60 protein-coding genes (1 of these 60 running past the window's edge) are annotated in these 56576 nt (G+C 51.8%); 41 read left to right on the top strand and 19 right to left on the bottom strand.

Features of this window, described 5'->3' with window-relative positions; translation table 11 throughout:
* Window positions 1-1477, top strand: partial view of a DUF4153 domain-containing protein gene (locus tag H9644_RS14635; protein WP_105289357.1) — the 3' portion only. It extends 248 nt beyond the left edge of the window; the window shows 1477 of its 1725 coding nt (coding positions 249-1725); its start codon lies off the left edge, out of view; the stop codon is at window positions 1475-1477.
* Window positions 1478-1620: 143 nt separating this feature from the next.
* On the opposite strand, the gene hslO is transcribed toward H9644_RS14635, so the two are convergent.
* The 4 genes from hslO to igaA all read right to left on the bottom strand — a co-directional run bounded on the left by hslO (window position 1621) and on the right by igaA (window position 5804).
* Window positions 1621-2499: an Hsp33 family molecular chaperone HslO gene (hslO, locus tag H9644_RS14630; RefSeq protein WP_105289380.1), complete on the bottom strand. Its 879-nt coding sequence runs from the start codon at window positions 2497-2499 to the stop codon at window positions 1621-1623.
* 24 nt (window positions 2500-2523) lie between these two features.
* Complete coding sequence (hslR, locus tag H9644_RS14625; RefSeq protein WP_000660493.1) at window positions 2524-2925, bottom strand: ribosome-associated heat shock protein Hsp15; 402 nt, start codon at window positions 2923-2925, stop codon at window positions 2524-2526.
* Window positions 2926-2935: 10 nt separating this feature from the next.
* Window positions 2936-3604 (bottom strand): GMP/IMP nucleotidase, encoded by a 669-nt coding sequence (gene yrfG, locus H9644_RS14620; protein WP_023155832.1) that lies wholly within the window; start codon window positions 3602-3604, stop codon window positions 2936-2938.
* A 64-nt stretch (window positions 3605-3668) separates the two neighbouring features.
* Complete coding sequence (gene igaA, locus H9644_RS14615; RefSeq protein WP_064527606.1) at window positions 3669-5804, bottom strand: intracellular growth attenuator protein IgaA; 2136 nt, start codon at window positions 5802-5804, stop codon at window positions 3669-3671.
* Between the two features lie 321 nt (window positions 5805-6125).
* On the opposite strand from igaA, the gene nudE reads away from it, so the two are divergent.
* Entirely contained in the window at window positions 6126-6686 is a 561-nt protein-coding gene (gene nudE / locus H9644_RS14610) for an ADP compounds hydrolase NudE (protein WP_105289358.1), read from the top strand.
* A gap of 9 nt (window positions 6687-6695) precedes the next feature.
* Here nudE and H9644_RS14605 read toward each other — a convergent pair whose 3' ends face one another.
* Both H9644_RS14605 and mrcA read right to left on the bottom strand, forming a co-directional pair.
* Window positions 6696-7400, bottom strand: a complete 705-nt coding sequence (locus H9644_RS14605; RefSeq protein WP_225221409.1) for a hypothetical protein — start codon at window positions 7398-7400, stop codon at window positions 6696-6698.
* A 2-nt stretch (window positions 7401-7402) separates the two neighbouring features.
* Window positions 7403-9955: a peptidoglycan glycosyltransferase/peptidoglycan DD-transpeptidase MrcA gene (gene mrcA, locus H9644_RS14600; protein WP_105289360.1), complete on the bottom strand. Its 2553-nt coding sequence runs from the start codon at window positions 9953-9955 to the stop codon at window positions 7403-7405.
* A 119-nt stretch (window positions 9956-10074) separates the two neighbouring features.
* Between mrcA and hofM the strand changes: the two genes are divergently transcribed.
* The 20 genes from hofM to H9644_RS14500 all read left to right on the top strand — a co-directional run bounded on the left by hofM (window position 10075) and on the right by H9644_RS14500 (window position 27913).
* Window positions 10075-10854, top strand: coding sequence for a DNA utilization protein HofM (gene hofM, locus H9644_RS14595; protein WP_191775115.1), 780 nt, complete (start codon window positions 10075-10077; stop codon window positions 10852-10854).
* A complete protein-coding gene (locus H9644_RS14590) occupies window positions 10854-11393 on the top strand; it encodes a PilN domain-containing protein (protein ID WP_191775112.1) in 540 nt (179 codons plus the stop codon). The genes hofM and H9644_RS14590 overlap by 1 nt, the downstream gene beginning before the upstream one ends.
* Complete coding sequence (gene hofO / locus H9644_RS14585) at window positions 11377-11817, top strand: DNA utilization protein HofO (RefSeq protein ID WP_191775110.1); 441 nt, start codon at window positions 11377-11379, stop codon at window positions 11815-11817. The genes H9644_RS14590 and hofO overlap by 17 nt, the downstream gene beginning before the upstream one ends.
* On the top strand, window positions 11807-12211 hold the full coding sequence (locus tag H9644_RS14580) for a DUF2531 family protein (protein WP_191775108.1): 405 nt from the start codon (window positions 11807-11809) through the stop codon (window positions 12209-12211). Before hofO ends, H9644_RS14580 begins: the two co-directional genes overlap by 11 nt.
* Window positions 12123-13361 carry a DNA uptake porin HofQ gene (gene hofQ / locus H9644_RS14575; RefSeq protein WP_191775105.1) on the top strand — a complete coding sequence of 413 codons (1239 nt, stop codon included), beginning with the start codon at window positions 12123-12125 and terminating at the stop codon, window positions 13359-13361. The genes H9644_RS14580 and hofQ overlap by 89 nt, the downstream gene beginning before the upstream one ends.
* A gap of 401 nt (window positions 13362-13762) precedes the next feature.
* Entirely contained in the window at window positions 13763-14284 is a 522-nt protein-coding gene (aroK, locus tag H9644_RS14570) for a shikimate kinase AroK (RefSeq protein ID WP_001507994.1), read from the top strand.
* A 56-nt stretch (window positions 14285-14340) separates the two neighbouring features.
* Window positions 14341-15429 carry a 3-dehydroquinate synthase gene (gene aroB, locus H9644_RS14565; RefSeq protein ID WP_064527588.1) on the top strand — a complete coding sequence of 363 codons (1089 nt, stop codon included), beginning with the start codon at window positions 14341-14343 and terminating at the stop codon, window positions 15427-15429.
* A 91-nt stretch (window positions 15430-15520) separates the two neighbouring features.
* Window positions 15521-16819, top strand: a complete 1299-nt coding sequence (gene damX, locus H9644_RS14560; protein WP_191775103.1) for a cell division protein DamX — start codon at window positions 15521-15523, stop codon at window positions 16817-16819.
* Between the two features lie 106 nt (window positions 16820-16925).
* Entirely contained in the window at window positions 16926-17762 is an 837-nt protein-coding gene (gene dam / locus H9644_RS14555) for an adenine-specific DNA-methyltransferase (RefSeq protein WP_064527584.1), read from the top strand.
* A 17-nt stretch (window positions 17763-17779) separates the two neighbouring features.
* Complete coding sequence (rpe, locus tag H9644_RS14550) at window positions 17780-18457, top strand: ribulose-phosphate 3-epimerase (protein ID WP_000816280.1); 678 nt, start codon at window positions 17780-17782, stop codon at window positions 18455-18457.
* Window positions 18450-19208, top strand: coding sequence for a phosphoglycolate phosphatase (gph, locus tag H9644_RS14545; protein ID WP_191775101.1), 759 nt, complete (start codon window positions 18450-18452; stop codon window positions 19206-19208). The genes rpe and gph overlap by 8 nt, the downstream gene beginning before the upstream one ends.
* Complete coding sequence (gene trpS, locus H9644_RS14540; RefSeq protein ID WP_000165546.1) at window positions 19201-20205, top strand: tryptophan--tRNA ligase; 1005 nt, start codon at window positions 19201-19203, stop codon at window positions 20203-20205. Before gph ends, trpS begins: the two co-directional genes overlap by 8 nt.
* Before the next feature lie 298 nt (window positions 20206-20503).
* On the top strand, window positions 20504-21409 hold the full coding sequence (gene yhfZ / locus H9644_RS14535; protein WP_191775099.1) for a GntR family transcriptional regulator YhfZ: 906 nt from the start codon (window positions 20504-20506) through the stop codon (window positions 21407-21409).
* Window positions 21410-21425: 16 nt separating this feature from the next.
* Window positions 21426-21788 (top strand): PRD domain-containing protein, encoded by a 363-nt coding sequence (locus tag H9644_RS14530; RefSeq protein ID WP_191775097.1) that lies wholly within the window; start codon window positions 21426-21428, stop codon window positions 21786-21788.
* 83 nt (window positions 21789-21871) lie between these two features.
* Window positions 21872-23035, top strand: coding sequence for a YhfX family PLP-dependent enzyme (locus tag H9644_RS14525; RefSeq protein WP_191775095.1), 1164 nt, complete (start codon window positions 21872-21874; stop codon window positions 23033-23035).
* Window positions 23035-24261 (top strand): phosphopentomutase, encoded by a 1227-nt coding sequence (locus H9644_RS14520; protein WP_191775093.1) that lies wholly within the window; start codon window positions 23035-23037, stop codon window positions 24259-24261. The genes H9644_RS14525 and H9644_RS14520 overlap by 1 nt, the downstream gene beginning before the upstream one ends.
* Complete coding sequence (locus tag H9644_RS14515) at window positions 24258-25136, top strand: phosphotriesterase-related protein (RefSeq protein ID WP_064527570.1); 879 nt, start codon at window positions 24258-24260, stop codon at window positions 25134-25136. The genes H9644_RS14520 and H9644_RS14515 overlap by 4 nt, the downstream gene beginning before the upstream one ends.
* 10 nt (window positions 25137-25146) lie before the next feature.
* Window positions 25147-25500 (top strand): DUF2620 domain-containing protein, encoded by a 354-nt coding sequence (locus H9644_RS14510; protein ID WP_064527568.1) that lies wholly within the window; start codon window positions 25147-25149, stop codon window positions 25498-25500.
* A gap of 11 nt (window positions 25501-25511) precedes the next feature.
* Window positions 25512-26816, top strand: coding sequence for a YhfT family protein (locus H9644_RS14505; RefSeq protein WP_064527566.1), 1305 nt, complete (start codon window positions 25512-25514; stop codon window positions 26814-26816).
* Between the two features lie 11 nt (window positions 26817-26827).
* Window positions 26828-27913, top strand: coding sequence for an aminotransferase class I/II-fold pyridoxal phosphate-dependent enzyme (locus H9644_RS14500; RefSeq protein ID WP_191775091.1), 1086 nt, complete (start codon window positions 26828-26830; stop codon window positions 27911-27913).
* Between the two features lie 108 nt (window positions 27914-28021).
* On the opposite strand, the gene H9644_RS14495 is transcribed toward H9644_RS14500, so the two are convergent.
* From H9644_RS14495 to tsgA, 6 genes are all read right to left on the bottom strand, one after another.
* Window positions 28022-28189: a YhfL family protein gene (locus tag H9644_RS14495; RefSeq protein ID WP_064527562.1), complete on the bottom strand. Its 168-nt coding sequence runs from the start codon at window positions 28187-28189 to the stop codon at window positions 28022-28024.
* 275 nt (window positions 28190-28464) lie between these two features.
* Complete coding sequence (gene cysG, locus H9644_RS14490) at window positions 28465-29838, bottom strand: siroheme synthase CysG (protein ID WP_000349874.1); 1374 nt, start codon at window positions 29836-29838, stop codon at window positions 28465-28467.
* A gap of 18 nt (window positions 29839-29856) precedes the next feature.
* Entirely contained in the window at window positions 29857-30663 is an 807-nt protein-coding gene (nirC, locus tag H9644_RS14485) for a nitrite transporter NirC (protein ID WP_064527560.1), read from the bottom strand.
* Window positions 30664-30788: 125 nt separating this feature from the next.
* Window positions 30789-31115 (bottom strand): nitrite reductase small subunit NirD, encoded by a 327-nt coding sequence (gene nirD, locus H9644_RS14480; protein WP_000084764.1) that lies wholly within the window; start codon window positions 31113-31115, stop codon window positions 30789-30791.
* A complete protein-coding gene (nirB, locus tag H9644_RS14475) occupies window positions 31112-33655 on the bottom strand; it encodes an NADPH-nitrite reductase large subunit (protein ID WP_105289372.1) in 2544 nt (847 codons plus the stop codon). Before nirB ends, nirD begins: the two co-directional genes overlap by 4 nt.
* A gap of 261 nt (window positions 33656-33916) precedes the next feature.
* Window positions 33917-35098: an MFS transporter TsgA gene (tsgA, locus tag H9644_RS14470; RefSeq protein WP_191775089.1), complete on the bottom strand. Its 1182-nt coding sequence runs from the start codon at window positions 35096-35098 to the stop codon at window positions 33917-33919.
* A 264-nt stretch (window positions 35099-35362) separates the two neighbouring features.
* Here tsgA and ppiA point away from each other — a divergent pair, with 264 nt between their 5' ends.
* The 5 genes from ppiA to argD all read left to right on the top strand — a co-directional run bounded on the left by ppiA (window position 35363) and on the right by argD (window position 38700).
* A complete protein-coding gene (gene ppiA / locus H9644_RS14465) occupies window positions 35363-35935 on the top strand; it encodes a peptidylprolyl isomerase A (protein ID WP_064527557.1) in 573 nt (190 codons plus the stop codon).
* 104 nt (window positions 35936-36039) lie between these two features.
* Window positions 36040-36207, top strand: coding sequence for a YhfG family protein (locus H9644_RS14460; RefSeq protein ID WP_130221404.1), 168 nt, complete (start codon window positions 36040-36042; stop codon window positions 36205-36207).
* Window positions 36197-36799: a putative adenosine monophosphate-protein transferase Fic gene (locus H9644_RS14455; protein WP_191775087.1), complete on the top strand. Its 603-nt coding sequence runs from the start codon at window positions 36197-36199 to the stop codon at window positions 36797-36799. Before H9644_RS14460 ends, H9644_RS14455 begins: the two co-directional genes overlap by 11 nt.
* A gap of 31 nt (window positions 36800-36830) precedes the next feature.
* A complete protein-coding gene (gene pabA, locus H9644_RS14450) occupies window positions 36831-37394 on the top strand; it encodes an aminodeoxychorismate synthase component 2 (RefSeq protein WP_191775085.1) in 564 nt (187 codons plus the stop codon).
* A gap of 85 nt (window positions 37395-37479) precedes the next feature.
* On the top strand, window positions 37480-38700 hold the full coding sequence (gene argD / locus H9644_RS14445; RefSeq protein ID WP_191775083.1) for a bifunctional acetylornithine/succinyldiaminopimelate transaminase: 1221 nt from the start codon (window positions 37480-37482) through the stop codon (window positions 38698-38700).
* Window positions 38701-38793: 93 nt separating this feature from the next.
* Here argD and H9644_RS14440 read toward each other — a convergent pair whose 3' ends face one another.
* Together H9644_RS14440 and crp are read right to left on the bottom strand one after the other, a co-directional pair.
* Window positions 38794-40884, bottom strand: a complete 2091-nt coding sequence (locus H9644_RS14440) for a YccS/YhfK family putative transporter (RefSeq protein WP_064527547.1) — start codon at window positions 40882-40884, stop codon at window positions 38794-38796.
* Window positions 40885-40934: 50 nt separating this feature from the next.
* On the bottom strand, window positions 40935-41567 hold the full coding sequence (gene crp / locus H9644_RS14435; RefSeq protein WP_000242755.1) for a cAMP-activated global transcriptional regulator CRP: 633 nt from the start codon (window positions 41565-41567) through the stop codon (window positions 40935-40937).
* 301 nt (window positions 41568-41868) lie between these two features.
* Between crp and H9644_RS14430 the strand changes: the two genes are divergently transcribed.
* Window positions 41869-42273 (top strand): OsmC family protein, encoded by a 405-nt coding sequence (locus H9644_RS14430; RefSeq protein WP_001148908.1) that lies wholly within the window; start codon window positions 41869-41871, stop codon window positions 42271-42273.
* A gap of 54 nt (window positions 42274-42327) precedes the next feature.
* On the opposite strand, the gene H9644_RS14425 is transcribed toward H9644_RS14430, so the two are convergent.
* The 4 genes from H9644_RS14425 to H9644_RS14410 are packed head-to-tail and all read right to left on the bottom strand — an operon-like array spanning window position 42328 to window position 46398.
* Window positions 42328-43197: a phosphoribulokinase gene (locus H9644_RS14425; RefSeq protein WP_191775081.1), complete on the bottom strand. Its 870-nt coding sequence runs from the start codon at window positions 43195-43197 to the stop codon at window positions 42328-42330.
* Window positions 43198-43250: 53 nt separating this feature from the next.
* Complete coding sequence (locus H9644_RS14420) at window positions 43251-43469, bottom strand: YheU family protein (RefSeq protein ID WP_064527543.1); 219 nt, start codon at window positions 43467-43469, stop codon at window positions 43251-43253.
* Window positions 43463-44485, bottom strand: a complete 1023-nt coding sequence (locus tag H9644_RS14415; protein ID WP_191775078.1) for a hydrolase — start codon at window positions 44483-44485, stop codon at window positions 43463-43465. Before H9644_RS14415 ends, H9644_RS14420 begins: the two co-directional genes overlap by 7 nt.
* A complete protein-coding gene (locus H9644_RS14410) occupies window positions 44485-46398 on the bottom strand; it encodes an ABC transporter ATP-binding protein (protein WP_000634783.1) in 1914 nt (637 codons plus the stop codon). Before H9644_RS14410 ends, H9644_RS14415 begins: the two co-directional genes overlap by 1 nt.
* Before the next feature lie 130 nt (window positions 46399-46528).
* On the opposite strand from H9644_RS14410, the gene kefG reads away from it, so the two are divergent.
* The 4 genes from kefG (at window position 46529) to slyD (ending at window position 49780) form a co-directional block, all read left to right on the top strand.
* Complete coding sequence (gene kefG / locus H9644_RS14405) at window positions 46529-47080, top strand: glutathione-regulated potassium-efflux system ancillary protein KefG (RefSeq protein WP_191775191.1); 552 nt, start codon at window positions 46529-46531, stop codon at window positions 47078-47080.
* A complete protein-coding gene (gene kefB / locus H9644_RS14400; protein ID WP_064527537.1) occupies window positions 47080-48885 on the top strand; it encodes a glutathione-regulated potassium-efflux system protein KefB in 1806 nt (601 codons plus the stop codon). The genes kefG and kefB overlap by 1 nt, the downstream gene beginning before the upstream one ends.
* Before the next feature lie 9 nt (window positions 48886-48894).
* Window positions 48895-49095, top strand: a complete 201-nt coding sequence (locus H9644_RS14395; protein WP_001007734.1) for a YheV family putative zinc ribbon protein — start codon at window positions 48895-48897, stop codon at window positions 49093-49095.
* Window positions 49096-49189: 94 nt separating this feature from the next.
* Complete coding sequence (gene slyD, locus H9644_RS14390) at window positions 49190-49780, top strand: peptidylprolyl isomerase (protein WP_000861334.1); 591 nt, start codon at window positions 49190-49192, stop codon at window positions 49778-49780.
* A 48-nt stretch (window positions 49781-49828) separates the two neighbouring features.
* Here the strand turns inward: slyD and H9644_RS14385 are convergent, their stop codons facing one another.
* Window positions 49829-50047, bottom strand: a complete 219-nt coding sequence (locus H9644_RS14385; RefSeq protein WP_064527535.1) for a protein SlyX — start codon at window positions 50045-50047, stop codon at window positions 49829-49831.
* 219 nt (window positions 50048-50266) lie between these two features.
* On the opposite strand from H9644_RS14385, the gene fkpA reads away from it, so the two are divergent.
* From fkpA to H9644_RS14340, 9 genes are all read left to right on the top strand, one after another.
* Window positions 50267-51079 carry an FKBP-type peptidyl-prolyl cis-trans isomerase gene (fkpA, locus tag H9644_RS14380; RefSeq protein ID WP_064527533.1) on the top strand — a complete coding sequence of 271 codons (813 nt, stop codon included), beginning with the start codon at window positions 50267-50269 and terminating at the stop codon, window positions 51077-51079.
* A gap of 166 nt (window positions 51080-51245) precedes the next feature.
* On the top strand, window positions 51246-51968 hold the full coding sequence (locus H9644_RS14375) for a helix-turn-helix transcriptional regulator (RefSeq protein ID WP_000091466.1): 723 nt from the start codon (window positions 51246-51248) through the stop codon (window positions 51966-51968).
* Window positions 51968-52354 carry a sulfurtransferase complex subunit TusD gene (tusD, locus tag H9644_RS14370; RefSeq protein ID WP_191775076.1) on the top strand — a complete coding sequence of 129 codons (387 nt, stop codon included), beginning with the start codon at window positions 51968-51970 and terminating at the stop codon, window positions 52352-52354. Before H9644_RS14375 ends, tusD begins: the two co-directional genes overlap by 1 nt.
* Window positions 52354-52713, top strand: a complete 360-nt coding sequence (tusC, locus tag H9644_RS14365) for a sulfurtransferase complex subunit TusC (protein ID WP_064527530.1) — start codon at window positions 52354-52356, stop codon at window positions 52711-52713. Before tusD ends, tusC begins: the two co-directional genes overlap by 1 nt.
* 7 nt (window positions 52714-52720) lie before the next feature.
* On the top strand, window positions 52721-53008 hold the full coding sequence (gene tusB, locus H9644_RS14360; RefSeq protein WP_191775074.1) for a sulfurtransferase complex subunit TusB: 288 nt from the start codon (window positions 52721-52723) through the stop codon (window positions 53006-53008).
* A gap of 125 nt (window positions 53009-53133) precedes the next feature.
* Complete coding sequence (rpsL, locus tag H9644_RS14355) at window positions 53134-53508, top strand: 30S ribosomal protein S12 (RefSeq protein ID WP_000246815.1); 375 nt, start codon at window positions 53134-53136, stop codon at window positions 53506-53508.
* Window positions 53509-53603: 95 nt separating this feature from the next.
* Window positions 53604-54074 carry a 30S ribosomal protein S7 gene (rpsG, locus tag H9644_RS14350; protein WP_001138043.1) on the top strand — a complete coding sequence of 157 codons (471 nt, stop codon included), beginning with the start codon at window positions 53604-53606 and terminating at the stop codon, window positions 54072-54074.
* Between the two features lie 96 nt (window positions 54075-54170).
* Window positions 54171-56285, top strand: a complete 2115-nt coding sequence (gene fusA / locus H9644_RS14345) for an elongation factor G (protein WP_064527527.1) — start codon at window positions 54171-54173, stop codon at window positions 56283-56285.
* Window positions 56286-56355: 70 nt separating this feature from the next.
* The coding region (locus H9644_RS14340; RefSeq protein ID WP_000031665.1) for a GTP-binding protein at window positions 56356-56576 on the top strand (221 nt) is incomplete at its 3' end.

Genomic DNA, 56576 nt, shown 5'->3' with positions numbered 1-56576 from the left:
GCTGAAGTGGCAAATTGATGGCATGAGTTCCTGGAGAGCGGACCAGGAACTCTGGGAATTTGGTTGTTATCTGCTGTTAATGGCGATGTTGTTATTGCCCTGGATACAACTGAATTTACACGACAGAAAAGGGCGAACGAACTATAGCTTTTTTTACCAGTCGGTGTGGCACAACACTCTAATATTGATGGTGATTTTTATCACTAATGGCCTGACCTGGCTGGTGCTTTTACTGTGGAGTGAGTTATTTAAACTTGTTGGCATCACGTTTTTCAGTACCCTCTTTTTTTCAACCGACTGGTTTATTTATCTTACGTTGGGCCTGGTTACCGCGCTGTCAGTCATTCTTGCGCGGACACAATCGCGGTTAATCGCCTCTATACAAAAGCTCTTCACGTTGATCGCTACAGGTTTGCTACCGCTGGTTTCACTGCTGACGCTGCTGTTTATTATCACTTTGCCTTTTGCTGGTTTGAATGCGATTTCTCGCCACATTTCCGCCGCTGGTCTGCTGTTAACTCTGGCCTTTTTGCAGTTGCTCTTAATGGCCATTGTCCGCGATCCACAAAAAGCATCGCTTCCCTGGACTGGCCCGTTGCGTTGCCTGATAAAAACGTCTCTGCTGGTGGCACCGCTCTATGTGCTGATCGCCGCCTGGGCTATATGGATGCGGGTCGCTCAATACGGCTGGACAGCCGAACGCTTGCACGGCGCACTGGCGGTGGTGGTGTTACTGGCCTGGTCGTTGGGGTATTTTGTCAGTATCGTCTGGCGTAAAGGGCAAAATCCCCTTGTTCTTCAGGGCAAAGTGAACCTTACGGTTTCGTTATTGGTGCTGGTGATACTGGTGCTTCTTAATTCGCCGGTGCTGGACAGTATGCGCATTAGCGTGAACAGCCATATGGCGCGTTATCAGAGCGGCAAGAACACGCCAGACCAGGTAAGTATCTACATGCTCGAACATAGCGGTCGCTATGGACGTGCAGCGCTGGAGTCGTTGAAAAGCGATGTCGAGTATATGAAAGACCCGAAACGCAGGCGGAGTTTGCTGATGGCGTTTGATGGCGTGCAGCGACTTCAGCAGCAGATATCAGAAAAAGCATTAGCTGATAATGTATTTATCGCCCCAGGTTCTGGCAAACCGGATGCGACATTCTGGTCGGCAGTGATGAAAAATCGCTATAACGCAATGATATGTATTGAAAAAGATGCCTGCGTTCTGGTAGAGCAAGATCTGAATAGTGATGGTAGGGCAGAGCGGATCCTGTTTGCCTTTAATGATGAAAGATACATTGTCTATGGCATTGATCCTGCCGGGAAAGAATGGAAAGAGATTACGATGAGTTCACTCCCGGATGTAATAACGAAAGAGAAATTACTCACTGCCGCGAAGGATGGAAAACTGGGGACGAAGCCTAAAACGTGGCGCAATCTTACGGTGGATGGAGAAACGCTGGATTTGAATCTGAAGGAATGACAGCGCACATCTGATTTTTTATTGGATGCGGCGCCTTATCTTACCTGCAATAAATTGCATTTAATCCGCAGGCCAGATAAGCGCAGCGCATCAGGCAATGTAGTCATGAAATCCGGCAGAGTTATCTCTGCCGGAACGACTAATTAATGAACCTGCGGGTCTGCCGGAGACGCATTGTTGCGGATCTCGGCAATATCCATCGTATTGAACAGATAGTGGTTACCGCAGTAATCACAATGCATGTCAATTTCGCCATCTTCCGCGAGGATGCTATCAACTTCTTCATCCGGCAGCGTTTTCAGCGCGTCGGCGCAACGTTCACGCGAGCAGGTGCATTTGAACTCAACATCCTGCGGATCGTAAACCGTTACTTCTTCTTCGTGGTACAAACGCCACAACACTTCGTTTGCCGGCAAGGTCAGCAGCTCTTCAGTTTTGATGGTTTCGGTCAACGTCGCCAGGTGGTCGAAGTCATCCTGCTGGGCATTTTGCGCAGGCATTACCTGCAACAACATACCGCCCGCAGCCGGTTTGCCATCTACGTCGCCGGTGCGAATAAACAGGCGCGTCGGCAGCTGTTCAGAACGCATAAAGTAATCTTCCAGGCAGGCCGCCAGGGTGTCACCTTCCAGACCAACTACGCCCTGATAGCGTTCGCCTTCGCTCGGGGTAATCGTGATCACTACGTAACCATTGCCGACCAGTGTTTTCAGATCGGCATTTTCCGGAATTTCGCCCTGCACACGCGCGACGCCACGCATCTGCTGTTTGTTGTTTCCGTTGATGACCGCCAGACTCATTGGGCCGTCGCCTTGCAGCTGTACGGTGATATCACCATCAAACTTCAGCGTAGCGGTCAACAGGCTGGTCGCGACCAGCAGTTCTGCCAGCACGTTTTTCACCGGCTGCGGATAATCGTGATTCTCAAGGATCTGTTGCAGGGTTTCCGAAACGGTTACCAGTTCGCCGCGCACGGCAAAGTTTTCAAACAGATAGCGATGTAATTGGTCATGTTGCGGCATAATCATCTCTCTTGCAGGTGACAGTTATTCACTGTCGCCGTGTTTAAATCGTAACAGGTCACGGCGCTCTTTTTTGTCCGGGCGCCGGTCCGGGTGCGGCATGGTTAAGGCATTAAGTTTACGTGCCAGCGCCATTTTTTCGCGTTTCTCTACACTTTCCGCAGTCTCTTCATACAACAAGACCGCCTCGCTGGCGGGGCGACGCTGTTCAGTAATCGCCTTTACAATCACCGTTCGTTCGTCATTTCCCTGGCGCAGTGTGAGCGTGGCATTCAGCTCGACGACTTTACTCGGCTTGCTGCGCTGCCCGTTGTAATGCACCTTACCGCCTTCAATCATTTCGCGGGCCAGCGCACGGGTTTTATAAAAACGGGCGGCCCATAGCCATTTATCCAGTCGAACCTCAACAGCCGGTTTTTCTTTCATGGCGTCTCCTTCACATTAGCGAGGGGATCAGGCGGCGGTAGTCATTCAGTGACGGATGGCGCTCATACTGTTTTTCGGCTATTCCAGAGTCAGGGTTGGTGACGCCGAGACAGTAACGAATACCAAATTGCGCGGCAGCATCGAGAATGGCTTCGCTGTCATCAATAAACAGCGTTCTTTCAGCTTTCAGACCCGTAGCTTCGGCCACCGCATGCCATAACCGCTGATCCTCTTTCGGATAACCAAATGTGTGGGTGGAAAGTAATAAATCAAGGTGTGCGTCCAGACCCGTATGCTCAAGTTTAACGGCCAGGTTATGTGGATGGGCGTTAGTGAGCAAAATTCGCTGCTTGCCGCTGGCTTTCAGCGCTTCGAGAAACGGAATAGTATCTTCACGCAACACGGCTCGCGGCCCCATCTCGGTGGTCATCGCACAGATATCCAGACCCAGTTGCTCGCTCCAGTAATCAAGACAGTACCAGTTTAGCGTATGCTGCACGTCGTGATATTGCTGGCGCATATATTCCATTGCTTCCTGTGGCGTAACACCGTTTTTCGCGCCCCAGGTTTCAGGCACCAGCTTTTGCCAGAAATAGTTATCGAAGGCGAGGTCGAGCAACGTGCCGTCCATATCCAGCAGAACGGTATCTACGTCCTGCCAGGCAATGTTGATATGCATGAGGGAAATCTCCAGAGTGAAGCAATTTGCGCGACAGGGTAGCATAACCTGCCGCGCAAACGTGTTATTCGGTAAGGCTTTCTGAAGACGTGAGCAACGTCGGATTCAGGCAGCTTTCGTAATATTCCTGAATCTCCATCATGCGGGTGCGATGACGCTGGTAACGACGCCAGGCCTGCACGCCATTATAGATGGCACAGCCGAACATCGTCAGTAGCAGTAATGTGGTGCCGAGATAGCGCCACAGGCCAGAACGGTCCGGAATAGGGTGCAAGCCGATATGCTGCGTACCGTTGGCATCGGTGAAGATATTGGTGACGATTCCCTCGGCGTTAAACGGTGTATGCATCAACATTTGCGCCAGCTTCTGGAAAGCGTTCCATTGTTCTTGCGCCGGGTAGTCATAAAGCGAGGTTGCTGGCCACGGTTGATCGACAAAATCGCTGCCTTCGTCGCTGACAATCAGGAAGCCGCCAGGCGCTGGGCTATTCAGTGATTGCGCCGCTCGCGCCGTTTCATGAGTGATAAACGGTGCGGTGGAAGTCGCCACCAGATTATCCAGTGATTCTGCGCTCACCGGGCGAAGTAATACATTCACACCATCAAGTTTTCCTGCGTTGGCGCGTTTCACCAGTGCGTCCCAGTCCTTACTGTTGCCGAGATTAACCAGTGCGTTTTTTAAGCGCACACAATCATCTTTGGCTGCACAGAGATCGGCAGTTTTCAGCACGATGTCGCCAAAGTCATCAAGCAAAACCATGCCGGATTTCTGAATCGCAGAACGTAATGAGGCACTGACGCGAGATTCATCATCCGGTTTCGGGTGCAACTGGCGGTTTACTGCCTCGGTCAGTGCCGTGGCCTTGTTAACCAGTTCCGATTCCGGTAATGGCAATGAACGGGCGTCATTCCAGATGATCTGCGAGCAGTCAAATGGCAAAAACGGTGAATTGGTTTTCGCGCTCCAGGTGCCGGAAGTGCGGATATTACACATGCCTGTACCGCTTAGACGTAAGGTATCGCCCACGCGTACGCCAGCGTCCGCAAGTTGTTTAACACTGGTGGCTTCAATAGTCTGCGCGCCTTTCATCCACGAGAGAGTGAATTTCAGCGGCATATCCAGCGGGATCCAGAACAGCAGCATAAACAAGACTAACAGCGAACCGGCTGCGATAACCGTGCTGCGTAGCCAGTGCTGCAACGGGAAGTTTTTTACTTCGTCATGTAGCGAAAGATAGCGCCCCTGGCGCACGACGTGGCGGTCCAGGTAGATATCGATATCGGTTTGTTGTCCGAGATCCTGGGCAATGTAAGGTTGCCAGTGCGCGGGGTAGACCAGGTCGATAATACCAAGCGAAATATTGTTAATCTGTTCCTGCGAGTTTTCGCCAAACAGCCCCCAGCGACGCGGTGTCCCGCGCAGGCAGTGGATCTCCCGTAGGGAAGATTTGGCAGGTGGCGCATATAATCCCCACAGACCCGCCCCCAGCAGCAGTAGCGCGCCGCCAACCAACCACGGGACAAATACATCTGGGGTTACCAGGCAGAAATAGAACATCAGGAATGAGGCGACAATCAGCAGCGCTTCCCGCAATCCTCGTGGGCGGCTAAGTGCATACTCTTCGTGCGTTTCCTGGCGAATGTTGAGCAACTCAATTTGTTCGCTCTCTTCACCGCGAATCGACGCCTGCGTTGATGGAATAGGTTGTAACGCGTAACCGCGAGTCTCCTGCATATACTCTTGCAGCGTATGACCGTTGAGTGAAATGACTAATGGGAGTGAGTCGGTATAAATCAGTTCAACGGTGTTTTCGTCGTTGATGTACTGCTCCCAGAAAGGCGGCAGGTGAACTTCTACCGAGTCAAGGTAGTAGCGCCATTTATTGGGATCGTCAGTAGAGATGCCATAACGTGTGATAGCGTGCGTCAACATCATCACATTATTGCTTTCGGCGTTCAGCGTCAGAGAGACAGGCGCCGTGCTGGCACCCGTCGGGCCGGGAACCTGCAAAATCTGCGTCAGGCTCTCGAGATAATTTTCAATAGCGCTACGTTCTTCCGGAGTGAGTTTGCGCGTTTGCGCATCAGCGAAGGCGTTAGCCCAGGGCAATTGTCGCCGCCTGGTGCGTGCTTTTATCAGCCATCCCGCAAATAGTGAGCAGGCCAGCAAAGCAGCTAAAAAAATCACAATGGTGCTCATGCTTTCCCCATCTTACTTAATTTGTCAGGCGTGATTATTCGCACCCTGGACACAATATAGGATTCTGCGGTTGGCTATCGGCAAGCGTGGAGTTGAACTTGAGCATCATTAAGCGCATCCCGGTAACCGCTGATCATAGCAAACCCTCTGAGGGCGGAATATCAGCAAATTCCTGGAGTTATTTCAACCTATTGACTTTTAATTTGATTTGAGAACGATTATTTATCAGGTTGCATAAATGTAAATAACATGCAATTCACATTGCCGAAACGGTGTCCGATATCGCACAATAAATACTGATTTCACTGCAAAGATTCCACAATGAGAAAATCATTACAAAAACCCACCATTCTGAATGTTGAAACTGTAGCCCGTTCCCGACTGTTTACCGTCGAAAGCGTGGATCTGGAGTTCAGCAATGGCGTGCGGCGTGTTTATGAACGAATGCGTCCAACCAACAGGGAAGCGGTGATGATTGTGCCTATTGTGGACGACCATCTGATCCTGATTCGTGAGTACGCGGTGGGAACTGAATCCTACGAGTTGGGATTTTCAAAAGGGCTGATTGATCCTGGTGAAAGCGTCTACGAAGCAGCTAACCGCGAGCTAAAAGAAGAAGTGGGCTATGGTGCGAAGGATCTGACTTTTTTGAAGAAACTCAGTATGGCGCCGTCTTACTTCTCCAGCAAAATGAATATTGTGGTGGCGCAGGATCTTTACCCTGAATCGCTGGAAGGCGACGAACCAGAGCCGCTGCCGCAGGTTCGCTGGCCGCTGGCGCATATGATGGATTTGCTTGAAGACCCTGACTTCAATGAAGCGCGCAATGTCAGCGCACTGTTCCTGGTACGTGAGTGGTTGAAGGGGCAGGGGCGGTTGTAAAACCCCTGTTTATGCAGGCTGGCGTGACTGGGCGATTTTTTCGTGAATAAACGCCAGTGCTTCCTCTTCTTTATCACTCAGCCATATAAAACTTGATTTGTTCATAACCAATACAAATATATCTTTATAGGGGATAAGGTCATTTATCTCTGACCAGACACAAAAGCTGTGGGTGCCAGATTTTTTCCAGCATTTAACACCAGTCTCATCGATTTTAAAGTTCAATCCTTCTTTCATTGCTGTTTGATTGTAGAGAGCAGATTGCGCTTTCTTCAGTTTATGTCTTGTCCAGTAGGTCTTTACTGAAAAAAACATACCATGTAGCCAAAATACGATAATTAATACTTTGTTTTTATTGAGTATAAACAGAAGGTCATCGGTGATGTTATTCCAGACTGATAATTCAATTTCTATATTAAATATCCCTAAAATCACGAGAGATGCAGGGAATAGCAAGAAAAACGTGACAGCAATGATGTCATAGAGAGTCGCTTTGTGTAGGCGCGGCATTTTCTCTGGATGATACCTTCGTAGAACAAGGCTGGTGATGGTTAGAAAATCAGTTTGGTTAAGGCTGAATGGGGGATATTGCCTGGTGAACTGACGACTGATTTCGCTGTAATTCTTCGAAAGAGAAGGAGAGTGAATTTCCATTTTCGTTGACATCTTCCATAGTAAAAAAAGCCCGGCAACATTAACGCTGCCGGGCGTCATTTTTAGAACAATTCCTGCGCCTCACCATTATCAATAATGGTTGTACCTACCTCGCGCACCGCCTGTTGTGTAGGCTGCGTACCTTCAATGAAGTATTCTTCGCGGCTGTTACCGCCGCTGGCCAGTTGCCCGGTGCTGCGATCGATATTCACCGTCACAATACCCGGCGGCGGTGTCAGCGGTTGTTCTGGCACACCTTCCAGAACGGCTTTCATATAAGCGTCCCATGCAGGCTGCGCGCTTTTAGCACCACCTTCATAACCAGAGATCTGGTCTTTAATCGCCCCGGAAGCCGTGGTGTGACCGAGATTACGGCGGTGATCGTCAAAGCCAATCCATACCGAGGTCACAACGCCCGGACCGTAACCCGAGAACCATGCATCCTTCGAGCTGTTGGTGGTCCCGGTTTTCCCACCGATATCATGACGTTGCAAATCACGACCGGCGCGCCAGCCAGTACCCTGCCAGCCTGGTTCACCAAAGATATTGGTGTTCAGTGCGCTCTTAATCAGGAATGCCAGCGGAGTGCTGATGACGTGTGGAGCGTATTCTGGCGTGCCAGTCTTCGCCACTAATGCCTGATTAGCTTGCTCCAGCTGCGGCATCGGAACGGAAACATTCTGCTGTTCGCGAGAGATAGCAACGTCTTCAACGTCGCTGTTTTCCAGCACGTTCGATTTTTGCGTATCACCGTAAATCACCGGGATATCGCATTCCGGGCAAGCGACTTTCGGTTTCGCTTCGAAAATCACGCCGCCCTGGTCGTTTTCAATTTTGCTGATAAACCATGGATCCACCAGGAAGCCACCGTTCGCCATTACCGCGTAGCCGCGCGCCACCTGCAGCGGCGTGAAGGACGCGGAACCCAGCGCCAGCGATTCGGTATGGACAATGTTTTGCGCCGGGAAGCCGAAGCGTTGCAGATACTCTGCAGCGTAGTCGACGCCCATCGCCCGCATTGCACGCACCATCACCACGTTCTTCGACTGACCCAGCCCCTGACGTAAACGGATTGGGCCGGCATATTGCGGTGGTGAGTTTTTCGGCTGCCAGTCAGAACCAGCACCGGCATCCCAGCGGGAAATCGGCACATCGTTTAGCATACTTGCCAGCGTCAGACCTTTATCCATCGCTGCGGTGTAGAGGAATGGTTTGATATTCGACCCCACCTGACGCAGCGCCTGAGTAGCGCGGTTAAACTTGCTCTGGTTGAAGTCAAAGCCACCAACCAGCGCCATAACGGCACCGTTTTGCGGATTGATAGATACCAGCGCCGAGTTCACCTCTGGCACCTGCGCCAGCCACCAGGCATCGCCAACCTGGCGAACCCAGATTTGCTGACCCGTTTGCATAACATCAGTCACTTTACGCGGCGTCGGTCCCTGTTGAGTGTCTGAACGGTAAGGACGCGCCCAGCGAACGCCTTCCATACGCAACGTTACGGACGTTCCGTCAGCCAGCATCGCTGTCGCTTCCTGCGGATTTGCGCTGGTAACTGCGGCAGGTAGCAGCGGACCGTAAGTCGGTAACGCTTTTAGCGTATTGGTTATCTTTTTGGTGTCCCACGGTGTCTCTCCCACCTTCCACAGCACATTAGCCGGGCCGCGATAACCGTGACGCATGTCGTAGTCCAGTACGTTATTACGCACTGCTTGCTGTGCGGCCTGCTGTACTTTGCGGGTAATGGTAGTGTAAATGCGATAGCCGTCTTCATAAGCGTTTTCGCCGTAACGGTTATACATCTCCTGACGTACCATTTCGGTGAGATACGGCGCTGAGAAGGCGATCTCCGGTGCGTGATAGTTGGCGTTAATCGGCTCACTACGCGTCTGATCGTACTGTTGCTGGGTGATATACCCTTCGCTCAACATACGCGACAGCACAACGTTGCGCCGCGCGACGGCGCGATCCATTGAGTAGAGCGGGTTGAAGGTGGAAGGGGCTTTCGGCAGCCCGGCAATCATCGCCATTTCGTTCAGCGTCAGTTGGTCGACGGTTTTACCGAAATAGACTTGTGCCGCAGCACCGACACCATAGGCGCGGTAACCGAGGTAAATCTTGTTCAGATAAAGCTCGAGGATCTCGTCTTTAGTCAGCAACTGTTCAATACGAATCGCGAGGAAGACTTCCTTAATCTTACGCATCAGCGTGCGTTCCGGACTCAGGAAGAAGTTTCTCGCCAGTTGCTGGGTAATGGTGCTCGCCCCTTGTGACGCGTGACCAGAGAACAACGCCACACTTGCCGCACGGAAGATCCCCACCGGGTCAACGCCGTGATGCTCATAAAAGCGACTGTCCTCCGTCGCGATAAAGGCTTTCACCATTTCCGGCGGGATTTGATCCAACGTAACCGGAATACGACGCTTTTCACCATATTGCGCAATTAGCTCGCCATCGGCGCTGTAAATCTGCATCGGAATTTGCAGGCGAACATCTTTTAATGTCGCCACATCCGGCAGTTGTGGCTCGATGTAGCGGTATAGGCCATAAATCGAGCCTGCTCCCAGCAGAATGCAACAGACTGCAAGGATCAATAAATACTTTACGAACTTCACTGGAAATTTCCCATTTAGTTTCATTTGGGCAGTTTATAAACAAACGCGCGGTAGTATAAAGGCAAGCCAGACGCATTGATATACCCGTCAGAGTGACGGGGGATAAGGAGATCATCACCATGGCATTTAAGATCTGGCAAATTGGTTTGCATTTACAACAGCAGGAAGCGGTGGCGGTTGCTATCGTGCGTGGTGCAAAAGAATGCTTTTTGCAACGTTGGTGGCGCTTGCCGCTGGCGACCGACATTATCAAAGATGGGCGCATTATTGACGCGGAACGTCTGACTAAAATGTTGCTACCGTGGAGTCGTGAACTGCCGCATCGACATCACATTATGCTGGCATTTCCTGCTGCTCGAACGTTACAGCGGTCATTTCCTCGCCCGGCGATGTCTCTCGGTGAGCGAGAGCAAACGGCATGGCTGGCTGGCACAATGGCACGTGAGCTGGATATGGAACCGGACTCCCTGCGCTTCGATTATCGCGAAGATTCACTAAGCCCCGCCTATAACGTGACCGCCGCGCAAAGCAAAGAACTGGCAACGCTACTAACCCTGGCAGAAAAATTGCGTGTTCACGTTAGCGCGATTACCCCGGATGCCTGCGCTTTACAGCGGTTTCTGCCTTTTTTACCTCCTCACAAGAAATGCCTGGCCTGGTGTGACCACGAACAGTGGTTGTGGGCGACGCGTTATAGCTGGGGGCGCAAGCTGGCGGTGGGGATGACAAGCGAGAATGATCTTGCAGCGATGTTATCCGTGGACCCCGAAAGTATCGCGATATGCGGCGAAGGCGGATTTGACCCCTGGGAGGCGATTTCTGTTCGTCAGCCGCCGCTACCGCCACCAGGCGGAGACTTCGCCATTGCGCTGGGGCTGGCGCTTAGGGAGAGTCGCTAATGAACCCACCAATCAATTTTTTGCCCTGGCGACAGCAACGCCGGGCGGCCTTTCTTCGCTTCTGGTTGCTAATGTTCGTTGCGCCTCTGCTGCTGGCCGTCGGGATAACGCTAATGCAGCGTCTGTCATATAACGCCGAAGCACACGTAGACGCCATTTTGCTCGAGGCTGAACAACAACTCGCTCGTAGCTTACAGGTCACTAAGCCACGTTTGCTGGAACGCCAACAGTTACGCGAACAGCATCTGCGACGTCAGCATCAGCGACAATTTACCCGCGACTGGCAACCCGCGCTGGAAGCGCTGGCGACGCTTTTACCAGAGCATGCCTGGCTGACAACGATAAGCTGGCAGCAGGGAACGCTGGAGATCAAGGGGCTGACAACAAGCATTACCGCGTTAAACGCACTGGAAACGTCACTTCGCCAGGATGCTTCTTTTCATCTCAATCAGCGAGGGGCCACGCAGCAGGATGCACAAGGGCGCTGGCAATTTGAGTATCAGTTAACAAGGACGGTTAGCGATGAACGCGCTCTTTGACTGGTGGTTAGCCACATCACCCCGTATCCGCCAGCTTTGCTGGGCAGTCTGGTTGCTGATGTTAGTTACGCTTATTTTTCTTTCATCGAGCCATCAGGAAGAGAGCGACGCATTAATTCGACTACGGGCAAGTAATCATCAGCAATGGACTGCACTGTATCGCCTGATTGACACCGCTCCCCTCAGCGAAGAAAAAACGTTGCCTTTTTCGCCGCTGGATTTTCAGTTGCCCGGCGCGCAACTGGTTTATTGGCATCCGTCTGCCAGGGGAGGCGAGTTAGCGTTGAAAACGCTCTGGGAAGCGGTGCCGTCGGCATTTACACGACTGGCAGAGCGCAATGTCAGCGTAAGTCGTTTTTCGTTAAGCGTGGAAAGTGATGAACTCTTGTTCACACTCCAACTGGAAGGGGCGAATGATGGCTAAACGTTGGCTGCTGGCAGGTGTTGCATTATGGCTATTAACCGGCATGCGCGACCCCTTTAAACCGCCGGAAGATCTATGCCGGATTAGCGAACTTACCCAGTGGCGCTATCAGGGGATGGTAGGAAGAGGCGAGCGCGTTATCGGCGTAATAAAAGATGGGCAAAAGAAATGGCGACGGGTGCAGCAAAACGATGTGCTGGAAAACGGCTGGACGATCTTACAGCTGACGCCAGACACACTAACGCTGGGAACCGGAAAAAACTGCGAACCGCCACTGTGGTTGTGGCAACGGCAAGGAGAGACAAATGAAGCAATGGATAGCCGCACTACTGTTGATGATGATGCCCATCGTGCAGGCGGCAAAGCCGCAAAAAGTCACGCTGATGGTGGATGACGTTCCGGTTGCTCAGGTTTTGCAGGCGCTGGCCGAACAGGAGAAGCTAAACCTGGTGGTGTCGCCAGACGTCAGCGGTACGGTATCGCTACATTTAACGGACGTTCCCTGGAAGCAGGCGCTACAAACCGTAGTGAAAAGCGCCGGGCTGATGACGCGTCAGGAAGGCAATATTCTCTCGGTGCATTCCATTGCCTGGCAAAATGAAAATATCGCCCGGCAGGAGGCAGAGAAGGCACGGGCGCAGGCAAATCTGCCGCTGGAAAATCGCAGCATTACACTGCAATACGCCGACGCCGGAGAGTTGGCGAAGGCGGGGGAGAAGCTACTTAGCGCCAAAGGTAGCATGACCGTTGATAAACGCACTAATCGCCTTTTGCTGCGTGATAACCAGGCGGCGTTAACCGCGCTGGAACAATGGGTCATGCAAATGGATTTGCCGGTAGGCCAGGTTGAACTGTCGGCGCACATTGTCACCATTAATGAAAAAAGTCTGCGCGAGTTAGGCGTGAAATGGACGCTTGCCGATGCACAACAAGCTGGCGGTGTTGGGCAAGTGACTACGCTCGGTAGCGATCTCTCGGTGGCGACGGCGACGACGCATATCGGTTTTAATATTGGGCGGATCAACGGACGTTTGCTGGATCTGGAGCTTTCCGCACTCGAACAGAAACAGCAACTGGATATCATCGCCAGCCCGCGTTTACTGGCTTCACATCTCCAGCCTGCCAGCATTAAACAGGGGAGCGAAATTCCGTATCAGGTTTCCAGTGGTGAAAGTGGTGCAACATCGGTGGAGTTTAAAGAAGCGGTGCTGGGAATGGAGGTCACGCCCACCGTGCTTCAAAAAGGCCGCATTCGGTTGAAATTACATATTAGCCAGAATGTGCCGGGGCAAGTCCTTCAACAAGCCGATGGCGAAGTGCTGGCAATTGACAAGCAGGAGATCGAAACGCAAGTCGAGGTCAAAAGCGGAGAAACGTTGGCGCTTGGCGGCATTTTTACCCGAAAAAATAAATCAGGCCAGGATAGCGTGCCACTGCTGGGGGACATTCCCTGGTTTGGGCAATTATTTCGTCATGACGGAAAAGAAGATGAACGACGTGAGTTAGTGGTATTTATCACGCCACGGCTGGTTTCCAGTGAGTAAACAGCCGTAAAACCGGCGATGTTTTTTATGCTGAACACGTTTCATCTATTTGACGTGCGCAGGTATTTAGCATACAAGGAGTACCGATTTGAGAGTTGGTGCTCTTCGCTGCCTGCGTTTCATGATGATGATTTATCATTCAGGCGGCATTTTGCTGTCTTTTTTACGCTAATCTTACCCGGTGATTTATCGCCAAAGCGGTAATAGCAAGGCAGCACGCTTGCAGCGACCAGATATGCAGAGGGATGGGCGATTTATTCAGTTGCCAAACCGGCTGGAGTATTGAGATAATTTTCAGTCTGACTCTCGCAATATCTTATGAGGTTTCAGTTCATGTCCTGCTGCGCTCTCTGAGCGAAGCGGGTTTATCATTAACGAATAGTCTTAGTAGTACCGAAAAAATGGCAGAGAAACGCAATATCTTTCTGGTTGGGCCTATGGGTGCCGGAAAAAGCACTATTGGGCGCCAGTTAGCTCAACAACTCAATATGGAATTTTACGATTCCGATCAAGAGATTGAGAAACGAACCGGAGCTGATGTGGGCTGGGTTTTCGATTTAGAAGGCGAAGAAGGCTTCCGCGATCGCGAAGAGAAGGTCATCAATGAATTGACCGAGAAGCAGGGTATTGTGCTGGCTACTGGCGGCGGCTCTGTGAAATCCCGCGAAACGCGTAACCGTCTTTCCGCTCGTGGCGTTGTCGTTTATCTTGAAACGACCATCGAAAAGCAACTTGCACGCACGCAGCGTGATAAAAAACGCCCGTTGCTGCACGTTGAAACACCGCCGCGTGAAGTTCTGGAAGCGTTGGCCAATGAACGCAATCCGCTGTATGAAGAGATTGCTGACGTGACCATTCGTACTGATGACCAAAGCGCTAAAGTGGTCGCAAACCAGATTATTAACATGCTGGAAAGCAACTAATTCTGGCTTTAAATACACTCGTCTGCGGGTACAGTAATTAAGGTGGATGTCGCGTTATGGAGAGGATAGTCGTCACTCTCGGGGAACGTAGTTACCCAATTACCATCGCGTCTGGTTTGTTTAACGAGCCAGCTTCATTCTTACCGCTGAAATCGGGCGAGCAGGTGATGTTGGTCACCAACGAAACCCTGGCTCCTCTATATCTCGATAAGGTCCGCGGCGTACTTGAACAGGCGGGTGTTAACGTCGATAGCGTTATCCTCCCTGACGGCGAGCAGTATAAAAGCCTGGCAGTACTCGACACCGTCTTTACAGCGTTGTTGCAAAAGCCGCATGGCCGCGATACTACGCTGGTTGCACTTGGTGGCGGCGTGGTGGGCGATCTTACCGGTTTCGCGGCGGCGAGCTATCAGCGCGGCGTTCGCTTCATTCAAGTCCCAACGACGTTATTGTCGCAGGTCGACTCCTCCGTTGGCGGCAAAACCGCGGTAAACCATCCCCTCGGTAAAAACATGATTGGCGCGTTTTACCAACCTGCATCGGTGGTGGTAGATCTCGATTGTCTGAAAACGCTTCCTCAGCGTGAGTTAGCTTCGGGACTAGCGGAAGTCATCAAATACGGCATTATTCTTGACGGCGAGTTTTTCCTCTGGCTGGAAGAGAATCTCGACGCGCTGCTTCGTCTGGATGGCCCCGCAATGGCGTACTGTATTCGCCGTTGCTGTGAGCTGAAAGCAGAAGTTGTCGCCGCCGACGAGCGTGAAGCTGGCTTACGTGCTTTACTCAATCTTGGACATACCTTTGGTCATGCCATTGAAGCTGAAATGGGCTATGGTAATTGGCTACACGGTGAAGCGGTTGCTGCGGGTATGGTAATGGCGGCGCGCACATCGGAACGTCTCGGGCAGTTCAGTTCTGCCGAAACGCAGCGTATTATTACCCTGCTCACGCGGGCTGGGTTACCGGTCAATGGGCCGCGCGAAATGTCCGCGCAGGCATATTTACCGCATATGCTGCGTGACAAGAAAGTCCTTGCGGGAGAAATGCGCTTAATTCTTCCGCTGGCAATTGGTAAGAGCGAAGTTCGCGGCGGTGTTTCGCACGATATCGTTCTTAACGCCATTGCTGATTGTCAGTTAGCGTAACAACAAGAAAGGTCAGGCCGCTTATCCAGCGGTTTATTAGCTTCAGGTTAATTGCAACGTGGTAAGCATTAACCTTTTAGTGGGGTGTTAAATGGATGAATTCAAACCAGAAGACGAGCTGAAACCCGATCCCAGCGATCGTCGTACTGGTCGTTCTCGTCAATCTTCTGAGCGTTCTGAACGTACTGAACGTGGCGAACCGCAGATCAATTTTGATGATATTGAACTTGATGATGCGGATGATCGCCGTCCGACCCGCGCGCAAAAAGAGCGCGATGAGGAACCGGAAATCGAACAAGAATATGACGAATCCGAAGATGAAACCGTGGATGAAGAGCGTGTAGAGCGTCGTCCGCGTAAGCGCAAAAAAGCAGCCAGCAAACCTGCTTCTCGTCAGTATATGATGATGGGCGTCGGTATTCTGGTTCTGTTGCTGTTGATCATCGGTATCGGTTCTGCGTTAAAAGCCCCCTCGACCTCTTCCAGCGATCAAACTGCGTCTGGCGAGAAGAGTATTGATCTTGCTGGCAATACTGTCGATCAGGCAAATGGCACGCAGCCTGCGCCGGGAACCACATCTGCGGAAAATACCCAGCCGGATGTTTCTCTGCCGCCGATCTCGTCTACGCCGACTCAGGGGCAAACCCCGGCGGCAACGGATGGTCAACAACGTGTTGAAGTGCAGGGTGACCTGAATAACGCGCTGACCCAGCCGCAAAATCAGCAACAGCTGAACAATGTGGTGGTCAACTCCACGCTGCCGACCGAACCCGCGACTGTAGCGCCAGTTCGTAATGGCAACGCATCGCGTGATACGGCGAAAACGCAAACCGTTGAACGTCCGACCACTACGCGTCCGCCACGTCAGCAGGCGGTGATTGAACCGAAAAAACCCCAGGCAACTGTGAAAACGGAACCTAAGCCGGTAGCACAGCAGCCGAAGCGTACCGAACCTGCAGCGCCAGTGGTGAGCTCGAAGGCACCGGCTGCGACTTCTACGCCAGCGGCAACGCCAGCGCCGAAAGCTACTGCCAGCACGGAGCCGGCACAAACGGCATCTCCGGCGCAAACCACGACAACACCAGCTGCTGGGGCGAAGACCGCAGGTAATGTTGGTTCGTTGAAATCGGCACCGTCAAGCCATTACACTCTGCAGTTGAGCAGTTCCTCTAACTACGACAACCTGAACGGTTGGGCGAAGAAAGAGAACCTGAAAAACTACGTTGTCTATGAAACGACGCGTAATGGTCAGCCGTGGTATGTGTTGGTTTCTGGCGTGTACGCTTCGAAAGACGAAGCGAAAAAAGCGGTATCTACATTGCCAGCCGATGTCCAGGCCAAAAACCCCTGGGCGAAACCGCTGCGTCAGGTACAGGCCGATCTGAAGTAATCAAGGCTATTTCCCGCAATGGATAACCGTTGCGGGAACTGCCTGAAGCGCTGGATGCTGTCGGAGCTTTCTCCACAGCCGGAGAAGGTGTAATTAGTTAGTCAGCATGAAGAAAAATCGCGCTTTTTTGAAGTGGGCAGGGGGCAAATATCCCCTGCTTGATGATATTAAACGGCATTTGCCTAAGGGCGAATGTCTGGTTGAGCCTTTTGTTGGTGCCGGGTCGGTGTTTCTTAACACCGACTTTTCTCGTTATATCCTTGCTGATATCAACAGCGATCTGATTAGTCTCTACAACATTGTAAAGACGCGTACCGAAGAGTACGTGCAGGCTGCCCGCGAGCTGTTTGTTCCCGAAACGAATTGCGCCGAGGTCTACTATCAGTTCCGCGAAGAGTTCAACAAAAGCCAGGATCCCTTGCGTCGGGCTGTGCTGTTTTTATATTTGAACCGCTACGGCTACAACGGTTTGTGCCGTTACAATCTGCGCGGTGAATTTAACGTGCCGTTTGGCCGTTATAAAAAGCCCTATTTCCCGGAAGCTGAGTTGTATCATTTTGCCGAAAAAGCGCAGAATGCCTTTTTCTATTGTGAGTCTTACGCCGACAGCATGGCGCGCGCAGATGATGCATCCGTCGTCTATTGCGATCCGCCTTATGCGCCGCTTTCTGCCACCGCTAACTTTACGGCGTACCACACAAATAGTTTTACGCTTGAACAACAAGCTCATCTGGCGGAGCTCGCTGAAGGTCTGGTTGATCGCCATATTCCTGTGCTGATCTCCAATCACGATACGATGTTAACGCGTGAGTGGTATCAGCGCGCAAAATTGCATGTCGTCAAAGTTCGACGCAGTATAAGCAGCAACGGCGGCACACGTAAAAAGGTGGACGAACTGCTGGCTTTGTACAAACCAGGAGTCGTTTCACCCGCGAAAAAATAATTCTCAAGGAGAAGCGGATGAAACAGTATTTGATTGCCCCCTCAATTCTGTCGGCTGATTTTGCCCGCCTGGGTGAAGATACCGCAAAGGCCCTGGCAGCTGGCGCTGATGTCGTGCATTTTGACGTCATGGATAACCACTATGTTCCCAACCTGACAATTGGGCCAATGGTACTGAAATCCTTGCGTAATTACGGCATTACCGCCCCTATCGACGTGCATCTGATGGTGAAACCGGTGGATCGCATTGTGCCGGATTTCGCTGCCGCTGGTGCCAGCATCATTACCTTTCATCCAGAAGCCTCCGAGCATGTTGACCGCACGCTGCAACTGATTAAAGAAAATGGCTGTAAAGCGGGGCTGGTATTTAACCCGGCGACACCATTGAGCTATCTGGATTATGTAATGGATAAGCTGGATGTGATCCTGCTGATGTCTGTTAACCCTGGCTTTGGCGGTCAGTCTTTCATTCCGCAAACGTTAGATAAACTGCGTGAAGTGCGCCGCCGCATCGACGAGTCTGGCTTTGATATTCGTCTGGAAGTGGACGGCGGTGTGAAGGTGAATAACATTGGCGAAATCGCTGCGGCGGGCGCGGATATGTTTGTTGCTGGTTCGGCAATCTTCGACCAGCCAGACTACAAAAAAGTCATTGATGAAATGCGCAGTGAACTGGCAAAGGTAAGTCATGAATAAGTTTGAAGATATTCGCGGCGTCGCTTTTGATCTCGACGGTACGCTGGTTGACAGTGCACCCGGTCTTGCTGCTGCGGTAGATATGGCGCTGTATGCGCTGGAGTTGCCCGTTGCAGGCGAAGAGCGCGTTATTACCTGGATTGGTAACGGCGCAGATGTCCTGATGGAGCGAGCATTGACCTGGGCGCGTCAGGAACGTGCGACCCTGCGTAAAACCATGGGTAAACCCCCCGTTGATGACGACATTCCGGCAGAAGAACAAGTACGTATTCTGCGCAAGCTGTTTGATCGTTATTATGGCGAAGTTGCCGAAGAAGGAACGTTTTTGTTCCCGCACGTTGCCGATACGCTTGGCGCATTGCAGGCTAAAGGCTTGCCGCTAGGTCTGATTACCAACAAACCAACGCCGTTCGTCGCGCCGCTGCTGGAAGCCTTAGATATTGCCAAATACTTTAGCGTGGTCATTGGCGGTGATGATGTGCAAAACAAAAAACCACACCCGGACCCGCTATTACTGGTGGCTGAACGGATGGGTATTGCCCCGCAACAGATGCTGTTTGTCGGAGATTCTCGCAATGATATTCAGGCAGCAAAAGCAGCCGGTTGCCCTTCAGTTGGCTTAACCTACGGATATAACTACGGCGAGGCTATCGATCTCAGCCAGCCTGATGTAATTTATCACTCTATAAATGACCTTCTGCCCGCATTAGGGCTTCCGCAAAGCGAAAATCAGGAATCGAAAAATGACTAAGCCCATCGTTTTTAGTGGCGCACAGCCTTCAGGTGAATTGACCATTGGTAACTACATGGGTGCGCTGCGTCAGTGGGTAAACATGCAGGATGATTACCATTGTATTTACTGCATCGTTGACCAACACGCCATCACCGTGCGCCAGGATGCGCAGAAGCTGCGTAAAGCGACGCTGGATACGCTGGCGTTGTACCTGGCTTGCGGTATCGATCCTGAGAAAAGCACCATTTTTGTTCAGTCCCACGTGCCGGAACATGCACAGTTAGGTTGGGCACTGAACTGCTATACCTACTTCGGCGAACTGAGCCGCATGACCCAGTTCAAAGATAAATCTGCACGTTATGCCGAAAACATCAACGCCGGGCTGTTCGACTATCCGGTGCTGATGGCGGCAGACATCCTGCTGTATCAAACCAATCTGGTGCCGGTTGGTGAAGACCAGAAACAGCACCTGGAACTGAGCCGCGATATCGCCCAGCGTTTCAACGCACTGTACGGCGACATCTTTAAAGTGCCGGAGCCGTTTATCCCGAAATCTGGCGCACGCGTTATGTCGCTGCTGGAACCGACCAAGAAGATGTCCAAGTCTGACGATAACCGCAATAACGTTATCGGCCTGCTGGAAGATCCGAAATCGGTGGTGAAGAAAATTAAACGTGCGGTCACTGACTCCGACGAGCCGCCGGTAGTTCGCTACGACGTACAGAACAAAGCGGGGGTTTCTAACCTGCTGGATATCCTGTCTGCAGTTACTGGCCAGAGCATCCCGGAACTGGAAAAACAGTTCGAAGGCAAGATGTATGGTCACCTGAAGGGCGAAGTGGCAGAAGCGGTTTCCGGTATGTTGACTGAATTGCAGGAACGCTACCACCGTTTCCGCAATGACGAAGCCTTCCTGCAACAGGTGATGAAAGACGGCGCAGAAAAAGCCAGCGCGCACGCATCCCGTACGCTGAAAGCGGTGTACGAAGCGATTGGTTTTGTGGCGAAGCCGTAATTCACTATTCACTATTGCTGGCAAAGTGCGCTTTGTTCATGCCGGATGCGGCGTGAACGCCTTATCCGGCCTACAAAGTCATGCACATTCAACATATTGCAAGGAAATGTAGGCCTGATAAGCGTAGCGCATCAGGCAGTTTTGCTTTTATCATCACTCTCAAACCGGGGAAACCCGGTTTTCTCTTTTCGCAGCCAGCAAAAAAAATGTGAAGCATCTCGCCGTTTCCACATTTCGTCGTTGTCACTTATCTTCATTTTAATGAAGATATAAATATTCACTTTATTGAAAATTTACTATGCGTCGAACGTTTATCAAAAAAGAAGGCGTCGTCATCACGACACTGGCCCGTTATCTGTTAGGTGAAAAGTGCGGTAATCGACTGAAAACTATAGATGAACTGGCAACTGAATGCCATTCGTCCGTTGGTCTGACGCAGGCTGCACTGAAAACGCTGGAATCAAGCGGTGCGATACGGATTGAACGTCGTGGGCGCAATGGCAGTTATCTGGTGGAAATGGATAACAAAGCCCTGCTGACTCATGTGGATATCAGCAACGTGGTATGCGCGATGCCCTTGCCCTATACCCGTTTGTACGAAGGCCTGGCGAGCGGGTTGAAAGCCCAGTTTGATGGCATTCCTTTTTACTATGCGCATATGCGCGGCGCGGATATTCGCGTGGAGTGTTTACTTAACGGCGTCTATGACATGGCGGTAGTGTCCCGCCTGGCGGCAGAAAGTTATCTCACGCAAAAAGGTTTATGTCTGGCGCTGGAACTTGGGCCGCATACCTATGTTGGCGAGCACCAGCTGATTTGCCGTAAAGGGGCGTCCGGCAACGTGAAACGTGTGGGGCTGGATAACCGCTCGGCGGACCAGAAAATCATGACCGATGTCTTTTTTGGCAATAGCGATGTGGAGCGCGTCGACCTCTCATATCACGAGAGTTTACAACGCATTGTTAAAGGCGATGTCGATGCGGTTATCTGGAACGTGGTGGCAGAAAGCGAACTGGCCATGCTGGGATTAGAGGCGACGCCGCTGACAAACGATCCCCGATTTTTACAGGCCACTGAAGCTGTAGTACTGACGCGTGCCGATGATTACCCGATGCAACAATTGCTACGTGCGGTTGTTGATAAAAATGCCCTGCTTGCTCATCAACAGCGAGTAGTCAGTGGGGAACTTGAACCCAGTTATTAAGCGAAAGGCGTCTTAAATGGAAAACAGACTCAACCTGCTTTGCGAGGCAGGAGTCATTGATAAGGACATCTGCAAAGGCATGATGCAGGTCGTCAAAGTAATGGAAACTGAATGTCATCTACCGGTGCGTAGCGAGCAAGGGACGATGGCGATGACACATATGGCGAGTGCGTTGATGCGCAGTCGTCGTGGTGAGGAAATTGAGCCGCTGGATGACGAATTACTGGCGGAACTGGCGCAATCCATCCACTGGCCAGCGATTGTGCAGTTGCATCAGGTGTTGTTGAAGGAATTCACCCTGGAAGTTAACCCGTGCGAAGAAGGGTATATGCTGGCCAATCTCTATGGACTATGGATGGCTGCTAACGAAGGCGTCTGAGGCACACGGCAATTCTGTGTCGCATAACTTAAATATTCAAAAAAATGAATATTTGATTCAAGGAACAGAAACGAGGCAACAAGATGTTTGTAGAAGCATTGAAACGCCAGAACCCGGCGCTGATTTCCGCCGCACTAAACCTGTGGCAGCAGGGCAAGATCGCTCCGGACAGCTGGGTTATTGACGTGGATCAGGTACTGGAAAACGGTAAACGGCTGATTGAGACGGCGCGGCTTTACGGCATTGAACTGTATCTGATGACCAAGCAGTTCGGTCGTAATCCGTGGCTGGCGGAAAAACTTCTGGCGCTTGGCTACAGCGGTATTGTAGCGGTGGATTACAAAGAGGCGCGGGTCATGCGCCGCGCCGGTCTGCCGGTGGCGCATCAGGGGCATCTGGTACAAATCCCTTGTCATCAGGTCGCCGATGCCGTTGAACAGGGAACCGATGTCATCACCGTGTTTACCCTTGCCAAAGCGCGGGAAGTTTCTGCGGCGGCGGTGAAGGTCGGGCGAGTCCAGTCGGTGTTACTCAAAGTTTATAGCGATGATGATTTTCTTTACCCGGGCCAGGAGAGCGGTTTTACCCAAAACACGCTGCATGACATTGTCGCTGAAATCCAAAAACTACCAGGACTCCATTTAGCTGGACTTACCCACTTCCCTTGCCTGCTTTGGGATGAAACAAGCGGGAAAGTTTTACCCACGCCGAATCTTCACACGCTGGTACAGGCACGGGATCAACTGGCCGAAAACGGTATTGTGCTTGAGCAACTGAATGCGCCTTCGGCGACTAGCTGCACTTCGTTGCCGGTGCTAGCACAATATGGTGTTACCCATGCCGAACCCGGGCATGCGCTGACTGGCACGATTCCGGCAAACCAGCAGGGCGATCAGCCTGAACGTATCGCCATGCTTTGGTTAAGTGAAATTTCCCACCATTTCCGTGGCGACAGTTATTGCTATGGCGGCGGTTACTACCGTCGTGGTCACGCTCACCGCGCTTTGGTTTTTACTAAAGAAAATCAAAAGGTTACTGAAACCAATCTCAAGACTGTGGATGACAGCAGTATCGACTATTACCTGCCGTTAGCAGGTGAGTTTCCGGTGAGTAGTGCCGTAGTGTTCTGTTTTCGTACGCAGATTTTTGTTACCCGCAGTGATGTGGTGCTGGTATCTGGTATTCAGCGTGGCGAACCGGAAATCGTCGGTCGTTATGACAGTCTTGGAAACTCTCTGGGGGCGTAATGGCGCGATTTGTGGTGTTAGTGATTGATAGCTTTGGCGTGGGCGCAATGAAAGATGTCACGTTGGTGCGCCCGCAAGATGCCGGGGCGAATACCTGTGGTCACATCCTGAGTCAGCTGCCGCATTTGCAGCTACCAACGCTGGAGAAAATGGGGTTAATCAACGCATTAGGTTATGCGCCGGGCGATATGCAGCCGTCAGACTCCGCAACCTGGGGCGTAGCAGAGCTGCAACATGAAGGTGGCGATACCTTTATGGGGCATCAGGAAATTTTAGGCACGCGCCCGTTACCGCCGCTGCGGATGCCTTTTCGCGATGTGATTGACCGTGTTGAGCAGGCATTAGTCGTCGCGGGATGGCAGGTTGAGCGTCGTGGCGAAGAGTTGCAATTTCTGTGGGTCAATCAGGCGGTTGCGATTGGCGATAATCTCGAAGCGGATTTAGGCCAGGTCTATAACGTCACCGCCAATCTCTCTGCGATGCCGTTCGATGAAGTTGTCAAAATTGGTCGTATCGTGCGTGAGCAAGTTCAGGTTGGCAGAGTGATTACATTTGGCGGCCTGTTAACCGACAGTCAGCGCATTCTCGATGCCTCAGAAAGTAAAGAAGGGCGCTTTATTGGCATAAATGCCCCACGTTCTGGTGCTTATGACAACGGATTCCAGGTTATGCACATGGGTTACGGCGTCGATGAGAAAGTCCAGGTGCCGCAAAAACTGTATGAAGTGGGCGTGCCAACCGTGCTGGTGGGGAAGGTGGCAGATATAGCCAGCAATCCTTATGGCGTGAGCTGGCAAAATCTGGTGGATAGCCAGCGGATTATGGATATCACCCTCGACGAATTTATCACCCATCAGACAGCGTTTATTTGCACCAATATTCAGGAAACCGACCTCGCTGGTCACGCAGAAGATGTCGCACGTTATGCTGAACGCTTGCAAGTCGTTGACCGTAATCTTGCTCTCCTTGTTGAGGCGATGCAGCCAGATGATTGCCTGATCGTCATGGCCGATCACGGTAACGACCCGACAATCGGTCACAGCCACCATACCCGCGAAGTCGTGCCGGTGCTGGTTTATCAGCAAGGTCTGGCTGCCACGCAGCTCGGTGTTCGCACCACGCTTTCTGATGTGGGCGCCACCGTGTGTGAATTCTTCCGCGCGCCACCGCCACAAAATGGTCGTTCTTTTCTTTCCACCCTCCGGTATGCAGGAGACACCCTATGAGTTTTGATCCAACGGGCTACACCCTGGCCCATGAGCATCTGCATATTGATCTCTCCGGCTTTAAAAATAACCTGGACTGCCGCCTTGATCAGTATGCGTTCATTTGCCAGGAGATGAACGACCTGATGGCCCAGGGCGTTCGTAATGTGATTGAGATGACCAACCGCTACATGGGGCGCAATGCGCAATTTATGCTCGATGTAATGCGTGAGACGGGGATCAACGTGGTGGCCTGCACCGGCTATTACCAGGATGCCTTTTTTCCTGAACATGTGGCGACCCGCAGCGTAGAGCAACTGGCGCAGGAGATGGTCGATGAAATTGAACAGGGTATCGATGGCACCGACCTGAAAGCCGGGATCATTGCGGAGATTGGCTCCAGCGAAGGAAAGATTACGCCGATGGAAGAGAAGGTGTTTATTGCCGCCGCGCTGGCGCATAACCAGACCGGGCGCCCAATCTCTACGCATACGTCGTTCAGCACGATGGGGCTGGAACAGTTGGCGTTGCTGCAAGCTCACGGTGTTGATCTTTCGCGCGTCACCGTCGGTCACTGCGATCTGAAAGACAACCTCGACAACATTTTAAAGATGATCGATCTCGGCGCATTTGTGCAGTTCGACACCATTGGTAAGAACAGTTACTACCCGGACGAAAAGCGCATTGCGATGCTTCATGCGCTACGTGAACGTGGGTTGCTTAACCGCGTCATGCTGTCGATGGATATTACGCGCCGCTCTCATTTAAAAGCCAACGGTGGTTATGGCTATGACTTTTTATTGACCACCTTTATTCCACAATTGCGCCAGTCAGGATTCAGTCAGGCCGATGTGGATGTGATGTTACGTGAAAATCCCTCTCAATTTTTCCAATAAGGACAGACTCATGAAAAAGATTGGCGTTGCAGGCTTACAGCGTGAGCAGATTAAAAAAACCATTGAAGCGACGGCTCCTGGCTGTTTTGAAGTTTTCATTTATAACGACATGGAAGCAGCGATGAAGGTGAAATCCGGGCAACTGGATTACTACATTGGCGCGTGTAATACCGGCGCTGGCGCGGCATTGTCGATTGCCATAGCGGTGATTGGTTATAACAAAAGTTGCACCATTGCCAAGCCGGGTATCAAAGCGAAAGACGAACATATCGCCAAAATGATTGCCGAAGGGAAAGTCGCATTTGGGCTTTCCGTTGAGCACGTTGAACACGCGATTCCGATGCTGATTAACCATCTGAAATAAAAGGCACGACTATGGATCTGTATATTCAGATTATCGTGGTGGCGTGCCTGACGGGTATGACATCGCTTCTGGCGCATCGCTCGGCGGCTGTTTTTCATGACGGTATCCGCCCGATCCTGCCACAACTGATTGAAGGCTATATGAACCGTCGCGAGGCGGGGAGTATCGCTTTTGGTCTGAGCATTGGTTTTGTGGCGTCGGTGGGGATCTCCTTTACCCTGAAAACCGGACTGCTCAACGCATGGCTACTCTTTCTTCCTACCGATATTCTCGGTGTGCTGGCGATAAACAGCCTGATGGCGTTTGGTCTTGGCGCTATCTGGGGCGTGCTGATCCTCACCTGTCTGTTGCCAGTAAACCAGCTGTTGACCGCACTGCCGGTGGATGTATTAGGTAGCCTTGGGGAGTTAAGCTCGCCGGTGGTTTCAGCTTTTGCACTGTTCCCTCTGGTGGCGATTTTCTACCAGTTTGGCTGGAAGCAAAGCTTGATCGCCGCCGTGGTTGTGTTGATGACCCGTGTGGTGGTAGTGCGCTATTTCCCGCATCTTAATCCGGAATCCATCGAAATCTTTATTGGCATGGTGATGCTGCTGGGGATCGCGATCACTCACGACCTGCGTCATCGTGATGAAAATGATCTTGATGCCAGCGGGCTTTCAGTCTTTGAAGAACGCACGTCGCGGATTATCAAAAACTTACCCTATATCGCCATCGTGGGAGCATTGATTGCTGCCGTTGCCAGCATGAAGATTTTTGCTGGTAGTGAAGTGTCTATCTTCACACTGGAGAAAGCATATTCCGCAGGCGTTACGCCGGAACAATCACAAACGCTGATCAACCAGGCAGCGCTGGCAGAATTCATGCGCGGACTCGGGTTTGTGCCGTTGATTGCCACCACGGCGTTAGCCACTGGCGTGTATGCAGTTGCGGGTTTTACCTTTGTTTATGCGGTGGGCTATCTCTCGCCGAATCCGATGGTTGCGGCGGTATTAGGCGCAGTGGTTATTTCGGCGGAAGTGCTATTGCTTCGTTCTATCGGAAAATGGTTGGGGCGTTACCCGTCGGTACGTAATGCGTCGGATAACATCCGTAACGCCATGAATATGCTGATGGAAGTGGCGTTGCTGGTCGGTTCGATTTTCGCAGCAATCAAAATGGCAGGCTATACCGGATTCTCCATCGCGGTTGCCATTTACTTCCTCAACGAATCCCTGGGCCGTCCGGTACAGAAAATGGCGGCACCGGTCGTAGCAGTAATGATCACCGGCATCCTGCTGAACGTTCTTTACTGGCTTGGTCTGTTCGTTCCGGCTTAAGGAAGGCACCTATGAAGACGTTTCCTTTGCAAAGCCTGACTCTTGCTGAAGCACAGCAAAAGCAGTTTGCGCTGGTGGACACGATTTGCCGCCATTTCCCCGGCAGCGAGTTTCTTACTAGCGGTGATTTAGGGTTAACTCCAGGGCTGAATCAACCGCGTATTACCCAACGGGTAGAGCAGGTGCTGGCTGACGCGTTTCATGCGCAAGCGGCAGCGTTAGTACAGGGCGCGGGTACTGGAGCGATTCGTGCGGCGTTGGCGGCTTTGCTCAAACCGGGGCTGCGTCTTCTGGTGCATGACGCGCCTGTTTATCCGACAACGCGGGTCATTATTGAGCAGATGGGGCTGACGCTTATTACTGCTGATTTCAATGATCTGTCGGTACTTAAGCAGGTCGTCGAAGAGCAACAACCGGATGCGGCGCTGGTACAGCATACGCGCCAGCAGTCGCAGGACAGTTACATTCTGGCAGATGTGCTGGCAACATTGCGCGCGGCTGGCGTTCCAGCGATAACCGATGACAACTATGCGGTGATGAAGGTGGCGCGAATTGGCTGCGAATGTGGGGCAAATGTCTCGACATTTTCCTGCTTCAAGCTGTTTGGGCCAGAGGGTGTTGGCGCGGTGGTTGGCGATGCCGATGTTATTAGTCGGATTCGCGCCACGCTCTATTCCGGCGGCAGCCAGATTCAGGGCGCACAGGCGTTAGAAGTATTGCGTGGTTTGGTGTTCGCACCAGTAATGCATGCAGTGCAGGCGGGGGTATCTGAGCGGTTGCTGGCTTTACTTAACGGCGGCGCGGTGCCGGAAGTTAAAAGTGCCGTCATTGCCAATGCGCAATCGAAAGTGTTGATTGTGGAGTTTCATCAGCCAATTGCCACCAGAGTACTGGAGGAAGCGCAGAAACGCGGTGCCTTGCCTTACCCTGTGGGAGCGGAGTCGAAATATGAGATTCCGCCGCTCTTTTATCGACTTTCAGGAACGTTTCGTCAGGCGAATCCGCAATTAGAACATTGTGCGATTCGCATTAATCCAAATCGTAGCGGCGAGGAGACGATTCTGCGGATTTTACGTGAGAGTATTGCCAGCGTTTAATTGTTGTGAACGATATTTTCAAAGACAAGGTAAAAACAAATACGCCCTCTGGTAAAAACAGAGGGCGTCAGATAATTAAATCAGCGTTAGCTAATTTCAGTCAGAGACTTACTGTGCAGTAGGACCGCAGCCGCCAATGATTTTAGAAATAGAAATTGCCGGGTGCAGCAGGTAGTCGTAAGAGCAGTTCTTTTCACGGTTTTCAATATGACCAGTACATGCAGTTAATGTTGCCAGTACCGCACCAACCAGTGCTACTTTAATAAACTTGTTCATTTTCATTCCCTATGTAAAATATATCGAGTAATATTCATTGATTGTGTGAATATAAGCAAACAGCTCGCTAAAGACGATACAGGAATACCTATTATGCGTCAGCGAACGGACTATGAATATTATGCTTATATTTGTAACCTGCTGTAACTGTAGGGCATTATTAAAATAAATTAGTTAAAGGTTTGTTTTATGTATGCTGAAAATAAAAATTAATATAAGTATGTTTGTAAATAAAAAAAGGCCAGAAATATCCGGCCTTAGTTAATTTTCTTAAATTAATGGTTAGAGAACCAATTTAATTTATCGCGCAGACCAACGACCCGGCCAATAATAATTAATGATGGGCTGTTCATTTGCTGCGCAAGTTCGCCCAACTGCGTGAGCGTACCGTCAATTACACGCTGCGTGACTGCCGTACCGTTTTCGACAATTGCCACCGGCATTTCACCAGGCATTCCGTGTTCAATCAGTTTTTGCTGAATGGTCGCAGCCTGATTCAGCCCCATATAGAACACCAGCGTCTGTTTTTCTGCCGCCAGGTTTTCCCAGTCCAGCTCACCACCGGTTTTTAAGTGTCCGGTAATTAAGCGTACGCTCTGCGCATAATCGCGATGCGTAAGTGGAATACCCGAATAGGCAGAGCAACCAGAAGCTGCGGTAATACCCGGAACCACCGAGAACGGAATGCCTGCATTGCATAGAGTTTCCAACTCTTCGCCGCCACGCCCGAAAATAAACGGATCGCCGCCTTTCAAACGTACCACGCGTTTGCCTTTTTGCGCTTCCCGCAGCAGGATCTGGTTAATCTCTTCTTGCGGTACGCAGTGGTATCCCGCGCGTTTACCAACGAAAACACGGTCAGCATCGCGCCGTACCAGATTCATAATATCGTCAGAAACCAGACGGTCGTAGACCACCACATCAGCCTGCTGAATTTGTTGCAGGCCTTTCAGCGTCAGCAGCCCGGCATCGCCTGGACCTGCGCCAACCAGCACCACCTCACCACGATGGTCGAGCGGCTCGTTGATTAACTGTTCGGTAGTTTCAGTAATGGCTTTCTGATCGTTGTTCGCCAGCGACTGCGCCAGACGGTCGTTAACGAACAGTTTTTCCCAGAAACGGCGACGTTCACCCATCGTAGCGAACTGTTGTTTGACCCGACCGCGTAATTGCCCGGCATATTTCGCCACCTGGCCCAGATGCAGCGGCAGCAGTGATTCAAGTTTTTCGCGCAACAGTCGCGCCAGAACCGGAGAAGTACCGCCAGAGGAAACCGCCACCATCAGCGGTGAGCGGTCAATAATCGACGGCATTATGAAGCTGGCGGCTTTCGGCGCATCGACCACGTTACAGAAGATGCGACGAGATTCGGCGGCTTCGCTGACGCGCTGGTTAAGCGCGTCATCATCCGTCGCCGCAATCGCCAGCCAGCAGGTGTCGAGAAGGCTTTCATCAAATGGCCCCTCGACGAGAGTTAACATGCCTGCATCTGCCCATGCGGTGAACTGTGGAATAAACGCTAATGCATTCACCGTTAAGCGAGCACCTGCGTCTAACAGCAACCTTGCTTTGCGCTCCGCGACATCACCACCGCCGACAATCAGACAGTCGCGATCGCGTAATTGGCAAAATATAGGCAAATGATCCACGTAAAAACCCCTTAGTAATTAACCAGCAGCCGTTTCAGTTTGATTAAATTTGTCCGCAACCGGACGATTCGCTTTAGGCGTAGCATACCAATAACCCAATCCCATGAATACGGCGCCCGATAAAGTATTACCCAGCGTCACCCACAGCAGGTTATGACCAATACCTGCCAGCGTGTAGGCTTCGCTGTGGTTGCCGAACCAGGAGAGTGCGAACAGTGTCATGTTGGCAACGGAGTGTTCGTAGCCGGACGCAATAAACGCCAGCAGACACCACCAGATAGCAATAAATTTCGCCGCACCTTCAGTGCGCAGCGCCATCCAGATTGCCAGGCAAACCAGCCAGTTACACAATGCGCCTTTAAAGAACAACACCATTGCCGGTGCGGTGGTTTTGGCCAGCGCCACGGAGTGAACGATGCTGGTATCTACCGGCAGCAGGCTACCGCCACCCCAGCTATAAAGCATGGCAACAAAGACGGAACCGACCAGGTTACCCAGCCAGGTTTGCGGCAGGATTGCCCACATTTGCCCGTGGCTGATGGTGCCCGCTTTTACCCCAAAGGTGAGGAACATAGTGTGTCCAGTAAACAGCTCAGAACCGGCAATAATCACCAGTGTTAAGGCGATACCAAAGGTCGCGCCCATCACCAGAGGGCGTACGGACGGATCGAGCAAATTACCGAGTGTGAAAATCAGGATGATCCCAAGACCCACATACGCGCCCGCCATGGCGGAGCTGACCCAAAAGCCGAGCGGGTTATTTGCCGACAGGCGTGCAATGCGCGCAGCGTTAGCCGCACACTTATTAATAGTGTCTGTAAACATTTGATTATCCTTAAAAAAGTAAAAACAAAAAATAAAACAAAGAGTTTAAAAAATGTCCTGCAATATACCGAAGGCCATTACAGGACAATGCAAAAAGGGGAGGCATTGCGCCTCCCGTTAAAACATTAACCGCGTAGCTGTACTACGCCGTCTTTCACTCGTGCTTCGTAATGCTTGACGGAAAACTGTTCGTCTTCCATGCACAAGCCGTCGCTTAAGCGAAAACGCTGTTTTTTCAGCGGGCTGGCAACCCACAGCTCGCCCTGATGTTCCGCAATCAGCCCACGTGACAGCACGCTGGATTCGAAGAACGGATCGATGTTGCTGATCGCAAACACCTGGTCGCTGTGATACGGGCGGAAAATCGCGACCTGCTCGTCACCTAACAGCGCGCAGACGCCGGTTTCAGGCAGGATGTCATCGATTTTGCAGATGTCTTTCCACTGGCTCATGCGTTGTCCTCCACCAGAGTTACCGGGATACGTTCATACGGCGTTGCCGGACGGTGCTGTTCGCGCTCTGGCACCATCTGTACGTTCGGGTCACGCTTGTCGCTGTTGATGAAGTGTTTGAAGCGAGTCTGCGCAGACGGCGTATTGACCGTTTCAGTCCACTCACACACTACCGCTTCACGCAGGCGCGCCATCTCTTCTTCCAGATGTGCGTTCAGCCCCAGTTTGTCGTCAATGATCACCGCTTTCAGGTAATCAATGCCGCCTTCGAGGTTTTCTAACCACGGTGCGGTACGCGTCAGTTTGTCGGCGGTACGGATGTAGAACATCATGAAGCGGTCGAGATATTTGATCAGCGTTTCGCGATCGATATCCGCTGCCAGCAGATCCGCATGACGCGGTTTCATGCCGCCGTTACCGCAAACGTACAGGTTCCAGCCTTTTTCGGTGGCGATGATACCCACGTCTTTGCCCTGGGCTTCTGAACATTCGCGGGTACAACCAGAGACACCAAACTTGATTTTGTGCGGAGTACGGATGCCTTTGTAGCGGTTTTCCAGTTCCACACCGAGGCCGACGCTGTCACCAACGCCGTAGCGGCACCAGGTGCTACCCACACAGGTTTTCGCCATACGTAGTGCTTTCGCATAGGCATGACCGGTTTCGAAGCCTGCCTCAATCAGCTGACGCCAGATCTCCGGCAGATCGTCTTTCTGTGCGCCAAACATCGCCAGACGCTGGGAACCAGTGATTTTGGTGTAGAGATTAAATTCACGCGCGATACGACCTACTGCCATCAGTCCTTCCGGGGTGATTTCACCGCCCGGAGAGCGCGGGATCACCGAGTAGGTGCCGTCTTTCTGGATGTTAGCGAGGAAGTTGTCGTTAGAATCCTGCAGCGGAGTATGTTCCGGCTTCAGAATGTATTCGTTCCAGCAGGAGGCCAGCAGTGAACCGACGGTTGGCTTACAGACTTCACAACCGTAGCCTTTGCCGTGTTTCGCCAGCAGTTCTTCGAAGGTTTTAATGCCTTCAACGCGGATCAAATGGAACAGTTCCTGGCGCGAGTACGCAAAGTGTTCGCACAGGTTGTTGTTAACTTCGATACCCTGTTTCGCCAGTTCTGCGTTCAGCACTTGAGTTACCAGTGGGATACAACCGCCGCAGCCAGTACCAGCTTTGGTTTCGGCTTTCAGCGCCGCAACGGTGTGGCAGCCTTTGTTGATGGCAGCAATCAGGTCGCCTTTAGTGACGTCGAAGCAGGAGCAGATTTGTGCGCTGTCCGGCAGTTTATCTACACCGATAGACGGCTTACCGCTACCAGAGTGCGCTGGCAGGATCAGAGAATCCGGGTTTTCCGGCAGTTCGATAGCATTCAATACCAGTTGCAGCAGGTTGCCGTAGTCGCTGGTATCGCCTACCAGTACCGCACCGAGCAGCGTTTTGTTGTCTTCGCTGACAACCAGGCGTTTGTAGATCTCTTTGCTTTCGTCGAGGTAAACATAGCTACGAGCGCCTGGTGTACGACCATGCGCATCGCCAATACCGCCAACGTCCACGCCCAGCAGTTTCAACTTGGCGCTAAGGTCAGCACCTTCAAAGGCGTTTTCGCTGCCGAGAATGTGGTCAACGGCGACCTGCGCCATTTTGTAGCCTGGCGCTACCAGACCAAATACACGGTTGTTCCAGCTTGCGCATTCACCGATAGCGTAGATATCCGGATCGGAAGTCTGGCAGGAATCATTAATGACGATACCCCCACGCGGAGCAACGTCCAGACCACACTGGGTTGCCAGTTTATCGCGCGGACGGATACCGGTAGAGAAGACGATAAAGTCGACTTCCAGCTCGCTACCGTCGGCAAAACGCATAGTTTTACGCGCTTCAACGCCTTCCTGCACAATCTCAAGGGTGTTTTTGCTGGTGTGAACGCGCACACCCATGCTTTCGATTTTGCGACGCAGCTGCTCGCCGCCCATCTGATCAAGCTGTTCCGCCATCAGCATTGGGGCAAATTCGATAACGTGGGTTTCGATGCCTAAGTTTTTCAGTGCGCCAGCGGCTTCCAGACCTAACAGGCCGCCGCCAACAACGGCACCGCGCTTGCTGCGACGGGCGCAAGACTCAATAGCGTTGAGGTCTTCAATGGTGCGGTAGACAAAGCAGTCCTGAGTATCAGAACCTTTGATCGGCGGGATCCACGGATAGGAACCGGTCGCCATGATCAGCTTGTCATAATAAACGGTACGCCCGGCGCTGGAGTGGATCACCTTCTCCTGACGGTTGATGGTGATGGCGCGTTCGCCGACCAGAACTTTAATGCCGTGTTTCTCGTAAAAGCCTTCGCGCACCAGCGACAGCTCTTCGGCGGTGTGGTGAGAGAAGTAAGACGAGAGGTGTACGCGGTCATAAGCGATGCGCGGTTCTTCACAGAAAACGGTAATATCAAAGTTGGCCGCATCAGATTTATCAAGAAGATCTTCGATAAAGCGATGGCCGACCATACCGTTACCGATAATTGCGAGTCTGACTTTGCTCATTTTTGCCTCGATTTCTTTTCTATTACCGCCTACCTTAACGATTCAGCAACCCCGCTTATTGATGTAAATCAAATTCACCTTTATATACCTCTTAAGTGGTATATTGCTGATTTGTATAAATTTTCTTAAGTCACGGAATTGTCTGACATTTCATGTTTGTGTAAAAAACAGACAAAATGAAAGGTTTTATAGAGATGAAGGCACGCTGCGGTGGAAGAGAAGAAAAAGCCGGACGACGATAGCGCCGCCCGGCATGAGCAATTAATGAGAGGTCAGGGTGTTATGCTGACGGTGACGGCTGACAAAACCTAACAAGAAGCACATCACAAAGACGACAGCGTACAGACCGTTTGCGGTAAGCAGTGCCGCCTGCGGACCGCTATGTTCAACAATCGGTCCGGTAACCACAAAGGTCAACATGGTGCCGATGGTCCCGCAGGTAAGTACGAAGTTAACCAGTTTTGGTGACGGTACTTTGGTCTGCTGGGAACCCAGGGTGATGATAGTGGTATAGATTGCGCTGGAGAAGAAGCCCAGAGCGAGAATGGACCATGCCATGTGTGCTGGTGTTCCAGTGTTAAAGACATACATCAGAATTGCGGCCAGCCCAGCCAGTACGGTCAGAATGCGTTGCAGATCAAAGAAGCGAAGAATAAAGCTGAATGCCCACATGCCAACCATGTACGACATCCAGAAGTTGCTTACCAGCGTACCTGCGTCGTTCAGGCTCATACCGAGGCCTTTGGCATATTCCGGCACCCAGGAGATAAAACCTAACTGACCGAGGATGTAGCACAGCGCCGCAATAGAAAGAAACAGCACGCCGATCCCCCATTTCTCTTTCGCTACCGGAGCGTCAGTTTTTGGCGCATGTTTACCCAGTGCCGGGAATTCACAGCCGAAGGTCAGAATAAAGATAGCGACGTACACCAGCCCGATGCAGGCATAAACCCAGTACCACTCAATGCTACGCGCCAACAGAAACGCGGCGATCATTGGGAAAATCATCCCGGCCATACTGAAGAAGGAGTCGGTAAATAACAGGCGAGAACCGCGCTGACGCCCTTCGTACATTTGTGTTACCAGGAATGTACCAATCGACATGGTGATGCCGCTGACCACCCCGAGAATGAACATCGCTGCCGAGAAAAGCGCCAGGCTGTGGCTGAACATCAAAGCAGCAACCGCCAGCACCATCAGGAGAAAGCCAAAACGTAACTGCGTTTTCAACGGGACGATTTCCATCAGCCAGGCGTTGAGGAAGATTGAGATTAAAATGCCGGCATTGAGGAAGGTGAAGGTGTTACTCATACTGGAAACAGGCAGATTGAAATAATCGGCGATATTTCCCATCACCATCCCGGTGACAATAACCAACGCACCGGTCAGTGCGTAGGAGAGAAAGCTAATCCATGTGAGCTTGATGCGATTGCTGTTAGTCATGATTGGCCTGCGTTTAAAGATAAAATGGCATAGTGGATATGCCGCGAGCGGGCGATTTTAGGTGATTTTGTGATCTGTTTAAATATCAAATTGCAAACGGTTGCTAATTTGCAATATTTAAAGTGATTCTGATCACGGAATATAAGTGATCATCAGGTTACATATATTTCAAGTACGTAAAATTAGGTAAAGGAATGGCCTTGTCATTGAAGGCTATTTAGAATCTCTCCACTTGCTTTTTTTCTGCACAGTTAAGGAAATCTCATGTTCAAATCGACCCTGGCAGCTGTTGTAGCTGTTTTCGCTCTTTCTGCTCTCTCACCTGAAGCAATGGCAGCGAAAGGGGATCCGCACGTATTGTTAACAACCTCTGCTGGTAATATCGAACTGGAGCTGGATAGTCAGAAAGCGCCAGTATCAGTGCAAAATTTCGTCGATTATGTGAACAGCGGCTTTTATAACAACACCACTTTTCACCGGGTGATCCCGGGCTTTATGATTCAGGGCGGTGGATTTACCGAGCAGATGCAGCAGAAAAAACCGAATCCGCCGATCAAAAATGAGGCTGATAACGGTCTGCGCAATACACGTGGCACTATTGCTATGGCGCGTACTGCGGACAAAGACAGCGCCACCAGTCAGTTCTTTATCAACGTAGCCGACAATGCCTTCCTCGACCACGGTCAGCGTGATTTCGGTTACGCGGTGTTTGGGAAAGTGGTGAAAGGCATGGATGTTGCTGACAAGATTTCCCAGGTGCCGACCCATGACGTTGGCCCGTACCAGAATGTGCCGTCAAAACCAGTAGTTATCCTTTCTGCTAAAGTCCTGCCGTAAGGATTTCTCGCGCGGGCAATCTTGTCCGCGCCTCTGCTCTCCCGGCGTAACCTGGATTTGCCGCTTATACTTGTGGCAAACGGACACGTTCAGGGAGGCATCAAGTGAAGAAACTCACCGATAAGCAAAAGTCCCGTCTCTGGGAGCTTCAGCGTAATCGTAATTTCCAGGCCAGTCGCCGTCTTGAAGGCGTCGAGATGCCATTAGTCACTCTTACTGCCGCAGAGGCTTTAGCACGCATTGAAGAGCTGAGGAGGCATTATGAGCGATAAATTCGGCGAAGGGCGCGACCCGTATCTCTATCCCGGCCTTGATATCATGCGTAATCGACTGAACATTCACCAGCAGCAGCGGCTTGAGCAGGCTGCTTACGAAATGACGGCGCTGCGTGCCGCGACCATTGAGCTTGGTCCGCTGGTACGCGGTTTACCGCATTTGCGTGCTATTCACCGCCAGCTGTATCAGGATATTTTCGACTGGGCGGGGCAACTGCGCGAAGTCGATATTTATCAGGGCGATACGCCGTTCTGCCACTTTGCCTATATCGAAAAAGAGGGCAATGCCCTGATGCAGGATTTGGAAGAAGAAGGTTATCTGGTTGGCCTTGAGAACGCGAAGTTCGTCGAGCGGCTGGCGCACTACTATTGTGAAATCAACGTCCTGCATCCATTCCGTGCGGGAAGCGGCCTGGCACAGCGGATCTTCTTCGAGCAACTGGCGATTCATGCTGGCTATCAACTGAACTGGCAAGGTATTGATGAAGAGGCCTGGAATCAGGCGAATCAGAATGGGGCAATGGGCGACCTTACGGCTCTGCAGACGATATTTAGTAAAGTGGTAAGCGAAGCCGGGGAATCTGAGTAAAATAGCGCGGTTCTTTCGTACCGGAGCCGCCATGATCCTGCTTATTGATAACTACGATTCTTTCACCTGGAACCTCTACCAGTACTTTTGTGAACTGGGGGCCGATGTGCTGGTTAAGCGCAACGATGCGTTGACACTGGCGGATATCGACAGCCTTAATCCACAGAAAATAGTCATCTCGCCTGGACCCTGTACGCCCGATGAAGCCGGGATCTCCCTTGAGACTATTCGCCACTACGCCGGGCGCTTGCCGATTCTTGGCGTCTGCCTCGGTCATCAGGCGATGGCGCAGGCTTTTGGCGGCAATGTCGTGCGCGCCGCAAAGGTTATGCACGGCAAAACTTCACCGATTACGCATAACGGCCAGGGCGTATTCCAGGGGCTGGCAAATCCACTCACCGTGACACGCTACCATTCGCTGGTGGTAGAACCTGACTCATTGCCAGAGTGCTTTGACGTGACTGCATGGAGCGAAACCGGAGAGATTATGGGGATTCGTCATCGCCAGTGGGATCTTGAAGGGGTGCAGTTCCATCCGGAAAGCATTCTCAGCGAGCAAGGGCATCAACTGCTGGCGAATTTCCTGCATCGCTGATTTCTGGTTGCTATCTAGTGATTTTTTATGCATATTTTGTGATTATAATTTCACATTAGTTTATGCGTAACAGGGTGATCATGAGATGGCAACTGAACAAGCAGCAATTATACGCGCGACTTTCGATGAAGTGATCCTGCCGATTTATGCACCGGCGGAGTTTATTCCGGTAAAAGGTCAGGGCAGCCGAGTCTGGGATCAGCAAGGCAAAGAGTACGTCGATTTCGCGGGTGGCATTGCGGTGACGGCGCTGGGCCATTGCCATCCTGCGCTGGTGGAAGCGTTAAAAACCCAGGGGGAAACCTTGTGGCATATCAGCAACGTCTTCACCAATGAACCGGCACTGCGTCTTGGGCGCAAACTGATTGAGGCGACTTTTGCCGAACGCGTGGTGTTTATGAACTCCGGTACGGAAGCCAACGAAACCGCCTTTAAACTGGCGCGTCACTACGCCTGTGTGCGTCATAGCCCGTTCAAAACCAAAATCATCGCCTTCCATAATGCCTTTCATGGTCGCTCGTTGTTTACCGTTTCTGTCGGTGGGCAGCCGAAATATTCCGACGGCTTTGGGCCAAAACCGGCAGACATTATCCACGTGCCTTTTAACGATCTCCACGCAGTGAAAGCCGTGATGGACGATCACACCTGCGCGGTGGTGGTTGAGCCGATTCAGGGTGAGGGCGGCGTGACGGCGGCGACGCCAGAGTTTTTGCAGGGCTTGCGTGAGTTGTGCGATCAGCATCAGGCATTATTGGTGTTTGATGAAGTGCAATGCGGAATGGGGCGGACCGGCGATCTGTTTGCCTATATGCACTACGGCGTGACGCCAGATATTTTGACCTCTGCGAAAGCGCTAGGCGGCGGCTTCCCGATTAGCGCTATGCTGACCACGGCGGAGATTGCTTCTGCGTTTCATCCTGGTTCTCACGGTTCCACCTACGGCGGTAACCCGCTGGCCTGTGCGGTGGCGGGGGCGGCCTTTGATATCATCAATACCCCTGAAGTGCTGGAAGGCATTCACGCGAAACGCCAGCGTTTTGTTGACCATTTGCAGAAGATAGATCAGCAGTACGATGTGTTCAGTGATGTTCGTGGTATGGGGTTGTTGATTGGCGCAGAGCTTAAGCCACAGTATAAAGGTCGGGCGCGTGATTTCCTCTATGCGGGCGCCGAGGCTGGCGTAATGGTGCTGAACGCCGGGCCGGATGTGATGCGTTTTGCGCCGTCGCTGGTGGTGGAAGATGCGGATATTGATGAAGGGATGCAACGTTTTGCCAGTGCGGTGGCGAAGGTGGTTGGGGCGTAAATAAGACGCGGTAAGCGTCGCATCAGGCAAAGGGTGTCGGATGCGGCGTGAATGCCTTATCCGACCTACGGTTTGCTTCTGGCAATGATGATATTACGCCTTCGAATCTCGTAACTTCCGATTCAACCAAATCCCGTGATGCGGTCGCTGCCGCCAGGCCATCGCTGAAATGGTGTGCATCGTATTTAGATGGCCAATAACCCGTTGTAAATGCTGTTCCAGGGTACCAGCCGCGCCTTCGTGCGGCAGCATCTCTGGCGAGTCTATGATATTGGCGTCACCAGAACTACCCGGTTCGTCATACTCCAGCCGCTGCTGACAGCGTTGAATAGCGATTTCACAAGACTGTAAATACTCCTGCGCCAGCTCCGGCGGCAATGCCCGGTGCTCCCGCGCCAGCGTGGTCATGGCATTAATATGTTCAACAATAAACTGACTGTGCGTTACCCACAGTTTCATGTCTGCCAGATAATGGCTATTAAACGCCGGTTCCTGCATCGCCTGATTTAATGAGTTATACAGAGTGTTATGTGCCTGATTTACCCGCATTCGCTGCCAGGCCAGCGGCGTAGGTTGTGGATCTTTACTCAGGATCAGACGAATCGCTTCCTGGTAGGTTTCTAAGGCGTCATGGGCGTTTTTACGCAATAAACCACTCTGCCACTGCGGCCACAGCCATACCGTGCCGCCGAAGGCAATCAAACAACCAATAATGGTATCGATAAGACGGGGAATGATGTATTGCTCGCCGTTCAGCCACAACAGTTGCAGGGTATACACCGCGGTAATGGTAAAGCCGACTGTCGCCCAGCCGTAGTTTTTGCGCAATATCAGATAGCTGGCGAGCGTGGTAAACAGCATCAACGTCAGGGTGTAACCTTCGGGAATTTTAAAGTGCAGCGCCACGCCCGCAATGATTAACCCGACCACGGTCCCCACGGAGCGATTCACAATCCTCAGACGGGTCGCGCCGTAACCATTCTGTGTCACCAGCAACACCGTCATCAGGATCCAATACGACTTCGGCAGATGTAGCGCGGTCCCCATCAAACTGGCAACGCTTAACATCACACTCAGTCGTCCGGCATTACGCAGTGCTGGCGATTTCAGGGAAAGATAACTTTTTAGCGCCGGAAGTAACGGCATTCGTCGCTGCTTATCCGCCAGCAGATCGCGGGCATAAAGCGGTTTCTGGGTACGCAGCACACGAGCGATGCGGCTGAAGTGCCAGTAGCAGAATTGCCCCACAGGGTTATCCGGATGCTGGCGGGCGATTTTCTCCAGTGCGCCAATTTGCTTTTCCATCGTAAAACGCGTCGGCAGGCGATGGTAAAGAATGTCATCAGCCAGCACGCGCAGGCGAGCGGCGACGGTTTGCGCATTCCAGCGGATAACTTCTTCTGCATGGCTACGCTCGACCAGCTTTTGCACCTCTTCAGGTTGATGCAAACTGACCGAAATATGTTCCTGTAAATCCAGTGCTTCCTGAAAAATGCGCAACATTCGCTTGTAATCGGTATTATTTTGCGCGGAAAGCATGTGCATTTGCTGATAGCACTGGGTAATCAAATCGACCGCTTTTTGCTGGCGTACCAGCAGTGGCGGGAGTGCTTTTTCGGGATCGGTATGCTGAGTGAGCAGACTGTATTTGATTTCACAGTAATCAGCCAGTTCACGGTAGAGCAGACTAAGTGACTCGCGTAGGGGCTGTTCGCGCCAGAGCCAGAACCAGAACCAGTTAAACAGTCCGTACCAGAGCGTGCCTAACGCGTAGATGAGCAACGGTTCCCAGACCGGCATATATCCCGCCAGACTGAGTGTAAAAATGGCGGCGAGTAACGATGCGGGAAGCAATTTTGCGTGCAATGGCCCAAGCTCGGCAGTGACGCCAAGTACCAGCGTTAACCCGGTCAGCAAAAAGGGTAGGGGGATATCTTTTTCCAACAGCAGCTGTGTCAGTAAGCTACAGGTAGCAAACAGCGACGCGCCAATAATCAGGCGTTTGAAAAAACGTTTATGGGGGGTATCAAGCCCCGCAATGTTGCAACAGGCAGGGACGAGTGAAAACAGCAGGCCGAGTCTTAATTCGCCAAACAACAGACCAACGGCCACGGGCAAACATAGCACCAGAGTTTGTCGTAGTGCATAGTTGATATCAGGATGATAAATCAGTCTGCGCCACATCGGGTTAAACAAAATGGCGCGCTACCAGGTAACGCGCCACTCCGACGGGATTAACGAGTGCCGTAAACGACGATGGTTTTACCGTGTGCGGAGATCAGGTTCTGATCTTCCAGCATCTTCAGAATGCGCCCTACGGTTTCACGAGAACAGCCGACAATTTGACCAATTTCCTGACGGGTAATTTTAATTTGCATACCGTCCGGGTGAGTCATTGCATCGGGTTGTTTCGCCAGATTCAGCAGTGTCTGCGCGATGCGACCTGTAACGTCGAGGAACGCAAGGTTTCCGACTTTCTCTGAAGTGACTTGCAGACGACGCGCCATTTGCGCGGAGAGACGCATCAGAATATCCGGGTTCACCTGAATTAATTGACGAAATTTTTTGTAGGAAATTTCAGCTACTTCACAGGCGGTTTTTGCACGTACCCATGCGCTACGTTCCTGGCCTTCTTCAAACAGGCCCAATTCGCCAATAAAATCACCCTGATTCAGATAGGAGAGGATCATTTCTTTACCCTCCTCGTCTTTGATCAGCACTGCCACAGAGCCTTTAACGATGTAGTACAGCGTTTCCGCTTTTTCACCCTGGTGAATAAGCGTGCTCTTGGATGGGTACTTATGAATGTGGCAATGAGACAAGAACCATTCGAGAGTCGGGTCTGTTTGCGGTTTGCCAAGCACCATGCGCGGTTATCCTCTGTTATAAGCTTTCTCCAGAGCCAGAAAACGCCGCTGTCTCTGGATTGCCGAAATGTGCTTCCCGCTACCTGGGAAGGGGCTATCAACTGAACTGCACGGTAATGTGACGTCCTTTACATACATGCAGTACATCAATGTATTACTGTAGCATCCCGACTGTTTTAGCATAGCTTTCGCTTTGTGTCTCCTGGTGTCTCGCTTCAGCATGACCCAGGTCGCCTTCCGTTGCGCGATTTGGTCAGTACGCGTACTCTGTCAGGAAAACTGACGCAATGGAGTTCCGATTATGCAAGCGCGTGTAAAGTGGGTTGAAGGGTTAACTTTTTTGGGCGAATCCGCCTCTGGTCACCAGATTTTAATGGATGGTAACTCTGGCGATAAAGCGCCAAGTCCGATGGAAATGGTGCTGATGGCGGCGGGTGGCTGTAGCGCCATTGATGTGGTTTCTATCCTGCAGAAGGGGCGTCAGGATGTGGTCGATTGTGAAGTAAAACTGACCTCTGAACGCCGCGAAGAGGCACCGCGCCTGTTTACCCATATCAATTTGCATTTTATCGTCACCGGTCGCGACTTGAAGGATGCAGCGGTTGCGCGTGCGGTGGATCTCTCTGCTGAGAAATATTGTTCAGTGGCGCTGATGCTGGAAAAAGCGGTGAATATTACCCACTCTTATGAAGTGGTTGCTGCGTGATTTAACTACCCCGTTGTGATGCCGGATAGTATTTTATCCGGCTTATTGGTGAAGTTACTCGATTTTCTTCCCTTCCATCAGTCGTTGCACCAGCGGCAGCATAATTAACTCCATTGCCAGACCCATTTTGCCTCCCGGCACCACTAATGTATTGATGTGGGAAATGAACGAACCTTGCAACATCGCCAGCAGCCAGGGGAAATCGATCCCCTCCAGATTACGAAAATGAATCACCACAAAGCTTTCATCCAGCGATGGAATGCCTTTTGCGGCGAAGGGGTTTGAAGTGTCGACGGTGGGGACGCGCTGGAAGTTTAGATGGGTGCGGGAAAACTGCGGCGTGATGTAGTTGATATAGTCTTCCATTGAACGCACAACCGAGTCCATCACCGCTTCTCGTGAGTGTCCGCGCTCGCTGGTGTCGCGGATAAGCTTTTGAATCCACTCCAGGTTAACGATAGGCACTACGCCTACCAGTAAATCTACATGCTGCGCGACGTTATGTTGTGGTGTGACCACGCCACCGTGCAAACCTTCATAAAACAGCACATCGGTGGGTTCCGGTAGCGCCTGCCACGGGGTGAATGTGCCTGGCACCTGATTCCACGGTACGGCTTCGTCGTAGGTATGCAGGTATTTGCGTGATTTCCCTTTGCCGCTCTGGCCGTATTCAATAAAGGTTTGTTCCAGCAGGCCGAAGTCGTTGGCTTCGGGGCCGAAGTAGCTGATATGCCGCCCGGCATCGCGCGCCTTGCGGATCGCCATATCCATTTCCGGGCGGGTATAACGGTGAAAACTGTCGCCTTCCACCTCGGCTGCATGCAGATTTAACTGCGCGAATATTTTACGAAACGCGAGGCTGGTGGTGGTGGTCCCCGCGCCGCTGGATCCTGTTACCGCAATGACCGGATGTTTGGCAGACATAGTAACTCCATGACCTGGTTATCATTATTATTTCGTCCGCCGACGGTTGCAGGTTATTCGCGAAACTGACTGCGCGGCATGATATTGACCGTTTCGTGCAGTTCCGACCAGACCAGTACCGCTTCTCCGCACTGTAGCTGTCGTTTGACGTCGGCGACTTTCTGTTCAAGCGTACGCTCTTGTTCACCATAATCGGTGCCTTCACGTAACACAAAGCTTTCAATTAAATTTTCCAGCGTTTCAGGGGAGATGTCTTGCCAGGGAATCAACATGATTTCGTCTCCAGATACGTTGTTAACCAGTCAGGAATGCGTGACTCCAGCCACATTTGTGGGTGAAATAATGTACCGCCAATAAAACCAACATGACCGCCATGTTCAGTCAGTTGATACTCTACTTGCGGAGGAAGATTTTCTGGTTTCGGGATCACCTGATGATCCATAAACGGATCGTCTTTGGCGTGAATAATCAGCGTCGGTTTGACGATCCGATTGAGCAGCGGCATGGCGCTACACTGACGATAATAGTCGATAGCGTCGGCGTAGCCGTGAATTTTGGCGGTGATCAGATCGTCAAATTCGCGGATGCGGCGCACCGACTTCAACTGAGCGAGATCTATTGGCAGTGTTCCGGGGTACGCCTTCAGTTTACGCGCAGCATTGGCTTTTAACAGATTCACCAGGTAACGCTGATAAACGCGGGAAAAGCCCTTTTCCATATGGTAACTACAGGCTTCCAGCACAAACGGCGCGGAGACAATCACCGCCGCATCAATCGGGACATTATTACCTTCTTTGGCCAGCAGGCATGCCAGCATATTGCCACCAAGCGAATAGCCGACGGCAGCCGTTGGCGCATGGCCAAACTCACGTTGCAGCCAGCGTAAAAACCAACTGGCGTCTTCGGTTTCGCCCGAATGGTAAATGCGGTGCATGCGGTTAGGTTCACCGCTGCATCCGCGAAAATGCATCACCACACCCAGCCAGCCGCGTTTTTTCGCCGCATCAACCAGGCCGTGGGCATAAGGGCTATTCAGACTGCCCTCCAGACCATGAAACACCACCAGACGCGGTTTATGCTGCGCTTGTGTGGGATCTTCACTCCACGCGAGATCGACAAAGTCGCCGTCGGGCAACTCCAGCCGCTGCCAGTGCGGAGTGAATTTCACCTGACGACGAAACAGACGCGGCAGCATGGTTTGTAGATGGCAATTGCTAAAGCCGCGCATGGGGATGAATTCAGTACTGCTGCTGAATTCATTGACATCGGTCGTCGTTATCTGCGCCATCAGTTGCTTTGGCCTTCCAGCAGCATCTGTTCCAGTTGCTCCTGGGCTTCCAGCCACGCCATTTCGCACTCTTCCAGGCCGGATTTGGCGCTCGCTTGTTGTTGCAGGCAGGCGGTCAGTTCCGCTTTACGGCTCTGGTCGTACAGTTCGCTGTCACCCAGCTTTTCTTCCGCCTGTGCCAGTTGCGCGTTCAGCTTCTCCATCTCTTTTTCCAGACGGGCGATCTCTTTACGTAGCGGCTGGGTTTGCGCACGCAGTTCTGCTTCCCGACGCTTCTGATCCTTACGCGCCTGGGCGCTGTTAGCGTTCTCTTTTGGCGCGTCGTCGGTTTGGTTTTCCTGCTTTTGTACGTCGCTCAACCATTGTTGATAATCTTCCAGATCGCCGTCGAACGGTTCGACTTTACGATCGTGAACCAGATAGAGATCGTCAGTGGTGGAACGCAGTAAATGGCGGTCGTGCGAAACGACAACCAGCGCGCCTTCAAACTCGATCAACGCTTCGGTGAGTGCCTGGCGCATGTCGAGATCAAGGTGGTTAGTCGGTTCGTCGAGCAGCAACAGATTCGGGCGCTGCCAGACTATCAATGCCAGCACCAGACGCGCTTTTTCACCACCGGAGAAACGGCGCGTCTCTTCGGTTACTTTATCGCCCTGGAAACCAAAGCCGCCGAGGTAGTCACGCAGTTTTTGCTCCAGCTCCTGCGGCGCTAAACGCGCCAGATGCTGAATAGGCGATTCGTCGGCGCGCAGGTATTCCAGTTGATGCTGGGCGAAGTAGCCGAGTTTGATCCCTTTCGCCAGGCCAATTTCACCGCTGACTGGCGCAAGTTCACCGGCTAACAGTTTGATTAATGTCGATTTGCCCGCGCCGTTGCGGCCTAACAAACCAATGCGCGAACCGGGGACCAGATTCAGTTTGATTGAGTCGAGAATAATCCGATCGCCATAGCCCGCACTGACTTTTTCCATCTTCAACAACGGGTTAGGCAGGCTTTCCGGCGCGCGGAAGCTAAAGCGGAACGGGTTGTCGACGTGCGCGGGGGCAATCAGCTCCATGCGCTCGAGCATCTTAATGCGGCTCTGTGCTTGTTTTGCTTTGGTGGCTTTAGCACGGAAACGATCGATATAACTTTGCAGATGCGCCACGCGCTCTTGCTGGCTTTCGTACATCGCCTGTTGCTGCGCCAGGCGAGTGGCGCGCTGCACTTCAAACGAGCTGTAGTTGCCGGTGTACTCGAACATGTTTTGCTGTTCGATATGAATGATTTTATCGACGATTGGATCGAGGAAGTCACGGTCGTGGGAGATCAGGATCAGCGTGCCCTGATAGCTCTTCAACCATTTTTCCAGCCAGATAACGGCATCGAGATCGAGGTGGTTAGTTGGTTCGTCGAGCAGCAGCAAGTCTGAACGGCAAATCAGCGCCTGGGCGAGGTTAAGACGCATACGCCAGCCACCGGAGAAATCACTCACCGGGCGCTCCAGTTGTTCGTTGCTGAAACCGAGGCCGTGCAGCAGGCTGGCGGCGCGGGAGCGAATACTCCATGCGTCGATAGCATCCAGCTTGCCGTGAATGGTGGCGATGGCGTGCCCGTCGTTACGTTCGTTGGCGTCGTGGAGCTGCGCTTCCAGTTGGCGATATTCGCGGTCGCCGTCAATGACATATTCCAGCGCCGCTTGCGGTAGCGCCGGTGTTTCCTGATTCACCCACGCCAGTTGCCAGCTTCCCGGAAAGGTGTAGCTGCCGCCGTCGGCGCTGATTTCATTTTTCAGCAATGCCAGCAGGGTAGATTTACCGCAGCCGTTTTTACCCACCAGGCCGACTTTCTGGCCGGGGTTGATGGTGGCGGTGGCATTATCCAGCAGGACGCGCACGCCGCGACGAATTTGTAACGAGGAGAAAACAATCATAAGGCGCCGTATGTTCAGACTATGTTAACTTATCATTATGATAATGTAATGTATGGGCGAGCTGCCGCACCGGGCGCAATGGTAGCCCAAAACAGCGACTATACACAAAAACCATACCGGGAGGGGGATGATGTCTCAGCCAGCGAAAGTTTTGCTGCTGTATGCCCATCCGGAATCTCAGGACTCGGTGGCAAACCGGGTACTGCTTAAACCGGCCACGCAGCTCAGCAATGTTACCGTGCACGACCTTTACGCGCACTACCCCGATTTTTTTATTGATATCCCCCGTGAGCAGGCGTTACTGCGTGAGCACGAGGTGATTGTTTTTCAGCATCCTCTTTATACCTACAGTTGCCCGGCGTTACTCAAAGAATGGCTGGATCGGGTATTGAGCCGCGGTTTTGCCAGTGGGCCAGGAGGAAATCAACTGGCGGGAAAGTACTGGCGCAGCGTGATCACCACCGGCGAGCCGGAAAGCGCCTACCGCTATGATGCGTTGAATCGCTATCCGATGAGCGATGTACTACGCCCCTTTGAACTGGCTGCGGGCATGTGCCGGATGCACTGGTTAAGCCCCATCATTATTTACTGGGCGAGACGGCAAAGCGCACAGGAGCTGGCAAGTCACGCCAGAGCCTACGGTGACTGGCTGGCAAATCCGATTCTCGTGGGAGGCCGCTGATGGAAGGTTCCGATTTTTTACTGGCGGGAGTGCTGTTTCTCTTCGCGGCGGTGGCTGCGGTGCCGTTGGCATCGCGGCTGGGCATTGGCGCTGTGTTGGGATATTTGCTGGCTGGAATTGCGATTGGCCCGTGGGGACTGGGGTTTATTAGCGACGTCGATGAGATCCTCCACTTTTCGGAACTCGGCGTGGTATTTCTGATGTTTATCATCGGGCTGGAGTTGAATCCCTCCAAACTCTGGCAATTGCGGCGCTCTATCTTTGGCGTAGGCGCGGCGCAGGTGCTGTTAAGTGCGGCGTTGCTGGCAGGGTTATTAATGCTGACCAATTTTGCCTGGCAGGCTGCAGTGGTGGGGGGCATTGGCCTTGCGATGTCCTCAACCGCAATGGCGCTGCAACTGATGCGCGAAAAAGGGATGAATCGCAGCGAATCTGGTCAGCTCGGGTTTTCGGTACTGCTGTTTCAGGATTTGGCGGTGATCCCGGCGCTGGCATTAGTGCCGCTATTGGCGGGATCGGCAGACGAACATTTCGACTGGATGACAGTCGGTATGAAGGTGCTGGCGTTTGTCGGCATGCTGATTGGTGGGCGCTATTTGCTGCGTCCGGTATTCCGCTTTATTGCGGCTTCAGGCGTGCGAGAAGTGTTCACCGCCGCGACGTTATTGCTGGTGCTGGGTTCCGCGTTATTTATGGATGCGCTGGGGCTGTCGATGGCGCTCGGTACGTTTATTGCGGGCGTGTTGCTGGCGGAAAGCGAATATCGCCACGAACTTGAAACGGCTATCGATCCATTTAAGGGGTTGCTGCTCGGGCTATTTTTTATCTCAGTCGGGATGTCGCTCAACCTCGGGGTGCTTTATACCCATCTGCTGTGGGTGGTGTTAAGCGTTATTGTGTTGGTGGCGGTGAAAATTCTCGTGCTGTATCTGCTGGCGCGGCTGTATGGCGTGCGCAGTTCCGAGCGGATGCAGTTTGCTGGCGTGTTGAGCCAGGGCGGCGAGTTTGCCTTTGTCCTCTTTTCTACGGCTTCTTCGCAACGGCTGTTTCAGGGTGACCAGATGGCACTGTTGCTGGTGACGGTTACGCTTTCCATGATGACCACGCCGCTGCTGATGAAGCTGGTGGATAAATGGCTATCCCGCCAGTTCAACGCCCCGGAAGAAGAGGATGAAAAACCGTGGGTAAACGATGATAAACCGCAGGTGATTGTCGTGGGCTTCGGACGTTTTGGACAGGTGATTGGTCGTTTGCTGATGGCGAATAAAATGCGCATTACCGTGCTGGAGCGGGACATCAGTGCCGTTAACCTGATGCGCAAATATGGCTACAAAGTTTATTACGGCGACGCCACGCAAGTTGACCTGTTGCGTTCTGCAGGCGCAGAGGCCGCAGAGTCTATCGTCATCACCTGTAACGAACCGGAAGACACCATGAAGCTGGTGGAAATATGCCAACAGCACTTTCCGCATTTGCATATTCTTGCGCGAGCGCGCGGACGTGTAGAGGCGCATGAGTTATTACAGGCGGGAGTGACGCAGTTTTCCCGTGAAACATTCTCCAGTGCGTTAGAGCTGGGGCGCAAAACGCTGGTCACGCTTGGCATGCATCCGCATCAGGCGCAGCGCGCGCAACTGCATTTTCGCCGCCTGGATATGCGAATGCTGCGGGAGTTAATCCCGATGCATGCTGACACCGTACAAATTTCTCGCGCCAGGGAAGCCCGACGCGAACTGGAAGAGATTTTCCAGCGTGAGATGCAACAAGAACGACGCCAGCTGGACGGCTGGGATGAATTTGAGTAGAGGGTAAAGATGGCAATCCGAAAACGTTTTATCGCGGGCGCAAAATGCCCGGCCTGTCAGGCACAAGATTCCATGGCGATGTGGCGCGAAAATAATATTGATATTGTTGAATGCGTTAAGTGTGGACACCAGATGCGAGAAGTCGATAAAGAAGCCCGCGATCACGTTCGCAAAGATGAGCAAGTGATCGGGATTTTTCATCCGGACTAGCGATATGCTTCGAGTTTTTTTAAGCTAGTGAGTACACGGCTGCAGAATTCCGCTACAATCTGCGCCACTATTCTTCCCATGCTCAGGAGATATCATGAAAGTAGCAAAAGACCTGGTGGTCAGCCTGGCCTATCAGGTACGTACAGAAGACGGTGTGTTGGTTGATGAGTCTCCGGTGAGTGCGCCGCTGGACTACCTGCATGGTCACGGTTCCCTGATCTCTGGCCTGGAAACAGCGCTGGAAGGTCATGAAGTTGGCGACAAATTTGATGTAGCTGTTGGCGCTAACGACGCTTACGGTCAGTACGATGAAAACCTGGTGCAGCGCGTTCCTAAAGACGTATTTATGGGCGTTGATGAACTGCAGGTAGGTATGCGCTTCCTGGCTGAAACCGACCAGGGTCCAGTACCGGTTGAAATCACTGCGGTTGAAGACGATCACGTCGTGGTTGACGGTAACCACATGCTGGCTGGCCAGAACCTGAAATTCAACGTTGAAGTTGTGGCGATTCGTGAAGCGACTGAAGAAGAACTGGCTCATGGTCACGTTCACGGCGCGCACGACCATCACCACGATCATGACCACGACGGTTGCTGCGGCGGTCATGGCCACGATCACGGTCATGAACACGGTGGCGAAGGCTGCTGTGGTGGTAAAGGTAACGGTGGTTGCGGTTGCCACTAATACCGAAAAGGTGACAAAAAAGCGGGGGATTCCCCGCTTTTTTTTGCCTCAATAATGCGGCGGCGGCGTTTCTTCAGCCTGCGACGCGATGTTCGACGGCTGGCTGGCTTTTAACTTCTCGGTCAGCAGACGCAGATGATCGCGCAGTTTCGCCATCTCCATTTCATGAGCGGTCACCGTGACGTTCAGTTCTTCAATGGTGATTTCCTGAAAAGCCAGTCGGCTCTCCAGTTCTGCCAGGCGTGCTTCCAATGTTAAATCCTGCATGATTCACCTCTTTGGTCGAATGATCGCTGCGGATTCTACTTAACTTTGCTGCCAGAGACAGCACTCATTTCGCGACATCGAAACTAATTTAAACAAAAAGAGTCTGAAAATAGATGATAATAGGGCGTGTCTGTATGTAGATTTATCCGACAACGCTTTATAGTACCCTTCTGATAATAGTTAACCCTGGGGTGAGATGCCCCGATCCTGGAGATATGGATGAAATCACTGTTTAAAGTAACGCTGCTGGCGACCACAATGGCCGTTGCCCTGCATGCACCAATCACTTTTGCTGCCGAAGCGGCGAAACCAACTGCAACTGCTGACAGCAAAGCAGCGTTCAAAAATGACGATCAGAAATCAGCTTACGCGCTGGGTGCTTCGCTCGGTCGTTACATGGACAATTCTCTGAAAGAACAAGAAAAGCTGGGCATCAAACTGGATAAAGATCAGCTAATCGCGGGTGTTCAGGATGCATTTGCTGATAAAAGCAAACTCTCTGATCAAGAGATCGAACAGACTTTGCAAGCGTTTGAAGCACGCGTGAAGTCCTCCGCTCAGGCGAAGATGGAAAAAGATGCTGCTGACAACGAAGTAAAAGGTAAAGAGTATCGCGAGAAATTTGCCAAAGAGAAAGGTGTGAAAACCTCTTCAACTGGCCTGGTTTATCAGGTAGTGGAAGCCGGTAAAGGCGAATCACCGAAAGACAGCGATACTGTTGTAGTGAACTACAAAGGTACGTTGATCGACGGTAAAGAGTTCGATAACTCTTACACCCGTGGTGAACCGCTCTCTTTCCGTCTGGATGGTGTGATCCCGGGCTGGACTGAAGGTCTGAAGAACATCAAGAAAGGCGGTAAGATCAAACTGGTTATCCCACCAGAGCTGGCTTACGGCAAAGCGGGCGTTCCGGGGATCCCACCGAATTCTACCCTGGTATTTGACGTAGAACTGCTGGATGTGAAACCAGCGCCGAAGGCTGATACGAAGCCAGAAGCAGATGCTAAAGCAGCAGATTCTGCTAAAAAATAAGCATTAAAAACCGCCGCCTGACCAGGCGGCGGTTTTTTTATTGCAGGCCGGATATAATTAGTGCTGGAAAGCGGAACCTCCGCTGTATTAATTTAATTACCCGCATCATTAATGAGCCTGCCCTGAAAAGTTAACGACAGGCTCCTGAAAAGGAGTGTTTTTTTTCATGTCCAGGTCGCTTTTAACGAACGAAACCAGTGAGTTGGATTTACTGGATCAACGTCCTTTCGACCAGACCGATTTTGATATTCTGAAATCCTACGAAGCGGTGGTGGACGGGTTAGCGATGCTCATTGGTTCCCACTGTGAAATCGTTTTGCACTCTTTGCAGGATTTAAAATGTTCAGCCATTCGTATTGCCAACGGCGAACATACAGGCCGGAAGATTGGCTCGCCAATTACCGATCTGGCACTGCGTATGTTGCACGACATGACGGGAGCGGATAGCAGCGTTTCTAAATGCTACTTTACTCGTGCCAAAAGTGGCGTATTAATGAAGTCGCTCACGATTGCTATTCGTAACCGTGAACAGCGAGTGATTGGTCTGCTGTGCATCAATATGAATCTTGATGTGCCATTCTCGCAGATTATGAGCACCTTTGTGCCACCTGAAACTCCCGATGTCGGCTCAAGCGTCAACTTTGCGTCTTCTGTTGAAGATCTGGTTACCCAAACGCTGGAGTTCACCATTGAAGAAGTGAACGCCGATCGCAATGTTTCTAATAACGCTAAAAATCGCCAGATCGTGCTGAATCTCTACGAGAAAGGGATCTTTGACATCAAGGATGCGATTAATCAGGTTGCTGATCGTCTCAACATTTCCAAACATACTGTTTATCTCTATATCCGTCAGTTCAAGAGCGGTGACTTCCAGGGGCAAGATAAGTAATGCGTTTTGCCATCGTGGTGACCGGGCCAGCATACGGTACGCAACAGGCGAGTAGTGCTTTTCAGTTCGCACAGGCGCTGATAGCAGAAGGCCATGAGTTAAGCAGCGTCTTTTTCTATAGGGAAGGGGTCTATAACGCTAACCAGTTCACCTCTCCGGCGAGTGATGAATTTGACCTTGTGCGTGGCTGGCAGCAACTGAATACGCAACATGGTGTGGCGCTGAATATCTGCGTGGCGGCAGCGTTACGCCGCGGTATTGTCGATGAAACCGAAGCGGGAAGATTAGGTCTGGCGTCCGCTAATCTCCAGCCGGGCTTCACCTTAAGCGGCCTGGGTGCACTGGCGGAAGCCTCACTGACCTGTGACAGGGTGGTACAGTTTTGATGAAACGAATTGCGTTTGTCTTTTCTACGGCCCCCCACGGCACAGCGGCTGGTCGTGAAGGACTAGATGCTTTACTCGCAACCTCCGCATTAACTGACGAGCTCGCGGTTTTCTTTATTGCCGATGGTGTTTTTCAAATTTTGCCTGGGCAAAGGCCCGATGTGGTGCTGGCGCGTGATTACATCGCCACCTTTAAACTGCTGGGGCTGTATGACATTGAACAGTGCTGGGTTTGTGCGGCTTCACTACGTGAGCGTGGGTTAGATCCGCAGACCCCCTTTGTTGTTGAAGCCACCCCGCTCGAAGCAGAAGCCTTACGCCGCGAACTCGGCAACTACGATGTTATTTTGAGATTTTGAGGCATACATGTTGCACACATTACATCGCTCACCCTGGCTGACGGATTTCCCTGCGTTGCTGCGTCTGCTCGGTGAGGGCGACGAACTGCTGTTATTGCAGGATGGCGTAATTGCCGCAGTTGACGGTAATCGCTACCTTGAAAGTCTGCGTAATGCCTCCATTAAAGTCTATGCCCTGAACGAAGATCTCATTGCCCGGGGTTTGGATGGCCAAATTTCGAACGATATCATCCGAATTGACTATACTGATTTCGTCAGACTTACGGTTAAGCACACCGGTCAGATGGCCTGGTGACGGCGGGATCGTTGTATATTTCTTGACACCTTTTCGACACCGCCCTAAAATTCGGCGTCCTCATATTGTGTGAGGACGTTTTATTACGTGTTTACGAAGCAAAAGCTAAAACCAGGAGCTATTTAATGGCAACAGTTAACCAGCTGGTACGCAAACCACGTGCTCGCAAAGTTGCAAAAAGCAACGTGCCTGCGCTGGAAGCATGCCCGCAAAAACGTGGCGTATGTACTCGTGTATATACTACCACTCCTAAAAAACCGAACTCCGCACTGCGTAAAGTATGCCGTGTTCGTCTGACTAACGGTTTCGAAGTGACTTCCTACATCGGTGGTGAAGGTCACAACCTGCAGGAGCACTCCGTGATCCTGATCCGTGGCGGTCGTGTTAAAGACCTCCCGGGTGTTCGTTACCACACCGTACGTGGTGCGCTTGACTGCTCCGGCGTTAAAGACCGTAAGCAGGCTCGTTCCAAGTATGGCGTGAAGCGTCCTAAGGCTTAATGGTTCTCCGTTAAGTAAGGCCAAACGTTTTATATTAATGTCAAACTAAACTCGTAGAGTTTTGGACAATCCTGAATTAACAACGGAGTATTTCCATGCCACGTCGTCGCGTCATTGGTCAGCGTAAAATTCTGCCGGATCCGAAGTTCGGATCAGAACTGCTGGCTAAATTTGTAAATATCCTGATGGTAGATGGTAAAAAATCTACTGCCGAATCTATCGTATACAGCGCGCTGGAGACCCTGGCTCAGCGTTCTGGTAAATCTGAACTGGAAGCATTCGAAGTAGCTCTCGAAAACGTGCGCCCGACTGTAGAAGTTAAGTCTCGCCGCGTTGGTGGTTCTACTTATCAGGTACCAGTTGAAGTCCGTCCGGTTCGTCGCAATGCTCTGGCAATGCGTTGGATCGTTGAAGCTGCTCGTAAACGCGGTGATAAATCCATGGCTCTGCGCCTGGCGAACGAACTTTCCGATGCTGCAGAAAACAAAGGTACTGCAGTTAAGAAACGTGAAGACGTTCACCGTATGGCCGAAGCCAACAAGGCGTTCGCACACTACCGTTGGTAATCCCTTCGGAGTTTTAGTCACCAGGCGGGCGCTTCCAGTAAGCAGCCCGCTTTGGGCTACTTAAATTGAACGCCTAAAAGATAAACGAGGAAACAAATGGCTCGTACAACACCCATCGCACGCTACCGTAACATCGGTATCAGTGCGCACATCGACGCCGGTAAAACCACTACTACCGAACGTATTCTGTTCTACACCGGTGTAAACCATAAAATCGGTGAAGTTCATGACGGCGCTGCAACCATGGACTGGATGGAGCAGGAGCAGGAACGTGGTATTACCATCACTTCCGCTGCAACTACTGCATTCTGGTCTGGTATGGCTAAGCAGTATGAGCCGCATCGCATCAACATCATCGACACCCCGGGGCACGTTGACTTCACAATCGAAGTAGAACGTTCCATGCGTGTTCTCGATGGTGCGGTAATGGTTTACTGCGCAGTTGGTGGTGTTCAGCCGCAGTCTGAAACCGTATGGCGTCAGGCAAACAAATATAAAGTTCCGCGCATTGCGTTCGTTAACAAAATGGACCGCATGGGTGCGAACTTCCTGAAAGTTGTTAACCAGATCAAAACCCGTCTGGGCGCGAACCCGGTTCCGCTGCAGCTGGCGATTGGTGCTGAAGAACATTTCACCGGTGTTGTTGACCTGGTGAAAATGAAAGCTATCAACTGGAACGACGCTGACCAGGGCGTAACCTTCGAATACGAAGATATCCCGGCAGACATGGTTGAACTGGCTAACGAATGGCACCAGTACCTGATTGAATCCGCAGCTGAAGCTTCTGAAGAGCTGATGGAAAAATACCTGGGTGGTGAAGAACTGACTGAAGAAGAGATTAAAGGTGCTCTGCGTCAGCGCGTTCTGAACAACGAAATCATCCTGGTAACCTGTGGTTCTGCGTTCAAGAACAAAGGTGTTCAGGCGATGCTGGATGCGGTAATTGATTACCTGCCATCCCCGGTTGACGTACCTGCGATCAACGGTATCCTGGACGACGGTAAAGATACTCCGGCTGAACGTCACGCAAGTGATGACGAGCCGTTCTCTGCTCTGGCGTTCAAAATCGCTACCGACCCGTTTGTTGGTAACCTGACCTTCTTCCGTGTTTACTCCGGTGTGGTTAACTCTGGTGATACCGTTCTGAACTCCGTGAAAGCTGCACGTGAGCGTTTCGGTCGTATCGTTCAGATGCACGCTAACAAACGTGAAGAGATCAAAGAAGTTCGCGCGGGCGACATCGCTGCTGCAATCGGTCTGAAAGACGTAACCACTGGTGACACCCTGTGTGACCCGGATGCGCCGATCATTCTGGAACGTATGGAATTCCCTGAGCCGGTAATCTCCATCGCAGTAGAACCGAAAACCAAAGCTGACCAGGAAAAAATGGGTCTGGCTCTGGGCCGTCTGGCTAAAGAAGACCCGTCTTTCCGTGTATGGACTGACGAAGAATCTAACCAGACCATCATCGCGGGTATGGGCGAACTGCACCTCGACATCATCGTTGACCGTATGAAGCGTGAATTCAACGTTGAAGCGAACGTAGGTAAACCGCAGGTTGCTTACCGTGAAACTATCCGCCAGAAAGTTACCGATGTTGAAGGTAAACACGCGAAACAGTCTGGTGGTCGTGGTCAGTATGGTCATGTTGTTATCGACATGTACCCGCTGGAGCCGGGTTCAAACCCGAAAGGCTACGAGTTCATCAACGACATTAAAGGTGGTGTAATCCCTGGCGAATACATCCCGGCCGTTGATAAAGGTATCCAGGAACAGCTGAAAGCAGGTCCGCTGGCAGGCTACCCGGTAGTAGACATGGGTATTCGTCTGCACTTCGGTTCTTACCATGACGTTGACTCCTCTGAACTGGCGTTTAAACTGGCTGCTTCTATCGCCTTTAAAGAAGGCTTTAAGAAAGCGAAACCAGTTCTGCTTGAGCCGATCATGAAGGTTGAAGTAGAAACTCCGGAAGAGAACACCGGTGACGTTATCGGTGACTTGAGCCGTCGTCGTGGTATGCTCAAAGGTCAGGAATCTGAAGTTACTGGCGTTAAGATCCACGCTGAAGTACCGCTGTCTGAAATGTTCGGATATGCAACTCAGCTGCGTTCTCTGACCAAAGGTCGTGCATCATACACCATGGAATTCCTGAAGTATGATGAAGCGCCGAGTAACGTTGCTCAGGCCGTAATTGAAGCCCGTGGTAAATAAGCCTAAGGGTTAATACCAAAGTCCCGTGCTCTCTCCTGAAGGGGAGAGCACTATAGTAAGGAATATAGCCGTGTCTAAAGAAAAATTTGAACGTACAAAACCGCACGTTAACGTTGGTACTATCGGCCACGTTGACCACGGTAAAACTACTCTGACCGCTGCAATCACCACCGTACTGGCTAAAACCTACGGCGGTGCTGCTCGCGCATTCGACCAGATCGATAACGCGCCGGAAGAAAAAGCTCGTGGTATCACCATCAACACTTCTCACGTTGAATATGACACCCCGAC

Origin of the sequence: Escherichia whittamii (genome assembly GCF_014836715.1) — a bacterium.
Classification (GTDB): Bacteria; Pseudomonadota; Gammaproteobacteria; order Enterobacterales; family Enterobacteriaceae; genus Escherichia; species Escherichia whittamii.
The sequence above is the reverse complement of the archived record's forward strand: the minus strand, read 5'-3'. Positions and strand labels throughout refer to the sequence as shown.

Coding starts and splice junctions, on each gene's coding strand:
- tsgA (WP_191775089.1), bottom strand. CDS start 35,098: ATGACTAACAGCAATCGCATCAAGCTCACATGGATTAGCTTTCTCTCC.
- H9644_RS14505 (WP_064527566.1), top strand. CDS start 25,512: ATGGATCTGTATATTCAGATTATCGTGGTGGCGTGCCTGACGGGTATG.
- H9644_RS14415 (WP_191775078.1), bottom strand. CDS start 44,485: ATGGCGCAGATAACGACGACCGATGTCAATGAATTCAGCAGCAGTACT.
- H9644_RS14605 (WP_225221409.1), bottom strand. CDS start 7,400: ATGACGCCCGGCAGCGTTAATGTTGCCGGGCTTTTTTTACTATGGAAG.
- nudE (WP_105289358.1), top strand. CDS start 6,126: ATGAGAAAATCATTACAAAAACCCACCATTCTGAATGTTGAAACTGTA.
- fkpA (WP_064527533.1), top strand. CDS start 50,267: ATGAAATCACTGTTTAAAGTAACGCTGCTGGCGACCACAATGGCCGTT.
- hofQ (WP_191775105.1), top strand. CDS start 12,123: ATGAAGCAATGGATAGCCGCACTACTGTTGATGATGATGCCCATCGTG.
- tusC (WP_064527530.1), top strand. CDS start 52,354: ATGAAACGAATTGCGTTTGTCTTTTCTACGGCCCCCCACGGCACAGCG.
- slyD (WP_000861334.1), top strand. CDS start 49,190: ATGAAAGTAGCAAAAGACCTGGTGGTCAGCCTGGCCTATCAGGTACGT.
- aroK (WP_001507994.1), top strand. CDS start 13,763: ATGGCAGAGAAACGCAATATCTTTCTGGTTGGGCCTATGGGTGCCGGA.
- dam (WP_064527584.1), top strand. CDS start 16,926: ATGAAGAAAAATCGCGCTTTTTTGAAGTGGGCAGGGGGCAAATATCCC.
- H9644_RS14510 (WP_064527568.1), top strand. CDS start 25,147: ATGAAAAAGATTGGCGTTGCAGGCTTACAGCGTGAGCAGATTAAAAAA.
- H9644_RS14425 (WP_191775081.1), bottom strand. CDS start 43,197: ATGTCTGCCAAACATCCGGTCATTGCGGTAACAGGATCCAGCGGCGCG.
- H9644_RS14420 (WP_064527543.1), bottom strand. CDS start 43,469: ATGTTGATTCCCTGGCAAGACATCTCCCCTGAAACGCTGGAAAATTTA.
- hslO (WP_105289380.1), bottom strand. CDS start 2,499: ATGCCGCAACATGACCAATTACATCGCTATCTGTTTGAAAACTTTGCC.
- kefG (WP_191775191.1), top strand. CDS start 46,529: ATGTCTCAGCCAGCGAAAGTTTTGCTGCTGTATGCCCATCCGGAATCT.
- hslR (WP_000660493.1), bottom strand. CDS start 2,925: ATGAAAGAAAAACCGGCTGTTGAGGTTCGACTGGATAAATGGCTATGG.
- aroB (WP_064527588.1), top strand. CDS start 14,341: ATGGAGAGGATAGTCGTCACTCTCGGGGAACGTAGTTACCCAATTACC.
- igaA (WP_064527606.1), bottom strand. CDS start 5,804: ATGAGCACCATTGTGATTTTTTTAGCTGCTTTGCTGGCCTGCTCACTA.
- yhfZ (WP_191775099.1), top strand. CDS start 20,504: ATGCGTCGAACGTTTATCAAAAAAGAAGGCGTCGTCATCACGACACTG.
- rpsL (WP_000246815.1), top strand. CDS start 53,134: ATGGCAACAGTTAACCAGCTGGTACGCAAACCACGTGCTCGCAAAGTT.
- H9644_RS14440 (WP_064527547.1), bottom strand. CDS start 40,884: ATGTGGCGCAGACTGATTTATCATCCTGATATCAACTATGCACTACGA.
- yrfG (WP_023155832.1), bottom strand. CDS start 3,604: ATGCATATCAACATTGCCTGGCAGGACGTAGATACCGTTCTGCTGGAT.
- H9644_RS14410 (WP_000634783.1), bottom strand. CDS start 46,398: ATGATTGTTTTCTCCTCGTTACAAATTCGTCGCGGCGTGCGCGTCCTG.
- H9644_RS14520 (WP_191775093.1), top strand. CDS start 23,035: ATGGCGCGATTTGTGGTGTTAGTGATTGATAGCTTTGGCGTGGGCGCA.
- H9644_RS14580 (WP_191775108.1), top strand. CDS start 11,807: ATGATGGCTAAACGTTGGCTGCTGGCAGGTGTTGCATTATGGCTATTA.
- rpsG (WP_001138043.1), top strand. CDS start 53,604: ATGCCACGTCGTCGCGTCATTGGTCAGCGTAAAATTCTGCCGGATCCG.
- trpS (WP_000165546.1), top strand. CDS start 19,201: ATGACTAAGCCCATCGTTTTTAGTGGCGCACAGCCTTCAGGTGAATTG.
- damX (WP_191775103.1), top strand. CDS start 15,521: ATGGATGAATTCAAACCAGAAGACGAGCTGAAACCCGATCCCAGCGAT.
- tusB (WP_191775074.1), top strand. CDS start 52,721: ATGTTGCACACATTACATCGCTCACCCTGGCTGACGGATTTCCCTGCG.
- H9644_RS14455 (WP_191775087.1), top strand. CDS start 36,197: ATGAGCGATAAATTCGGCGAAGGGCGCGACCCGTATCTCTATCCCGGC.
- argD (WP_191775083.1), top strand. CDS start 37,480: ATGGCAACTGAACAAGCAGCAATTATACGCGCGACTTTCGATGAAGTG.
- ppiA (WP_064527557.1), top strand. CDS start 35,363: ATGTTCAAATCGACCCTGGCAGCTGTTGTAGCTGTTTTCGCTCTTTCT.
- nirD (WP_000084764.1), bottom strand. CDS start 31,115: ATGAGCCAGTGGAAAGACATCTGCAAAATCGATGACATCCTGCCTGAA.
- hofO (WP_191775110.1), top strand. CDS start 11,377: ATGAACGCGCTCTTTGACTGGTGGTTAGCCACATCACCCCGTATCCGC.
- tusD (WP_191775076.1), top strand. CDS start 51,968: ATGCGTTTTGCCATCGTGGTGACCGGGCCAGCATACGGTACGCAACAG.
- crp (WP_000242755.1), bottom strand. CDS start 41,567: ATGGTGCTTGGCAAACCGCAAACAGACCCGACTCTCGAATGGTTCTTG.
- H9644_RS14500 (WP_191775091.1), top strand. CDS start 26,828: ATGAAGACGTTTCCTTTGCAAAGCCTGACTCTTGCTGAAGCACAGCAA.
- H9644_RS14530 (WP_191775097.1), top strand. CDS start 21,426: ATGGAAAACAGACTCAACCTGCTTTGCGAGGCAGGAGTCATTGATAAG.
- H9644_RS14395 (WP_001007734.1), top strand. CDS start 48,895: ATGGCAATCCGAAAACGTTTTATCGCGGGCGCAAAATGCCCGGCCTGT.
- H9644_RS14525 (WP_191775095.1), top strand. CDS start 21,872: ATGTTTGTAGAAGCATTGAAACGCCAGAACCCGGCGCTGATTTCCGCC.
- hofM (WP_191775115.1), top strand. CDS start 10,075: ATGGCATTTAAGATCTGGCAAATTGGTTTGCATTTACAACAGCAGGAA.
- nirB (WP_105289372.1), bottom strand. CDS start 33,655: ATGAGCAAAGTCAGACTCGCAATTATCGGTAACGGTATGGTCGGCCAT.
- fusA (WP_064527527.1), top strand. CDS start 54,171: ATGGCTCGTACAACACCCATCGCACGCTACCGTAACATCGGTATCAGT.
- H9644_RS14375 (WP_000091466.1), top strand. CDS start 51,246: ATGTCCAGGTCGCTTTTAACGAACGAAACCAGTGAGTTGGATTTACTG.
- H9644_RS14430 (WP_001148908.1), top strand. CDS start 41,869: ATGCAAGCGCGTGTAAAGTGGGTTGAAGGGTTAACTTTTTTGGGCGAA.
- H9644_RS14590 (WP_191775112.1), top strand. CDS start 10,854: ATGAACCCACCAATCAATTTTTTGCCCTGGCGACAGCAACGCCGGGCG.
- H9644_RS14385 (WP_064527535.1), bottom strand. CDS start 50,047: ATGCAGGATTTAACATTGGAAGCACGCCTGGCAGAACTGGAGAGCCGA.
- nirC (WP_064527560.1), bottom strand. CDS start 30,663: ATGTTTACAGACACTATTAATAAGTGTGCGGCTAACGCTGCGCGCATT.
- kefB (WP_064527537.1), top strand. CDS start 47,080: ATGGAAGGTTCCGATTTTTTACTGGCGGGAGTGCTGTTTCTCTTCGCG.
- pabA (WP_191775085.1), top strand. CDS start 36,831: ATGATCCTGCTTATTGATAACTACGATTCTTTCACCTGGAACCTCTAC.
- rpe (WP_000816280.1), top strand. CDS start 17,780: ATGAAACAGTATTTGATTGCCCCCTCAATTCTGTCGGCTGATTTTGCC.
- H9644_RS14515 (WP_064527570.1), top strand. CDS start 24,258: ATGAGTTTTGATCCAACGGGCTACACCCTGGCCCATGAGCATCTGCAT.
- H9644_RS14495 (WP_064527562.1), bottom strand. CDS start 28,189: ATGAACAAGTTTATTAAAGTAGCACTGGTTGGTGCGGTACTGGCAACA.
- gph (WP_191775101.1), top strand. CDS start 18,450: ATGAATAAGTTTGAAGATATTCGCGGCGTCGCTTTTGATCTCGACGGT.